General features: G+C 60.1%; 49 protein-coding genes and 2 pseudogenes. 19 read left to right on the top strand and 32 right to left on the bottom strand.

Annotated elements, in window-relative coordinates; all coding sequences use genetic code 11:
- Window positions 1–127: pseudogene (locus ABK249_RS29595) on the bottom strand (IS5/IS1182 family transposase); the annotation flags it as partial.
- A gap of 111 nt (window positions 128–238) precedes the next feature.
- Between ABK249_RS29595 and ABK249_RS29590 the strand changes: the two are divergent.
- From ABK249_RS29590 to ABK249_RS29580, 3 genes and pseudogenes are all read left to right on the top strand, one after another.
- Complete coding sequence (locus ABK249_RS29590; protein WP_227705580.1) at window positions 239–3,382, top strand: autotransporter family protein; 3,144 nt, start codon at window positions 239–241, stop codon at window positions 3,380–3,382.
- A gap of 120 nt (window positions 3,383–3,502) precedes the next feature.
- The gene (locus ABK249_RS29585) at window positions 3,503–4,207 is read left to right on the top strand and encodes an IS6 family transposase (protein ID WP_227705579.1); all 705 of its coding nucleotides are present in this window, start codon (window positions 3,503–3,505) and stop codon (window positions 4,205–4,207) included.
- A 14-nt stretch (window positions 4,208–4,221) separates the two neighbouring features.
- Window positions 4,222–4,614: pseudogene (locus tag ABK249_RS29580) on the top strand (LysR substrate-binding domain-containing protein); the annotation flags it as partial.
- A gap of 252 nt (window positions 4,615–4,866) precedes the next feature.
- On the opposite strand, the gene ABK249_RS29575 reads toward ABK249_RS29580, so the two are convergent.
- Window positions 4,867–5,826 carry an MBL fold metallo-hydrolase gene (locus ABK249_RS29575; RefSeq protein WP_037148915.1) on the bottom strand — a complete coding sequence of 320 codons (960 nt, stop codon included), beginning with the start codon at window positions 5,824–5,826 and terminating at the stop codon, window positions 4,867–4,869.
- Between the two features lie 93 nt (window positions 5,827–5,919).
- Here ABK249_RS29575 and ABK249_RS29570 point away from each other — a divergent pair, with 93 nt between their 5' ends.
- The 6 genes from ABK249_RS29570 (at window position 5,920) to ABK249_RS29545 (ending at window position 11,970) form a co-directional block, all read left to right on the top strand.
- Window positions 5,920–6,873: a LysR family transcriptional regulator gene (locus ABK249_RS29570; protein WP_037148917.1), complete on the top strand. Its 954-nt coding sequence runs from the start codon at window positions 5,920–5,922 to the stop codon at window positions 6,871–6,873.
- Window positions 6,874–7,165: 292 nt separating this feature from the next.
- Window positions 7,166–8,008: a MurR/RpiR family transcriptional regulator gene (locus ABK249_RS29565; protein WP_227705885.1), complete on the top strand. Its 843-nt coding sequence runs from the start codon at window positions 7,166–7,168 to the stop codon at window positions 8,006–8,008.
- 314 nt (window positions 8,009–8,322) lie between these two features.
- On the top strand, window positions 8,323–9,369 hold the full coding sequence (locus ABK249_RS29560; protein WP_348864693.1) for a TRAP transporter substrate-binding protein: 1,047 nt from the start codon (window positions 8,323–8,325) through the stop codon (window positions 9,367–9,369).
- Between the two features lie 29 nt (window positions 9,370–9,398).
- Window positions 9,399–9,968: a TRAP transporter small permease subunit gene (locus tag ABK249_RS29555; RefSeq protein ID WP_227705577.1), complete on the top strand. Its 570-nt coding sequence runs from the start codon at window positions 9,399–9,401 to the stop codon at window positions 9,966–9,968.
- Window positions 9,965–11,269, top strand: coding sequence for a TRAP transporter large permease (locus ABK249_RS29550; RefSeq protein ID WP_037148928.1), 1,305 nt, complete (start codon window positions 9,965–9,967; stop codon window positions 11,267–11,269). The genes ABK249_RS29555 and ABK249_RS29550 overlap by 4 nt, the downstream gene beginning before the upstream one ends.
- Window positions 11,266–11,970 carry an aspartate/glutamate racemase family protein gene (locus tag ABK249_RS29545; RefSeq protein WP_200883931.1) on the top strand — a complete coding sequence of 235 codons (705 nt, stop codon included), beginning with the start codon at window positions 11,266–11,268 and terminating at the stop codon, window positions 11,968–11,970. The genes ABK249_RS29550 and ABK249_RS29545 overlap by 4 nt, the downstream gene beginning before the upstream one ends.
- A gap of 136 nt (window positions 11,971–12,106) precedes the next feature.
- Here ABK249_RS29545 and ABK249_RS29540 read toward each other — a convergent pair whose 3' ends face one another.
- The 7 genes from ABK249_RS29540 to ABK249_RS29510 all read right to left on the bottom strand — a co-directional run bounded on the left by ABK249_RS29540 (window position 12,107) and on the right by ABK249_RS29510 (window position 18,953).
- Window positions 12,107–12,418 carry a type II toxin-antitoxin system RelE/ParE family toxin gene (locus ABK249_RS29540; protein WP_348864691.1) on the bottom strand — a complete coding sequence of 104 codons (312 nt, stop codon included), beginning with the start codon at window positions 12,416–12,418 and terminating at the stop codon, window positions 12,107–12,109.
- Window positions 12,415–12,666 (bottom strand): antitoxin, encoded by a 252-nt coding sequence (locus ABK249_RS29535; protein ID WP_227705575.1) that lies wholly within the window; start codon window positions 12,664–12,666, stop codon window positions 12,415–12,417. The genes ABK249_RS29540 and ABK249_RS29535 overlap by 4 nt, the downstream gene beginning before the upstream one ends.
- Before the next feature lie 290 nt (window positions 12,667–12,956).
- Window positions 12,957–14,024, bottom strand: coding sequence for an ABC transporter ATP-binding protein (locus ABK249_RS29530; protein ID WP_227705574.1), 1,068 nt, complete (start codon window positions 14,022–14,024; stop codon window positions 12,957–12,959).
- Window positions 14,025–14,038: 14 nt separating this feature from the next.
- On the bottom strand, window positions 14,039–14,935 hold the full coding sequence (locus ABK249_RS29525) for a carbohydrate ABC transporter permease (RefSeq protein ID WP_227705573.1): 897 nt from the start codon (window positions 14,933–14,935) through the stop codon (window positions 14,039–14,041).
- Complete coding sequence (locus ABK249_RS29520) at window positions 14,932–15,864, bottom strand: carbohydrate ABC transporter permease (protein WP_227705572.1); 933 nt, start codon at window positions 15,862–15,864, stop codon at window positions 14,932–14,934. Before ABK249_RS29520 ends, ABK249_RS29525 begins: the two co-directional genes overlap by 4 nt.
- 50 nt (window positions 15,865–15,914) lie before the next feature.
- Window positions 15,915–17,237: an extracellular solute-binding protein gene (locus tag ABK249_RS29515; RefSeq protein WP_280107546.1), complete on the bottom strand. Its 1,323-nt coding sequence runs from the start codon at window positions 17,235–17,237 to the stop codon at window positions 15,915–15,917.
- Between the two features lie 48 nt (window positions 17,238–17,285).
- Window positions 17,286–18,953, bottom strand: coding sequence for a gamma-glutamyltransferase family protein (locus ABK249_RS29510; protein ID WP_227705570.1), 1,668 nt, complete (start codon window positions 18,951–18,953; stop codon window positions 17,286–17,288).
- A gap of 142 nt (window positions 18,954–19,095) precedes the next feature.
- Here ABK249_RS29510 and ABK249_RS29505 point away from each other — a divergent pair, with 142 nt between their 5' ends.
- On the top strand, window positions 19,096–20,301 hold the full coding sequence (locus ABK249_RS29505; RefSeq protein WP_227705569.1) for an ROK family transcriptional regulator: 1,206 nt from the start codon (window positions 19,096–19,098) through the stop codon (window positions 20,299–20,301).
- 6 nt (window positions 20,302–20,307) lie between these two features.
- On the opposite strand, the gene ABK249_RS29500 is transcribed toward ABK249_RS29505, so the two are convergent.
- Together ABK249_RS29500 and ABK249_RS29495 are read right to left on the bottom strand one after the other, a co-directional pair.
- Window positions 20,308–21,216: an ROK family protein gene (locus ABK249_RS29500; protein ID WP_227705568.1), complete on the bottom strand. Its 909-nt coding sequence runs from the start codon at window positions 21,214–21,216 to the stop codon at window positions 20,308–20,310.
- A 5-nt stretch (window positions 21,217–21,221) separates the two neighbouring features.
- Complete coding sequence (locus tag ABK249_RS29495) at window positions 21,222–22,256, bottom strand: SIS domain-containing protein (protein WP_227705567.1); 1,035 nt, start codon at window positions 22,254–22,256, stop codon at window positions 21,222–21,224.
- Between the two features lie 139 nt (window positions 22,257–22,395).
- Here ABK249_RS29495 and ABK249_RS29490 point away from each other — a divergent pair, with 139 nt between their 5' ends.
- The gene (locus tag ABK249_RS29490; protein WP_227705566.1) at window positions 22,396–23,160 is read left to right on the top strand and encodes an aldose epimerase family protein; all 765 of its coding nucleotides are present in this window, start codon (window positions 22,396–22,398) and stop codon (window positions 23,158–23,160) included.
- 128 nt (window positions 23,161–23,288) lie between these two features.
- Here ABK249_RS29490 and ABK249_RS29485 read toward each other — a convergent pair whose 3' ends face one another.
- The 11 genes from ABK249_RS29485 to ABK249_RS29435 form a co-directional block, all read right to left on the bottom strand.
- On the bottom strand, window positions 23,289–24,533 hold the full coding sequence (locus tag ABK249_RS29485; protein WP_227705565.1) for a metal-dependent hydrolase family protein: 1,245 nt from the start codon (window positions 24,531–24,533) through the stop codon (window positions 23,289–23,291).
- A 288-nt stretch (window positions 24,534–24,821) separates the two neighbouring features.
- Window positions 24,822–25,013 carry a hypothetical protein gene (locus tag ABK249_RS29480; protein WP_227705564.1) on the bottom strand — a complete coding sequence of 64 codons (192 nt, stop codon included), beginning with the start codon at window positions 25,011–25,013 and terminating at the stop codon, window positions 24,822–24,824.
- Window positions 25,014–25,144: 131 nt separating this feature from the next.
- On the bottom strand, window positions 25,145–26,065 hold the full coding sequence (locus ABK249_RS29475) for a LysR family transcriptional regulator (protein ID WP_227705563.1): 921 nt from the start codon (window positions 26,063–26,065) through the stop codon (window positions 25,145–25,147).
- A gap of 105 nt (window positions 26,066–26,170) precedes the next feature.
- Window positions 26,171–26,875 carry a class II aldolase/adducin family protein gene (locus tag ABK249_RS29470; protein WP_227705562.1) on the bottom strand — a complete coding sequence of 235 codons (705 nt, stop codon included), beginning with the start codon at window positions 26,873–26,875 and terminating at the stop codon, window positions 26,171–26,173.
- Window positions 26,876–26,896: 21 nt separating this feature from the next.
- Window positions 26,897–27,886, bottom strand: coding sequence for an ABC transporter substrate-binding protein (locus ABK249_RS29465; protein ID WP_227705561.1), 990 nt, complete (start codon window positions 27,884–27,886; stop codon window positions 26,897–26,899).
- A gap of 15 nt (window positions 27,887–27,901) precedes the next feature.
- On the bottom strand, window positions 27,902–29,008 hold the full coding sequence (locus ABK249_RS29460; RefSeq protein ID WP_227705560.1) for an ABC transporter ATP-binding protein: 1,107 nt from the start codon (window positions 29,006–29,008) through the stop codon (window positions 27,902–27,904).
- Between the two features lie 91 nt (window positions 29,009–29,099).
- Window positions 29,100–30,143: an ABC transporter substrate-binding protein gene (locus tag ABK249_RS29455; RefSeq protein WP_227705559.1), complete on the bottom strand. Its 1,044-nt coding sequence runs from the start codon at window positions 30,141–30,143 to the stop codon at window positions 29,100–29,102.
- 30 nt (window positions 30,144–30,173) lie between these two features.
- On the bottom strand, window positions 30,174–31,226 hold the full coding sequence (locus ABK249_RS29450) for an ABC transporter substrate-binding protein (RefSeq protein WP_227705558.1): 1,053 nt from the start codon (window positions 31,224–31,226) through the stop codon (window positions 30,174–30,176).
- Window positions 31,227–31,267: 41 nt separating this feature from the next.
- Entirely contained in the window at window positions 31,268–33,013 is a 1,746-nt protein-coding gene (locus tag ABK249_RS29445) for an ABC transporter permease (RefSeq protein WP_227705557.1), read from the bottom strand.
- A gap of 39 nt (window positions 33,014–33,052) precedes the next feature.
- On the bottom strand, window positions 33,053–34,306 hold the full coding sequence (locus tag ABK249_RS29440; RefSeq protein WP_227705556.1) for a flavin-dependent oxidoreductase: 1,254 nt from the start codon (window positions 34,304–34,306) through the stop codon (window positions 33,053–33,055).
- 793 nt (window positions 34,307–35,099) lie between these two features.
- Complete coding sequence (locus tag ABK249_RS29435; protein ID WP_227705555.1) at window positions 35,100–35,789, bottom strand: FadR/GntR family transcriptional regulator; 690 nt, start codon at window positions 35,787–35,789, stop codon at window positions 35,100–35,102.
- Between the two features lie 241 nt (window positions 35,790–36,030).
- On the opposite strand from ABK249_RS29435, the gene ABK249_RS29430 reads away from it, so the two are divergent.
- From ABK249_RS29430 to ABK249_RS29405, 6 genes are read left to right on the top strand one after another with little or no spacing between them, the layout of a single operon-like run.
- Window positions 36,031–37,095: an ABC transporter substrate-binding protein gene (locus tag ABK249_RS29430; protein ID WP_227705554.1), complete on the top strand. Its 1,065-nt coding sequence runs from the start codon at window positions 36,031–36,033 to the stop codon at window positions 37,093–37,095.
- A 56-nt stretch (window positions 37,096–37,151) separates the two neighbouring features.
- Window positions 37,152–38,561, top strand: a complete 1,410-nt coding sequence (locus tag ABK249_RS29425; RefSeq protein ID WP_227705553.1) for a BPL-N domain-containing protein — start codon at window positions 37,152–37,154, stop codon at window positions 38,559–38,561.
- Entirely contained in the window at window positions 38,548–39,633 is a 1,086-nt protein-coding gene (locus tag ABK249_RS29420; RefSeq protein ID WP_227705552.1) for an ABC transporter ATP-binding protein, read from the top strand. The genes ABK249_RS29425 and ABK249_RS29420 overlap by 14 nt, the downstream gene beginning before the upstream one ends.
- Window positions 39,630–40,493: an ABC transporter permease gene (locus ABK249_RS29415; RefSeq protein WP_227705551.1), complete on the top strand. Its 864-nt coding sequence runs from the start codon at window positions 39,630–39,632 to the stop codon at window positions 40,491–40,493. Before ABK249_RS29420 ends, ABK249_RS29415 begins: the two co-directional genes overlap by 4 nt.
- A gap of 3 nt (window positions 40,494–40,496) precedes the next feature.
- A complete protein-coding gene (locus ABK249_RS29410) occupies window positions 40,497–41,279 on the top strand; it encodes an ABC transporter permease (protein ID WP_210054771.1) in 783 nt (260 codons plus the stop codon).
- 10 nt (window positions 41,280–41,289) lie between these two features.
- On the top strand, window positions 41,290–43,077 hold the full coding sequence (locus tag ABK249_RS29405) for a gamma-glutamyltransferase family protein (RefSeq protein WP_348864689.1): 1,788 nt from the start codon (window positions 41,290–41,292) through the stop codon (window positions 43,075–43,077).
- A 103-nt stretch (window positions 43,078–43,180) separates the two neighbouring features.
- On the opposite strand, the gene ABK249_RS29400 is transcribed toward ABK249_RS29405, so the two are convergent.
- From ABK249_RS29400 to ABK249_RS29375, 6 genes are all read right to left on the bottom strand, one after another.
- Window positions 43,181–43,999: an ABC transporter permease gene (locus tag ABK249_RS29400; protein WP_037146433.1), complete on the bottom strand. Its 819-nt coding sequence runs from the start codon at window positions 43,997–43,999 to the stop codon at window positions 43,181–43,183.
- A gap of 77 nt (window positions 44,000–44,076) precedes the next feature.
- Window positions 44,077–45,018 (bottom strand): ABC transporter permease, encoded by a 942-nt coding sequence (locus ABK249_RS29395; protein WP_037146321.1) that lies wholly within the window; start codon window positions 45,016–45,018, stop codon window positions 44,077–44,079.
- 3 nt (window positions 45,019–45,021) lie between these two features.
- Window positions 45,022–46,128 (bottom strand): ABC transporter ATP-binding protein, encoded by a 1,107-nt coding sequence (locus ABK249_RS29390; protein WP_227705549.1) that lies wholly within the window; start codon window positions 46,126–46,128, stop codon window positions 45,022–45,024.
- Window positions 46,125–47,165, bottom strand: coding sequence for an ABC transporter ATP-binding protein (locus tag ABK249_RS29385; protein ID WP_081952687.1), 1,041 nt, complete (start codon window positions 47,163–47,165; stop codon window positions 46,125–46,127). Before ABK249_RS29385 ends, ABK249_RS29390 begins: the two co-directional genes overlap by 4 nt.
- A gap of 25 nt (window positions 47,166–47,190) precedes the next feature.
- Complete coding sequence (locus tag ABK249_RS29380; RefSeq protein WP_227705548.1) at window positions 47,191–48,708, bottom strand: ABC transporter substrate-binding protein; 1,518 nt, start codon at window positions 48,706–48,708, stop codon at window positions 47,191–47,193.
- A 37-nt stretch (window positions 48,709–48,745) separates the two neighbouring features.
- On the bottom strand, window positions 48,746–50,578 hold the full coding sequence (locus ABK249_RS29375; RefSeq protein ID WP_227705547.1) for a gamma-glutamyltransferase family protein: 1,833 nt from the start codon (window positions 50,576–50,578) through the stop codon (window positions 48,746–48,748).
- Between the two features lie 252 nt (window positions 50,579–50,830).
- Between ABK249_RS29375 and ABK249_RS29370 the strand changes: the two genes are divergently transcribed.
- Both ABK249_RS29370 and ABK249_RS29365 read left to right on the top strand, forming a co-directional pair.
- The gene (locus tag ABK249_RS29370; RefSeq protein ID WP_227705546.1) at window positions 50,831–51,523 is read left to right on the top strand and encodes a GntR family transcriptional regulator; all 693 of its coding nucleotides are present in this window, start codon (window positions 50,831–50,833) and stop codon (window positions 51,521–51,523) included.
- Between the two features lie 13 nt (window positions 51,524–51,536).
- Window positions 51,537–51,923 carry a YybH family protein gene (locus ABK249_RS29365; protein ID WP_348864688.1) on the top strand — a complete coding sequence of 129 codons (387 nt, stop codon included), beginning with the start codon at window positions 51,537–51,539 and terminating at the stop codon, window positions 51,921–51,923.
- 386 nt (window positions 51,924–52,309) lie between these two features.
- On the opposite strand, the gene ABK249_RS29360 is transcribed toward ABK249_RS29365, so the two are convergent.
- The 4 genes from ABK249_RS29360 to ABK249_RS29345 form a co-directional block, all read right to left on the bottom strand.
- On the bottom strand, window positions 52,310–52,816 hold the full coding sequence (locus ABK249_RS29360) for a hypothetical protein (protein WP_227705544.1): 507 nt from the start codon (window positions 52,814–52,816) through the stop codon (window positions 52,310–52,312).
- On the bottom strand, window positions 52,813–53,610 hold the full coding sequence (locus ABK249_RS29355) for an RHS repeat protein (protein WP_227705543.1): 798 nt from the start codon (window positions 53,608–53,610) through the stop codon (window positions 52,813–52,815). Before ABK249_RS29355 ends, ABK249_RS29360 begins: the two co-directional genes overlap by 4 nt.
- A gap of 27 nt (window positions 53,611–53,637) precedes the next feature.
- The gene (locus tag ABK249_RS29350; RefSeq protein WP_280107545.1) at window positions 53,638–54,588 is read right to left on the bottom strand and encodes a transglutaminase family protein; all 951 of its coding nucleotides are present in this window, start codon (window positions 54,586–54,588) and stop codon (window positions 53,638–53,640) included.
- On the bottom strand, window positions 54,585–54,900 hold a 316-nt coding region (locus tag ABK249_RS29345), incomplete at its 5' end, for an RHS repeat-associated core domain-containing protein (RefSeq protein WP_348864687.1). The genes ABK249_RS29350 and ABK249_RS29345, both read right to left, overlap by 4 nt.

Below are 54,900 nucleotides of genomic sequence, written 5' to 3'. Positions count from 1 at the left end.
CCTGATCTGTCAGACTATGTGCAATGATCTCCCCACTGTCGGCGTCAACAGCTAGATGCAGCTTTCGCCAGCTGCGTCGGGATTTTACGCCGTGTTTTTCTTCCAGCCATTGGCCAGCACCATAGATGGCCGTGCTAGAAATACAACCCGCGATTTATTATCGATTAACCAGAAGATGCTGTCATTCGGGGAGGTTTGGTTTTGCGTCCTTTTAGACTTGTTGTCACGGAGAAGGACGATGCGCAAATTCCAGGGGTCAGCCAGAAGCCCCGAATTCATTCCAGTTGCCTCGATGCGCGGGGTCTTTTTTCATCCATCGCCGATCGGGGCGGCTTGCACGTGGTTCTTTTCGTCAAGCTCACCCATGCGGGTGCGAACCGGATGTGAACCAGCCACCAGATGGTACAATCTGCGCCTGCCGCGCGTTGCGTTGATTGGCTGCTTGATCACTGGCGCCGCATACCCTGCCTTGGCGCAGACTGCCTGGACCGGCGCAGCAGGGAACGACGATTGGTTCGACGCCGGAAACTGGGACACGTCCACCGTGCCGGATGCCTCCAACTCTATCGAAGTCGACCCCGGCAACGCAGTGATTTCCGGCAACGCCGCTGAAGGCGACAATGTCTCCATAGGGTCTGGAGGGACGGTGACCGTAACAGGAACAGGATCCACGTTGACGACCACGGAAACCCGTACGGATGGGGGAACGTTCACTATCGAGGATGGCGGCCTTGTCACCAACAGCAGCGGCGTCGTAGGTGGCATTGCTACTATCTCAGGCACCGACGCTGGCGGCAATGCATCAACCTGGATCAATAACGACTATTTCGCGGTCGGCGATGGCGGGGCCGGCACACTGAATATCCTCGACGGCGGCAAGGTTATCGTCAACACCGATGCTATCCTTGGCCAATCATTCCACGGCAATGCATTGGTCTCAGGGCCCGGGTCGTCCTGGGAAAATACCGGACGGCTGACCATCGACAACGGAAGTTTGCGTATCGAAGACGGCAGCAGTGTCTCGAACACATTGGGTATCGTCGGTGATTCAGACACTGGTGATGCAGTTGTGACTGGCCCAGGCTCGAACTGGCTCAACACGGGACAGCTGACGATCGGGAGCTTCGCTACGGGTACTATGCGCGTCGAGAACGGCGCTGCCGTCATCAGCAACCAAGGCTATGTCGGCGCCAGTGTCGGCAGCGATGGAAGTGTCACCGTGACGGGGAATGGCTCCAGCTGGCAGGTGACGGATTTTAACCTCACCCTGGGGAATTTCGGCGTCGGCTCGATGACCATTGACGACGGGGGGCGGGTGTTCGCAAAGACCGGGGTTTGGCTTGGTGTTTCGGCAACTGATGCAATCGGAACGCTGAACATTAACGGCACGCCGGGTGCTCGCGGGGTATTGGAAACCAGTGGATTTCGGGGCGGCATGGGAACCGCGGATCTCACGCTCGATGGGGGCATCGTGCGAGCCATCGATGACAATGCCGTGTTCTTTTCCAACTATGGCACTCAGCAGGTGCAGTTGGGAGCTGGTGGCGGCATCATCGATACCGATGGCCATGACATCGGCATCGCTCCTGTAATTACCGGCGTCGGCCGCTTGACCAAGGACGGCCTGGGCACCCTCACCCTGACCGGCGAAAACATCTATGGTGGCGGCACTACAATCACCGACGGCACGTTGCAGCTCGGTGACGGCGGAACGACGGGCTCTATCCTTGGCGACGTGACCGATGACGGCATCCTGGCCTTCAACCGTTCGGATGTCGTGACGTTCGGCGGGACGATTTCGGGAACGGGGGGCGTCTATCAGATCGGCACGGGGCAGACTATCCTCACGGCCGACAGTTCAAGCCTCACCGGTGTTTCACAGGTCCAGAACGGCATCCTTTCGGTCAACGGTATTCTTGGCGGCGCGATGGAAGTCAGAGGCGGGCGGCTTCAGGGCATCGGCGAGGTAGGAGACACCACCAACTTTGTCGGCGGCGTCATCGCGCCCGGCAATTCGATCGGCACGCTGACTGTTTCCGGCAATTATATCGGCAATGGCGGTACCCTGGAAATCGAGACAGTGCTCGGAGACGACAGCTCCACTACCGATAAGCTGGTCGTTACCGGGAACACGTCCGGCAGCACCGATGTTCACGTCATCAACGTCGGCGGCGCCGGGGCGCAAACCAGCGAGGGCATCAAGATTGTCGATGTCGTCGGCACGTCAGCCGGAAGCTTCACACTTTTGGGCAGTTACACGTTCGAAGGTGACCCGGCCGTAGTCGCGGGTGCTTATGCCTATCGCCTTTATCAGGGCGGCGTCAGTACGCCCGCCGATGGTGACTGGTATCTGCGCTCGGTCCTGTTGAATTCCGATGCGCCTGATACTCCACTCTACCAGCCGGGTGCTCCGATCTACGAGGCCTATGTCGGGGTATTGCAGAGCTTCAACGAACTCGACACGCTGCAACAGCGCCTGGGCAACCGCTCGTGGTCTGACGGCTCGGTTACAGCGGACGCGCAGCCCAATGCCGATACTGCCGGACGCGGTATCTGGGGGAGAATCTTGGGCCGCCATACCAGCATCGATCCAAGGGACTCGACGACCAGGGCCAACTACGACGCAGATATCTGGCAATTGCAGGTCGGGGCGGATGGTCAGCTCTATTCCGGAGACTTAGGCGATCTCATCGGTGGTTTTTCTGTGCGCTACGGCACCATCTCCGCCGATGTGTCCTCAAGTTCTGGCGGCGGGTCGATCAACAGCACGGGCTATGGTGTCGGCGGATCGATGACCTGGTACGGGAAAACCGGCTTCTATCTCGACGCCCAGGCGAACGCCACCTGGTACGACAGCGATCTGTCCTCCTCCACTGCCGGCACCAGCCTGATTTCGGGCAATGATGGCTTCGGCTATGCATTCGGGCTGGAAGCCGGCCAACAGATGGCGCTCGATACCAATTGGTCAGTTACTCCGCAGGCGCAGTTGACCTATTCGGCAATCGACTACGACGACTTCACCGACGCTTTCGGCAGCACAGTTTCGCTGACGGAGGCCCACAACCTCAGGGGACGCCTCGGTATCTCCGTCGACTACGAGGATAACTGGATTGACGGCACGGGTCAGACAAGCCGCCTCCATGGCTATGGCATCGCGAACCTCTACTACGACTTTCAGTCGAATTCGGATGTCAGGCTTTCCGGTGTCAAGCTCGCAAGCGAACAGGACCCGCTCTGGGGCGGCCTCGGCCTTGGCGGCACTTACAATTGGAGCAATAATAAATATGCCCTTTATGGCGAGGCCACGGTCGACACCAGTCTGAACAATTTCGGGGACAGCTATACCCTGACTGGGAGAATAGGTCTGAATGTCAAATTCTAGGCTGCAAAGATTGATCGGAGACAAGATCGACAATACGAAAATATCAAACGAAGATTGCAATAGCTTCTGGGGTGATGTCAGGTTAACTTGGGCTGAAAGATTTGCGGCTATTTCGCGGTGATGAGCAAGAGCCCAGTTAGCTACAAGCGCCATCGTTTTCCTCGCGCTGTGACCGCCCATGCGGTCTGGTTGTATTTTCGTTTTCCATTGAGCCTGCGTCTGGTCGAGGAAATGTTGTTGGAACGCGGCATCATGGTTTCCTATGAGACGATCCGATGCTGGGCAAAGAAGTTTGGCCCGGACTATGCCGCTCGCTTGCGTCGGAAGCCGCCAAATCCGGATGATATTTGGCATCTGGACGAGGTGGTCGTGATGATCGGTGGCCGGAAGCACTGGCTCTGGCGCGCGGTCGATCAAGACGGCTATGGACTCCACGAGATCGTCCAGACCCGCCGCAACGCCAAGGCTGCCAGGCGCCTGCTGATCCGGTTGATGAAGAAGCAGGGATGTCAGCCGAAACGTATCGTCACCGACACGCTTCGCTCTTACGGTGCGGCCCGGCGGCAGTTGATGCCCACAGTCGAGCATCGATCACACAAGGGGCTGAACAACCGCGCCGAAAACTCGCATCTTCCTCTACGGAAACGAGAGCGGGTGATGCAGCGATTTCGCTCGCCAGGCGGACTGCAACGTTTCGTCAGCATCTTCTCTGCTGTCCGAAATCTCTTCGTCCCAGCACGATCTCGGCACTCAGCCTTCAACATCCATCTACATCGCCTTGCAGCGATGGCCCATTGGAAGGGCGTCGCTGGAATTGCCGCCTGAACACTCCGCAGCACCCCCGATTCCTAGCCGCGGGACTTAACCTGACATCACCTCGGGAACTCGTGCATCATCGCTGTATCGGATGGCGTCCGTCTCCAAGTGCTGCGCCGTATCGATGGGAGTTCGAGGAGGATGGCATACCTTTCGACGTCGCCGTCAAACCGCAAATCACCACAAACGATCTGCATCTTATGGTCCGGACCGCGCTCGCCGGCAGCGGCATTACATTTGCACTCGAAGAGACGTTTCGTCCATATATCGTCCGCAGCGAGTTGATCACGGCGTTAGACGACTATCTGCCGCCCTTTCCGGGGTTCTTCATCTACTTCCCCAATCGCCGGAATATGGCGCCCAAGCTGCGCGCGCTCATTGACCACGTTCGCGCGTATAGACTGACGTCGTCCTAGCTGTCAGTAGCTAGAGCTCACTGGGTTTTGTGCGTCGGGTTGGGCACCTATAACGCCCAGCAATTCCCTGGTTCGGCGGGCCCAAACCAGGCCCAGGTGGCGCAGATTGCTGAGAATGGGCACGCGGCTCCAGAAGGTCAGACTGGCAAGACCCGCGGCGAAAACGACGTTCGTCACTATGGAAGAAGAGGCTGTTGTGGAGCCTCTTCACGGATCCGCCTGTTTCGCCGGATGACAGCCGGCTGTCAGATCTTAAGCGTAGTTGATGGGCAGCCAGTCGTAATTCGTGCTGTCTTTGCGGACATGGCCGATGCCCGGAAAGGCGATATGCGCGCCTGCCACCAGATATTTGCCGTCCACCGCCTGCCTGAACGCAACCTCGCGTGCAGCCACAGCGGCTTTCTGGTCGATATCGAATTCGATAGCGACGCCGGGTTCATCGAACTGCAGAATATCGCCATGAGTGATGTCGCCCCAGAATACGATCTTCTGGCCTCCGCCTTCCAGCGTGATGGCGCTGTGACCCGGCGTATGTCCCGCATACAGAATGGAACCAAGACCGGGAACGGGCGCTGCGTTGTCCGCGAAGGTTTCGAATTTTCCGGCTTCAACGTATGGCGTCACGCACTGATCCGCCTCGCCAAAATGCTGCTTGACGATGCCGGTCGCCGCCTTGGCGTTTGCCGCACTCAGCCAGAATTTCGCCTCGCGTTCATTGACCCGTAATGTGGCGTTGGGAAAGGTGCGTTTGCCATTTCTTATCAACCCGCCGGAATGATCAGTATGAATATGGGTGAGGACGACATCATCAATGTCATCCATCTTGTAACCGGAAGCCTCAATGTTGGACTCGAGTTTGCCGAGCGATGGCCCTAGATAGGCACCAGTGCCTGCGTCGATCAGCACCAGTCTTTCTCGAGTGTTGACAAGGAAAGCGTTGACGGAGGTTGGGACCATTTCCGGCAGAAACGCGTCTTTTAACACGTTTTGTGCATCGTGCTCGCTGGTGTTGGTGTAGAGCTTGGCAAGCGGCAGGGCTACAGTTCCGTCCGACAGCGCCGTGACCTCCACGGAGCCGATTTTCAGCCGGTAGAAACCCGGTGCCTGAACAGCGGCATAGGGTGCCTTGGCGAAGGCGATTGATGGTGCGACGAAGGGTGCTGTGACCAGACCGGTCAGAGCGCTTTTGAGAATGGAACGGCGGGATGGCATGGCTTTGCTCCTTGGGTGAGGGTGTGGAACGGCTTGCAAGTTCCTGCCCTTGAGCTAAGGATGTCTCGGTCAGCAATCAAATCGATACCACGCATGCAAGTCATTGATCATTTCAATCTACGTTCCTTCGACCTCAATCTTCTCGTCGCCTTCGACGCGATGATGGAAGAGATGAGCGTGACCCGCGCGGCGCAACGGCTCAAAATTCAGCAGCCTGCGATGAGCCACAACATATCGACCCTGCGCACGCTTTTTCAGGATGAGCTTTTCATCCGTGTAGGACAGGTGATGAAGCCCACCGCACGAGCGCTGAATTTGTCCGGCCCGGTGCGGCAGGCTCTGCGGCAGGCGCAGGCGGCGGTGTTGATGGCGGATGCATTCGATCCGGCCACCGAGCAACGTACATTCCGGCTGGGACTTTCCAGCGAGGTGGAACTGCTATTGCTGCCCGATCTGACGGCACGGCTGCGGGATATCGCGCCGGGTATCCGCATTCTCGCCCGCGGTGGTGATGCGGCGGAGGTCGACGCGATGCTGGATGCGGGCGTCATCGATCTGTCTGTGGGGTGCAGCTATCTGCCGGACTCACGGCACCATAGCGAGCCGCTGTATCAGTCCAGCGTATTGTGCTGTTTCAATCCGCAATTGCTGAAGCTTTCTAACCCTGTGGGTCTGGATGCGTATATGGCGGCACAACACGCGGTGATCTCCCAAACTGACAGCCTGCATGGCTGCGTTAAGGATGCGCTGGATCATGCGGGCGCAGAGCTGGAAGTGGTGGCGGCAGCACCCGATTTCATGTCGATATTGGCCACGGCGCGTTCATCTGCGGTAATTGCCACCGTGTCTTCGCGCATCGCGCTTCGTTACGGGCCGCTGTTGGGGCTCGAGGTCAGCGCGGTGCCGTTGGCACTTTCTTTTCCACCGGTGGCTATGGTCTGGCCGCTTCAGACAGACAGCGATCTTGGCTGCGCATGGTTGCGGCAGCAAATCCGTGAGGCCATGCTGAGGACGAACGGGGGTAATGTCGCGGATATTGCGGCCTGACGTTTCGTAATGATCAGCGTGTGTTTCGGGGCCTCGCCTTGAACTGACTCGAACCATCGACCCCGTGATTTGAGTCAACTGCACAACACGCAGTCACGAAAAAGCGACAACCTCTTGCAACGAATACCGGCTGCTCTCTTTCAAGAGCATCTCGACATGGAGCGCCTCGCACACTCCTTAGCTCCGAGCGGGTTTCCACCATATCGGCAGCTGACAACACCGACGTACTTGCCATCCCAAACCAAGCGCATCACAACTAGAGTCATGAAACTGGAATTTCATGGGATCAGTTGTGCGCACCAAAGAGCTATCGTTTCTAACCCGTGTTCGGCAAATCTTGCCGCGTCTCCATCCGGCTGAACGGCGCCTGGGGGAGTTTGTCTGCGATTTTCCCGGCGAACTCGCGAGCTATTCGGCGCAGGAACTTGCGGCCCTTGCCCATGTGTCCAAGGCAACCGTCTCGCGTTTCGTCCAGCGTCTAGGTTATGAAAACTATGATGAAGCGCGGCGCCATGCGCGAGCAGAAAAGCAGACCGGTTCGCGGCTGTTCCTGACAACAGCGGCGGATGCCGGCGCTGAACAGTCCGTCGCAGCGCATGTGGCCCAGGGCGTCGCAAATCTGGAATCGACGTTCCTGGCCATATCGGATAGCCAGATTTCATCCGCCGCATCGGCCATTGTCCAGGCGCGCAAGGTCTGGGTGGTGGGCTTTCGCGCCAGTCATCCCTTCGCAAGCTATCTGCAGTGGCAACTGACACAGGTTGTGGAGAACATCGTCGCCATTCCCGGCGGTGGCCAAACCCTGGGCGAACACCTGGTAAGCCTTGCCCATGACGACGTGGTGATCGTCTTCGGCCTGCGCCGGCGCATTGCCCGCATGGACCTTGTCCTCGAGCAGATCGAAAAATCGAAAGCCAGATTGCTTTACGTGACGGATGAAGGGGTCTCCTTTCTCTCCAGCGCCACCTGGCATTTCCGCTGCCACACCCTGGCTCCGGGGCCACTGTTCAACCATGTCTCGGTCATGGCCCTGTGCCATCTCATCACCACGCGCTGCATCGAAATCTCAGGCGTTTCGGGGCGCAACCGGCTACGCGGTATCGAAGTGTTGAACGATAGCCTCGAAGAGCTGTGAGCCGCTTTTGTGCACCTGCATGAAATGATCGGTCATTATTTAATCTAAAGAAAACTTCGTTTCATCACTGGTTTTCGGGTATCGTGCATTCAACTATCTGATTCAAAATATGAAACTATGATTTCATGTAATCTGGCATGAAATCTGCATTCCATATCGGTACTGAAAGGCGCATAAGACGCCGGGGAACGAACTGCTGGAATTTCAGGCAATAGTAATGCTGATGCTGATGCCTACCCCGATGTCGATCGCGTCCGAAAGCGTGAATTTGATTTTCTGAACACCGCGCCTGTTGGCCAAGAAAGGATAATCGCATGTTCAACCGCCTCATGATCACCCTGACGAGCGTTTTGTTGTTTTCCACCACGCCGTTTTCTGCGGCGCGGGCCGAAACCATCACACTGCGCGTGCTTGGCCAGCCCTCGGGATCAGGCCTCATTGCCCAGCAGAAGGAAAAGCCGTTTTTCGAGGCGCTGGCCGAGAAGACCGGGCTCGACATCAAGGTCGAATACCTGCCCGTTGACGTCGCCGGCATTCCCGATACCGATGGGCTGCGCATCCTGAAGTCGGGCCTGTTCGACATCGTCTCGATCCGCGGCCCGCAGGTCAGCCGTGATGAGCCCTCCGTGCTCGGCCTCGACCTCGTTGGTCTCAACACCAGCTTCGAAGCCGGCAGGAAGCATATAGACGCTTTCAGCGGCTATGTCGGCGCAAGGCTGGAAAGCCAGTTCAATGCCAAACTGCTCGGCGTCTGGCCGGCTGGTCCGCAGGTGATCTTCTGCAAGCCGGAGGTCAAGGGACTTTCCGACCTTAAGGGCATGAAGGTTCGCGTCGGCGACCAAAGCGCGGCGAACTTTGTCGCCAAACTCGGCGCCACAGGCATTTCCATGCCGTTCGGCGAAGTGCAACAGTCCCTGTCACGCGGCGTGGTCGATTGCGCTATCACCGGCCCGGCCTCGGCAAACTCAGGCGGCTGGCCTGAGGCCGCAACCACCGTTCTGCCCGTTGCGCTGCAGCTGGCGGTCAACGGGTACGCCATCAATCTGAACAGCTGGGCCAAATTCACGCCGGAACAGCAGACAAAGCTCGCAGGCGCCATCAACGAACTTAATGCAGATATCTGGGCGTTTTCTAAGGAGCTCTATGAAGACGCCATGCGCTGCAATACCGGGCAGCCCCCCTGCGAACGCGGCAAGCCCTACAAACTGATTGAGGCTGCGGTCTCCGAAGCCGATCTCAAGACCGTCGCCGCTGCAGTTGGCGAAGTCTCCCTGCCGACCTGGGCCAAGCAGTGCAACGCCGTCGCTCCCGATTGCGAAGCTGAATGGAAGAAGTCGGACGGCGTAGAACTCGGCCTCTGACACCATTGACCGGCGAAGGAGAGGAGACCATGCAGACCTATGCACGCATACTTGGCATGACATTCGGGATCATGATGATCCTTTTGTCTCTGGCCATTACGGCCGAGACACTGCTGCGAAAGTTCTTCTCCTATTCGCTGGGAGGGATTGATGAACTGGGCGGCTACGCGATTGCCATCGCCGCCCCGCTCGCCTTCACCGTGGCTCTCGTCGAGAATTCCCATATCCGCATCAACCAGTTGACGGCGCTGATGCCGAAAACGGCCCAGGCCGTGCTTAACGGCATCTCGGCGATCACCATCGCGCTGCTGGCGGGATATTTTTTCTACTTCACCGTCGATACGGTTATCGATACCCAGACCTATCAGTCGATTGCCCAGACACCCTGGGCGACGCCACTGATTTATCCGCAGACCGTATGGCTAGTCGCCATGGCAACCTTCCCCATTGCCGCACTCGTTTTTGCCGGCAGAGCCGTGATGTTGATGTCACACGGCGAATGGCAGGTGCTCAACCGGCACTTCGGCCCGGTCTCCGCCCAGGAAGAACTGCAGGCCGAGCTCGACGACCTCAAGAAGCGCGAAGGAGCTGCCCAATGAGCATTGCCATCGTGGGTATCGGCTTTGCAGCCATGTTGGTCCTGATGTTCCTGAGTTTCCCGGTCGCGGTGGCGATCATCGCCGTTGGCGCGCTGGGCGGCTACCTGATGTACGGCATGCCGCTCGTCGACATGATGGGCGGGGTGATCTGGTCGAGCCTCAACAGCCCGTCCATGCTGGCTATCCCGTTGTTCATGATGCTGGGGGAACTGCTTCTGCGGGGCGGCATTGCCGACCGCATGTTCGACGCCTTGGCGGTCTGGCTTGCCCGACTGCCGGGTGGCCTGCTGCACACCAATATCGCGACCTGCACGCTGTTTTCCGCTACGTCAGGCTCGTCGGTCGCAACGGCGGCAACAGTCGGCACCATCGCGCTGCCGGCGCTCCAGCAATACAAATATCCGATGAAGCCGTCGCTTGGCTCACTGGCTGCAGGCGGCACACTGGGCATCCTCATTCCGCCAAGCGTCAACTTGCTGGTCTACGGTTCGCTCGCCAACACCTCTGTCGGCCAGCTCTTTGCCGGCGGCGTGGTGCCCGGCATCCTGATGGCGCTCAGCTTCTCGATCTACATCTTCCTGGTCCATGGCAAGGCCGGGGCAGAGGCGAAGGATTTGATTGACATGCCGCTACGCCAGAAGCTCGCACTTGGCAAATACCTGATCCCACCCTTCATCATCTTCGGCGTCGTCATGGGCTCGATCTACGGCGGTCTGGCAACGCCCACGGAATCGGCGGCCATTGGCGTAGTCATCGCATTGTTCTTCGTCGGGATCAACGGCCGCCTCAATTTCGACCTGCTGGTCAATTGCTCGATCCAGGCCGCCAAAACCAGTGGAATGGTGATGATCGTGCTGGTCTGCGCCCTGTTGCTCAATGTCACGATTTCCATGACCGGCGCCGCGCAGGCCATGACACAGTGGATCGCATCCTTCGATCTCAGCCAGATCGCTTTGCTCTTCGTTCTGCTGGCCTTCTACATGGTGCTCGGCACCTTCATGGACGCCATGTCGATGCTGGTGCTGACGGTGCCGATCGTGATCCCGATCGTGATTGCCGCGGGCATAGATCCGGTCTGGTTCGGCATCTTCATCGTCATTATGTGCGAGGTGGCGCTGATCACCCCGCCTGTCGGCATGAACCTGTTCGTTGTGCAAGGGGTGCGCATCGACGGTGGCCCCTACAGCGACGTGATCAAGGGTGCCGTCCCTTACGTTGTCATCATGATGGTCTTTGCCATCGTCTTGATGTTCTTCCCCGGCATCGTTTTGTGGCTTCCAAACATGCTGGCGGGCCGATGATGAGCAGCCTCGCGTCCTCAGAAAAGGAGGCGCCGCAACGGCGCCTCCTGGTCATCAACCCCAACATCAATCCGACTGTCACACAGCGTGTCCGCCAAGTTGCAGAAGCAATCGTAACGCCGGAAACCTCGGTGACCGTCGTTAACCCGGCGGAGGGACCGTTTTCCATCGAGACGATGGAGCATCGCGACGCCGCCGTGCCGCAAGTGCTCGACCTCGTGCGCCGCACGCTCAATAACCGTTTTAACGCCTATGTCTTTGCTTGCTTCGACGATATCGCGCTGTTCGAAACGCGGGAGATGACCGGGGTTCCGGTGGTTGGAACCTGTGAGGCAGGGATTGCTGCGGCGCGCACCATGGCCGCACGGTTTTCCATCATCACCACGGTCCATTCCGCCGTGCCCGGCATCCACCGCCTGCTGGCTCGCTACGGGGCTGCCGATATTTGCACGGTTCGAGCGGCTGGTATTGGTGTCGCTGCGGCCGCGGGAGGAGACAGCGATACGGAGAGACGTATCCTGTCAGCGGTGCGCGAAGCAGTCGACCAAGACGGTGCGAAGGCAATTCTGCTTGGTTCAGGTGGCCTGACCGGACGCGCAAATGACCTTGAGCAGCAGTTTGGTATTCCGGTGATCGACGGCGTCGCTGCTGCTATTAAGATGGCGGAAGGGCTAGTTTACCTGAGGAGCCAGATTCTTTAGCCGTGTTCAAGCCAGGTCCATGCAGGATCTGAGCTTATTGCTCTTGATGCGATTAGAACTGGCGACCCCCCTTTTGACCACGCGATGACAACGATTTGTCGACCTTGCGCTCAGGTAATCTCGCCTCCGTCCAACATTATTCGTTCAGACGATCAATCAAACGCTTCATGAGATCCATTCGTTCATGAAGAATCGCCACGATGAGGGCGGGCGCATCCTCTCGAGGCAGACAAAAGACGTAGTGGTGTTGGCATCGCGCCATTCGTAACGCCGGATAAAGCGCGCTCATATCCTTGAAAGGACCTTTGCCCTCGGCAAGGTTTGCGATACCTCGCTCCAAACCCGAGACGTAGCGGCGTACCTGGGCAGCACCCCATTGCGCACGTGTGTAGCGGATTACCGAACGTAGATCCGATTCCGCCTCCGCGGTAAGAATGTAGGCCGTCAAGCACGACCCTCGGCAATCTCCTCGTCGAGGATCTCACCTACGGTTTTGGTCGACAGTCTTCCGGCGAGCCCCTCATTGACGCGCGTGTTCATCAACGTCCTCAACTCCTCCCAGGCTCGTTCTCCATCTGGGTCACCGGGAAAGAGGCGCTCAAGTGCATACTGCTTGATTGTCTTGCCCTGCAAAGCGGCCAGCGCCTTTAGGCTTTGATGTTGTTGGTCCGTTATATCGATCGTCAATCGGCTCATCTAACGTGCTCCTGAACTGAGAACTCCCACATTAACACATATGTGGGTATGTGGCCACCGCCGATACCTCTGATCCGATGTCGCCTGGAGGGATCTGCTATTTCGAAGAAGACCGATCCGCCCTAGCTACCTCTGCTCGAGCAGACCCCCAGACACCGGTCACTAGACGTGTGCGTGCAGTTGATGAGAGCTGAACCGGCGGCCCCGCTCCATAACGATAGCGGCATAACGCCAATTCATGGACGTGCGACCTTCAATATCTGGTTCACCTGGAACCACCGATACTGCGACTAGATCCTGCGCCCAGTAGCCTCATCGAACAGATGCAGGCGCTCGATCGGAAAGATTAGCGAGATGTCATCACCCGGCCCAAGCCTTACCCGCTCACGGGAGACCACCACCGTGTTGACGCTGCCGACCTTGCAGAGGAGCAGCGTCTCAGCGCCGGTCGGCTCGATCGTGCTGATGCTGGCGACGACACCCGGGCCTGCCCCGACGACGATATCCTCCGGGCGGATGCCATAGACAATCCTGCGGCCTGCGAGATCCGAGCGGCCGCTGGGCAGCGGCATGACCACATCTTCCTGCGTGCGCATGACCAGGCCGCCGTCACCGGCTTCCGCCGTGCCGGAATAGAGGTTCATCGACGGCGAGCCGATGAAGGTCGCGACGAAGACGTTGGCGGGCTTGTCGTAGAGTTCGAGCGGCGCGCCGACCTGCTCGACGATCCCGCCCTGCATGACGACGATCCGGTCGGCCATGGTCATGGCCTCGATCTGGTCGTGGGTCACGTAGATGGTGGTCGTCTTCAGCCGCTGGTGCAGTTCCTTGATCTCGGAGCGCATCTGGACGCGCAGCTTCGCATCGAGGTTGGAGAGCGGCTCGTCGAACAGGAAGACCTTCGGATCGCGGACGATCGCGCGACCCATGGCGACGCGCTGGCGCTGGCCGCCGGAAAGCTGCTTCGGATAACGCGCCAGCAGGGCATCGAGCCCGAGGATGGACGAGGCGCGCTTCACCGCCTGCTCGATCGCCGGTTTTGCCTCGCCCTTCAGCTTCAGCGCGAAGCTCATGTTCTCGGCCACCGTCATATGCGGATAGAGCGCATAGTTCTGGAAGACCATCGCGATGTCGCGATCCTTGGCGGCGATGTCGTTGACGACAGTGTCGCCGATGCGGATCTCGCCGTCGGTGACGCTTTCCAGCCCGGCGATCATGCGAAGCAAAGTGGACTTGCCGCAGCCGGAGGGACCGACCAGCACGACGAACTCGCCGTCCGGAATATCGATATCGATGCCGCGCACGACTTCGGAATCGTCGTAGCTTTTCTCAAGTTGGGAAATCTCGACCCGAGCCATGGGAAAACCTCTTCTTATTGTTTGAGACCGGAGCCTGCGACGCTCTTGATGAAGTAGCGCTGAAGGAAGGCGTAGACGAGCACGATCGGGGCGAGCGCCATCGTCGCTGCGGTCATCAGCATGGGAATGTCGGTGCCGTAGCGGTCGTCCTGCAGAAGCGCCAGACCGAGCGACATGGTGCGCATGTTTTCGCCATTGGTGACGACGAGCGGCCAGAGCAGGCTGTCCCATTCGCCGAGGAAACGCAGGATGGCGAGCGAGATCAGCGACGGCACGTGCATGGGCAAGACGATCTGGAACAGGATGCGCCATTCGCTGGCGCCGTCGATGCGAGCGGCCTCCAGCAACTCGTCCGGCGTGCCGAGGAAAGCCTGGCGCATCATGAAGATGCCGAAGCTGCTGATCGCGGCGGGAATGATCAGGCCCGCATAGGAATCCAGCCAGCCGAAATCGCGCACCAGGATGTATTGCGGCACGAGGATGACGATGAACGGGATCATCATCGTGGCGATGATCGAGCCGAAGACGATGACGCGGCCGGGGAAACGGTATTTCGCCAGTGCAAAACCGCACATCGACGAGAAGAACAGGTCGAGGACCGTAATCGACGTCGAGACGATCAGGCTGTTGAGGAAATAGCGGATGAAGTCGATCTTGCCGAATACGTGCCCGATATTCTCGAACAGGCGCGGCTGCGGCGGGATGTACCAGAGCGGCTTGGTGAAGATGTCCTGCTGCTCCTTCATCGTCGTCACCACCATCCACAGGAGCGGCGAGATGATGACGGCGGAGGCGGTGATCAGCAGGACATGGATCAGCAGGCCCTGCGGATCGAGCTTGAACTTCCCGCGACGGGACTTCGCCTTGCGGCGCACGGCGGTCGCCTGGTTTTCGCTGGCTGTGATCGTCATGCTTGCGGCCTCAGGACACGGAACTGGATCGCGGTGAGCACCAGCAGGAAGCCGAACATGACGACGGCCATGGCCGAGGCATACCCCATACGGTTGAAGCCGAAGGCGACCTCGTAGATGAGATAGGGCAGCACCTTGGTGGCGCTCGCCGGCCCGCCGTTGGTCAGCGAATAGAACAGGCTGAAGGCCTGCGAGGCGCGGATGATCGAGACGACCATGACGAACAGGATGAAGGGCTTCAGGAGCGGCAGCGTGATATGCCGGAAGAGCTTCCAGCTGCCGGCGCCGTCCATGCGCGCCGCCTCGTAGTAGGAGGTCGGGATCGCCTGCAGGCCGGCCAGGAAGATCACCATGTAATAACCGACATTCTTCCAGACGCTGACGATCAGCACCGCCGGCATGGCGAGATCCTTGTCGTTCAGCCATTGCAGGCCGGCTATGCCGAAAGGCTCGGTAAACATCAGGTAGAGGCCGCCGACCGGCGTGTAGACGACGCGCCAGATCATCGCCACCGCCACCATGGTCAGCACGGCCGGCGCGAAGATGATCGCCTGGTAGAGTCCCCTCCCCTTGATCTTGCGGTCGAGCAGGATGGCAAGGCCCAATGCCAGCGGCAGTTCGAAGGCGATCAGGATCAGCGTGTAATAGATCGTCACCAGCGCCGAGTTCAGGAAGGTCTTGTCGGAAAACAGCCGGATATAGTTCCGGAAGCCGATGAACTTCGGGGCACTGACGAGATCCCATGAGGTGAAGGACACGTATATCGCGTTGGCGACCGGATAGAAGACGAAAACGCAGAAGAACAGGACGGCGGGCGCCACCATCAGCCAGGCCGTGCCCGGATAATGGTAGGTCTTCGTTTTCCGCCGTCCCCTTTTAGGGAGGGAGGGGCGCTGCAGGGTTGCAGCGCCGGACATCGGCTCAGTCATTGGGTCGATAGCTCCCCTTTTTTTATGTCATGCGCAGTCGGATCAGCGGATCATTCCGCCACGAGATTGTCGATCTGGTCGGCGAGATCGGACACGACGGCTTCCGGCTTGTCGCCATTGGCCGAGATGCGATCATAGGCTTGCGACACGGCGCTCGCCAGTTCGGCGAAGCGGTGCGTGTTCGGCAGCGGCTTGCCGATCGCCAGATCCTGGAAGAACGGCATCGCATAGGGCAGCGCCTTGACGACCGGAGTTTCGCGGAAACCCTTCCAGGGCAGGACGTAGTTGGCTTCCTTGAACCAGATGTCGCGGCTTTCCGGACGCTGGGTCATGTAGGACACGAACTGCCATGCTTCCTTCTGCATCTTCGAGGTCGAGCTGACCATGTAGATCCACGGGTTGAGGCGGGTCGCCGGCGTGCCGTCCTTGAACTGCGGCAGGCGGGCGACGCCATAGACGCCGTCCTTGAAGGTGACGTTCGGGTATTTCTGCTCGATGCCCGGCGCAAGCCAGAGGCCGGCATTCAGCATCGCGACGCGGCCGGAGGCGAAATCGTCGACCGGATTGATGGTCGGCGCGAGGCCGAGCGCCGACACCTGGTTCGCTCCATGGAACGTATCGTAGACATACTGGAAGGCCGCCAGGCCGGCGTCGTTCTTGAAGCCGTTGGCCGAACCGTCGGCATTGAGGAAATCGACGCCCTTCTGCGGCAGCAGCGAGCCCCAGTAGTAGAAATGCGAGGAGGCGCTGCGGGCCATCCAGCCCCAGCCGGCGCGGGTGACGGTGCCGTTGCCATCACGCTTGATGAGCTTCTTGCCCATCTCGGTGACTTCGTCCCAGGTCGTCGGCGGCTTTTCCGGGTCGAGGCCGACTTCCTTGAAGAAGTCCTTGCGGTAGTACATCGAGATCGAGGCCAGATCCATCGGCATGGCATAGAGCTTGCCGTCGACGATGAAGCCGTCCAGCGCGCCCGGCTCGAACGCATCGATCAGCTCCTGCTGCGACTTGAAGCCGAATGCGGTGTAATCGACCGGCGAGACCAGCTTGCGGTACACATAGTTCGCAAAGTTGTTGGCGCCGACCGAAACGAGGTCCGGACCACCGCCGCCGCCGGTCCAGGCGGTGAGGATCTTGAGCTCGTTCTGGTTGGTTTCGAAATTCTCGTGCTGGACCTGGATGCCGGCATCCTTTGCGAAGCCCGGAACCATGGTCTGGTTCACGATCTTCACGCGGGTGTCGTAGTTATGGCCCCAATATACCAGCTTGCCGGCGGCCTGTGCAAAGGCGGCGCGGACGCTCGGCCCGGCAAGCGTCAGGGCGGCGGTGGAGGCGCCCAGTGTCTTCATCAACGAACGACGTGAAATTATCATCATGCTCTCCTCTGTTTCTTCGTTTGGGTCGTTTGCCGTTCCGGCGGTCGTCTACCTGCCCATGGCGTAGCTCATACGCCTTGGATCTCCGGCGCCCGAAAGAACGCCGGTTCCGGCGTCCCTGCGGATGGCGCATATTCCTCCCGAAAGCGCGGCCAGACGCGGCCAGGGCTTCGGGTCGTGTCCCAGGTCCTTCAGCCGCGGGCCGACCTTGTTGATCAGCGGCTCCTCGACATAAACGAGGCCGGGCCTGGCCGAATGCGGATCCTCGGTCGCCGGCACGCCGTAGCTCGCCCAGCGCGGCGTCTCGACGGCGGCCTGGAGATCGGCGCCGCGATGCAGGTGGTGCATGAGAAACTGCAGCATGGCCTGGGTCTGCACCTCGCCGCCCGGCGTGCCGTAGACCATCAACCCTTCCGGCCCCATCATCAGGCCCGGATTGGGGGTCAGCCGCGGTCGCTTGCCCGGCGCTACCGCATTCGGGTTGGCCGGATCGAGCGAGGCCTGCAGGCCGCGGTCGGACAGGCCGAAACCGAGGCCGGGGATCATCGGGGTCACAAGGATCGTGCTGTCGCTCGGCGTTGCGGAAAACGCGTTGCCGTGACGGTCGACGACGCAGACATAGGTGGTGTCCGGGCTGCGGCGGCCAGGTCTTGGGAGGGCATCATTGTCCGCAGCCCGGTGGTAGGCGTCGAGCCCACCGGTCAGTTCGGCCGCATGCGCATCCGACAGCAGCCATTCGGTATCGATCTCGTTGATGCGCGGATCGCCGTAATAGCGGTTGCGCTCGTGAAGCGCCCGCTCGGCGATCTCGATCAGCAAGTGATGCAGTTCGGCTTCCGGCAGCACGGCGATGTCGTAACGCTCCGCCATCTTCAGCATCTGCAGCACGGCAGGCCCCTGCGACCACGGCCCGCAGCCGTAAAAGCACCGGCCGTGATAGGTGACCGACAGGACCGGTTCCTCCGCCGCCTCGTAGGCCGCCATGTCGGAGGCGCGCAGGAAACCGCCCACTTCTTGCGAAAACCGTCCGGCGATCTCGGCGATCTCGCCGCGGTAGAAACAGTCGCGGGCGGCGCGGATGCCGTTCTCACGGCTGCCGCCGGCGGCCTTTTCGGCGGCGGCGAGCCGCTCCAGAGTTTCGGCGAGCGCCACTTGGCGCAGCGGCTCGCCTTCCTCGGGCACCCTGCCGTCGGCCATGTAGACTGCGGCATTAGACCAGCCGGTCCAGAGAGGAGCTGCCTCGATCAGGTTGTGCCTGAGGAAATAATAGACGGGAAACCCGTGGCGGGCGAGGTCGATTGCCGGCGCCAGGGCCTCGGCGGCCGAAATCGTGCCGTATAATTCCAATGATTTGAGCCAAGCATCGAGCGCGCCCGGCACCACCCAGCGCTGCGGAGCGGCCGGAATTCGCCCGTTCCCCGCCGCCTTCACGGCCTCCAGCGTGGCCAGCGCCGGCCAGTGGCCGATGCCGGCAATGCTGGTCACCAGATCGCGCCCCGACATATGGATCAGAACCGGCGCCACGCCGCCCAGGTTTGCCATGTCCGGCTGGGTCACATTCAGCGCGAAACCCGCTGCAACACCGGCGTCCACGGCGTTTCCACCTGCCTCCAGGACGATGAGCGCTGCATGGGCGGCCAAGGGATGCCCCGCAGACACCATATGGCGGCTTCCCAAAAGCAGCGGCCTTGTGGTGCGGGCATTGGCGAAACTCATCCAAATTCCCTTGCGTTCAGAAGCGGGATGATGCGACAACCACGAAAACTTTGGTCGGCTGCTTTTAATCAATCAATTGGATTTAATCAGTCTCGCCGAAGAATTGCAACAAGATTCTGACAAAGTCCGTTCAGGAGCAGCCATGCTGTTTGGTACCAATCTCGACCGCGCCCAGCGTTTCAACCGAAGGGTCGTGCTGGAAACGATCCGGGTGAACGGACCGCTCTCCCGCGCCGAGGTGGCAAGGCTCACAGGCTTGTCCGCCCAGACGGTCACCAACATCATCGACCAGTTCAAGCCGGCGGGCCTCCTGATCGAGAAGCCGCGCCGCACCGGCGGCCGCGGCCAGCCTCCGATCGACCTGGTCATCAATCCTTCGGCCGCCTTCTCCTTCGGGATTTCCTTCGACGACCGCAGTCTCGTCGTCGTCCTGCTCGATCTCGGCGGCGAAATCAGGGCCGAGGTGGAACTGCCGGTGTCGCATCCGACGCCCGGCATCATCCTGCCGCTCATGGAAGCGGCCGTGAACCAGCTGATCAGCAAGACGCGGATTTCCCGCGAACTCATCTGGGGCGCGGGCGTCGTCATGCCGGTGCTCGTCTCGCAGGGCAATCCGACGGCGCTCGGCCCTAGCTCGGTGCCGGACTGGCAGAATTTCCCGGTCGCCGAAAAACTGCGCGAAAGGCTGGACCTGCCGGTCTTCCTCGACAACGACGCCACCGCGGCGGCGATCGGCGAGCTTCTGTTCGGCGCCGGCCGGCAGTTCTCGGATTTCTTCTACATCTATCTCGGCGTCGGCGTCGGCGGCGGCATCATCATTTCCAGCCGGCCCTATCGCGGCGCCTTCGGCATGTCCGGCGAAATCGGCCATATGATCAGCATGCCCGGCGGTCGCCCCTGCCCCTGCGGCAACAGGGGATGCCTGGAGCGCTACGTCTCGCTTTCGGCCGCAGACGCCGCCTTCCGGGAAGAGCCCGAAACCTTCGGTGCGATCAATCTGGACGAGCTTTACGAGGGGTTCGAAGCGCAGGATCCACGCCTCGTTGAGTGGCTGGACGAGGCCGCCGAACATCTGCGCAACGCGATCGTCTCGGTCGAAAACCTCTTCGATCCGCAGGCCGTCATCCTTGGCGGACCAGTGCCCGACACCATTCTCGACGCGCTGATCGCGCGCATCGAGCCCTCGCTGATCAGCGTCAGCCACCGGCAGGGCAATGCGTCGAGCCGCCTGCTGAAGGCCGAGACGGGGCTCGACAGCCGCGTGCTCGGCGCGGCGTCGCTTGCCATCTTCGACAGCATGACTCCGGATTTCTCCGTGTTGAAAAAGGAAGCGGTCGAGGCCGAATGACCCCGGCTATTGCGCCGCCGCGTGCATCTTTGCGGCATTCTGGGCAAGCCAGGCGACGCCCAGCAGACCCGCGTCGTTGCCGCAGGCAGCCTGCAGGACCTGGTTGTTGCGGGCCAGCATGGGCCAGGTGAGTTCCGGCAGATAGATCCGGATCGGCTTCAGGAGGGCTTCGCCCGCCGCCGCCACGCCGCCGCCGACGATGCAGGCTTCGAGATTGAGCGCATTGATTAGCGGCGCAAAGACGCGGGCGATGATCCGGCCGATTTCATCGACGGTTCGTGCTGCAGCCTCGTCATGTCCAAGGGCCTGGAACAGCTCCGGCAGGCTGCCGATCTCCTTGCCGGAATGGCGCTTGTAACGTTCGAGGAAGGCACCCGCGCAGGCCAGCTTCTCGAAATTCGCCGGCGTGCCGTCGTCCTCGCGCAGCATGACCGCGCCGATTTCCGGCGGTTCTCCGCGCGAGCCGGTCACCACCGACCCGTCGATATAGACGGCGCCGCCGATGCCGGTGCCAATCGTCAGCAGCATGAAGCGGCGGAGCCCGCGGCCCGCGCCGAAATACGCTTCGCCGACGGTTGCGGCCACACCGTCGTTCTCGACATGAACCGGCAGCCCGGTCGCGGCGGAGAGCGATTTTGCCAGCGGCTTCTCCCGCAGCGCCGATACGTTGGCGCCGCCATCCACCAGCATGCCGGTCAGGCGGTCGACGAAACCCGGCAGGCAGACGCCGATCGAGGACGCCGTTTCACCGGCCTCCTTCTGTAGGGCTTCGGTCAGTTCGGAAAGCCTTGCAATCAATGCATCGAAGGCAAGGCTCCGGTCGAAAACGACCTGCCTGCGCGCCCATACACGTCCACCACCGCCGACGGCGCCGGCCTTGATTGCGGTTCCTCCAATATCTATCCCGATCAGCATCGGCATCACCGCGTGAAAGTCTTGATCGCCAGCGCCTTTGAAAGGCCCGGATAGGTCATCGCGTCCGGGATCATAACCCGGCGCAAGGCCAGATCCACCGCGAGCCGCTGGAAGGGAATGCTGGCGAGAATGGTGTCGAGCGGCTGGACCGCTCCGGCGTCGAGGTGGAACCAGTCGAACGGCGTCGCCGCTTCGGTGAGGTTCAGGAGCACGACCTTCACGCCCCGCTCGGCCATCACGACGGAGGTGTGGGAGGCCAGATCGCGCTCTTGTTCGTCGGCGGCGATCATGATCACCAGGCTGTTCGCATCCGTGCCGTGCAGCCGGCCATGCAGCAGTTCCTCCGGCTCGAAACCGGCCGTCGCCACACCGGCGATCTCAGCGATTTTCAGCGAGGCTTCGAGCGCCACGCCGAAATGCCGGCCGCTGCCGGTGACGACGATATAGGACGGCAGGGCCTGCCCGCCGATCAGCGATGCAACGGCCATGCGCGACGCTTCGGTCGTCGCATCGACCGACTGCGCCGCAAGCTGCGGCAGGTCACGCCTCGCAAGCCCCGCAGCCAGCCGGAAACAGGCGGCGATGCTGGCGGTAAAACCCTTGGTCTTCGGTCCGATCGGCTCCTCGCCGATCGGCAGGAGGATCATTGGCAGGCCGAGCGCGCCGATCGGGCTTTCCGGATCGGCGGTGATCACCACTACCTGCCAGCCCTTGCCGCTCACGACCCGCGCCGCTTCGATGGACGTACTGCTGGTGCCGCTCTGGGAGAGGATCACCACCAGCGGATTGCCGAAAACCGCCCCGATATCCCTCAAGAACACGGCCGGATTGACGACCTCGACCGGCCGGCCGATGGCCGACTGCAGCCAAGGCCGCACGATGGTCAGCGCATTGAGCGAAGAGCCGGAACCGACGAAGAGCACGCGGTCATAGGCCGAACCACCGTCCAGAACACCGCGGGCAAAGTCCTGCGCATCCGCCCTTTCGAGCGTCCTTGCGGCCACCTCGCCCTGCTCTTCCATGAAATTTTCTATCGACATCGGCGCTCCGGCCAGTTCGCCGGATCAGCAGTTCCGGCGTCACACAGCATTTAATCTATCATCTGGATTTAATCGAGGTTGTCAATTAAAACAAGCATCAAGATGGCCGGCGCACAGGAATCCGGTTGCGAGAGGCAGGATGGAGACGGTCGAACTCTACAACAGCAGCATGGCGGCGCGCATAGGCCTCCTCGGCGCCGAATTGCGGGCGCTGAGCCTTAACGGCGCTGAGCTTCTCTGGACGCCCGATCCCGCTCTCTGGGACGGCACCTGCCTCGTCCTCTTTCCGGTGATCGGCCGGGTGAACGACGATGCCGTCAGCGTTGGGGGCACCGCCTACCCGATGCCGATGCATGGATTTGCGCTGACCAGCCGGTTTTCCGTCGTGGCGCAGTGCGACAACCGCTGCACCCTTGAACTGCGCGCCGGTCCGGAAACGCGGCGGAGCTACCCATACGACTTCGCGCTCCGGATGACCTATCGGCTGTCGGGATCGGCACTGCAGATCATCGCGGAAATCCGCAACGACGGCCGCTTCGCCCTCCCCACCAGCCTCGGCCTGCATCCCGGCTTCCGCTGGCCACTGGTGCCGGGTGTTCCCAAAGGCCGGCATCTGCTCACCTTCGACGAAACAGCGCCAATCCTCTACACTCGACCGGTCAAGCGGCTGATCGGCCGACCGGTTCGAACTCCCGCTGGAAGGCGGGTCGCTGAGGCTCGACGAGGCGCTGTTCGAGAAAGGCGGGCTGGCGCTGCTTTCACTGAAAAGCCGCAGCCTTCGCTTCCAAACCGAGGACGACAGGGCGGCAATCCGCGTCGCTTTCCCGGACATGGACGGCGCCATCCTGTGGTCGCGGCCGGGCGGCGATTTTCTCTGCATCGAGCCGCTGCTCGGCCATGCTGATCCGGTCGGCTTTACCGGGGACATCATGCAGAAACCGGGAATGGCGCATATCGCGCCCGGCGAGACGTTGAAGCTTACGGTGACGATCACGCCGGAATTTTCGCCGGCGTGATCGGATATACGTCGCCTCAGAGAGCGTGGTCGGCCTTCAGGATCGGCTTCGCAGTCAGCATGGCGTTACGGTAGCCTTCACCCTTGCGATAAACGAGTGTGCCTTCCTTGAAGACCATCGCAGTGGCGCTGAGCGCTGCGATATCCTTCGTTGCATCGCCGTCGATGACCAGAACATCAGCCAGCTTGCCAGTTTCCAGCGTGCCGACGATATTCGAGACACCGCAGATGTCCGAAGCCGTGCTGGTCGCCGAACGGATCACTTCGACTGGGCTCATGCCCGCCTTCACCATCAGGTCCATCTCATCGGAGAAGTCGCCGACCGGGTTGTAGAGCGTTGTCGCGTCCGTGCCGAAGACGATGCGCACTCCGGCCGCGACGGCCTTGCGCAGGCTTTCGAAATGCGGCGCCAGAAGCGACACGGACTTTTCCATGACGAACGGCGCTTCGCCGCCGGCCGGGCCCCGGTTGATGATGCGCGGGTAGACGGAAATGGTCGGGCAGAGCGCGACGTTCTTCTTCAGCATCAACTCGATCGCCCAGTCGTCGAGGAAGACGCCGTGCTCGATCGTGTCGACGCCGGCCTCGACGGCGCGGATGATGCCTTCGGTCGCCAGCGCGTGGGCCGCCACCGGCTTGCCGGCATCATGCGCCACGTCGACGGCCGCACGGATTTCCTGCATGCTGAACTGCGCCTGGGTCGGCAGTTCGCCGGGCGTGCCGGCCCCACCGCTCGCCATGACCTTGATAACGTCGGCGCCGAGCTTGATCTGCTGGCGGGCGAGCAGGCGCACGCCGTCTTCGCCGTCCGCTTCGGCGGAAAGGTTGGCCCAGCCGTGGCCGCCGGTCATGCAGATCGCCCGGCCGGACACGAGATAACGCGGTCCGACGGTATAGCCTTCGTTCAGCGCCTTCTTGAGGCCGAACACCGCGCCGCTCTGGGCGCCGAGATCACGCATCGTAGTTACGCCGGCGCGCAGCGCCGACTGCGCATAATTGGCGCCCCAGATGGCGGCGGCGCCTTCCGAAAGCCGCAGCATCTGCGGCTCGTGGAAGACGTGCATATGGGTGTCGATGACGCCCGGCGTCACCGTCTTGCCGGTGGTGTCGATCACCTCGCCATCGAAACCCGAGGTCAGGTCCGCGACCGCGCCGACCGCGCCAACCTTGCCGTCGACGATTTCTACGAAGCCGTTCTTGATCACCTTGTTTCCGAAACCTTTATAAACGGTCCCGCCCTTGAGCAAAATCCGGCTCGCCATAATTACCCCCAATTAAATCCATGCATTTGAATTAATCGCGGACGGAGCACATTGTCAATCGTCGAGTTGGTCGGGGCGAACGGTGTACGCAACGTCGGGGATCGCAGTCGTCGAGCGCATTGTCGACGGAGCGGGGCTCGGGGATTTCGGCCTCTCCTTGTATGAAGGGAAAGAGATACAACACCGCCGACAAGAAGAACTCACGCAAATGCAGGCGGGTCAAGCGGGCAAGACGAGCGGCATCGGAGAACGGCTGCGAGTTAACAGCAACCTCTGACGACGAGGCTTCTATGCCACGACGGTCCGATAGATTGCGCGCTCGCCGTATCGTGAGCTCAGAGTGAAAGTCAGCCCGGTCCAGAACATCGTGAACACGGCAAAAGTTGAACTTCCGATCAGAAACGTCACCTGAGCGGCGCGATGCCGTTTGACGCCGTCAACCATGAACATGAGCACGCTGCGATATGAAATCGACGTCACGGTGAACTCCTCCTTGGTGACCGGCTCGCACCATTGGCGTCGGGGCAGTGGCGTGCGATAGGATACGGCATGGGGCGATCAAAAGGTCGCGTCCTGATTGGAGTGCGCGCTGAACAGCGGCCTTGCGGAGTTTATTCGAGACGCTCAAAGGCGAAGCTTTCGGCGAGACGTGAAACCGAGGTTTCAATTGTAAGCTGTGCTTCACGTATGGCCTCCGTCTGCAACCGAGCAGACGGTCGTAACAGGAAAAGCGTCCGGGTGAGCGGTGGGTTTACGATCCGCCGGGCTATGAGCGTTCCAGCCTTCACTTCGCGGGTCACCGTCCCGAAAGGCAGCGCGGCGCAGGCAGTTCCGTCAGTGATGAGACCTTTGATCGCATCCATAGATTCGATCTGAAAGGCGACATTCAGCGGAAGGTCGAATTGCGCCATTGCCTCCTTGAGGAGATGTATGATCTGACCTTTCTCGGTCGGAATGACGAAGGTGGCCTTGGCAAGTTCGGCCATCTCGATCGGCTTGTCCTGTCCGTAAGGCGAATTCGGACTGGTGATGAAAAAGATCGACTCCTTCAGCATCGGCTGTTTCCGTATCGCCTTGTGATCCGGCACATTAAAAGCAAGCGCGAAATGGAGATCGCCGCGGGCGACGCGATCGCCCAGCAAATGGCTCATATCCTCCACGACCTGGACCGAAACCGATCGCGAAAGATGGCTGAGATCCTGCGCCAGGGCCCCGGCCAGCATCGCCGAAAGACTGGCCGTCAGCCCGACGGACAGAGGTTCCTTCTGGTTCGGTGCGAAACTCCTGATCGTCTTCTTCATCGTCGAGACATGCTCGAGCATCTTTTTGGCCTCGGCGAGGAAATATTGCCCTGCGGGCGTCACGGTCGTGCCGCGGCGCCCGCGCTCCAGCAACTGTACCCCGAGCTCTTCCTCAAGAGCAGTGATCTGGGCACCGAGCGCAGGCTGCACGATGTTCAGTGCAGCGGCCGCCTGCGTGATGCTACCAAGTTCACAGACGCAGACGAATGACTCAAGCTGGCGAATGCGCACGGAATCGTGCCTCCCTTTCCGAACGGCGAGCCAGCATGAATATCACGGAACGCCTTACCGGTCAGGGTCGGGGGCTGCGTCCTCAGTAAGGTGGTATAAAGGCGTTCAGCCGTCCAGGCCTGCACGTGAGAGATGATAGTCCCAAACCCGTTCAAGCACGCGCGGCTCAAGGTTCTTGGCACCAGAGAGAGTAACCTCACCAGGGGTCAGCGACCTCGGCTCACCGACAGCCAAAGATTGCATCAACACGTCGGCATTGCGGCAAAGCTGTATGCTGCGCATGACGAGTTCAGGAATGCCGCCACCAACCACGACAGCGCCGTGATTACGCAACAGGACGGCAGAGTGTGCTCTAAGTGCTGCCGCCAGCGAGGCCCCCTGCTCCGCCGTCGAGACAAGCATGTCCGTATCGCCGAATTTCGCCTGTTCGTCCCAGAAGGGCACGGTCATTCCAACCGTCGCCCCCAGATGCGTTACCGGCATCCAGGGCCTGCCAGTAACGCAGAAGGGCATGATCGAGGGCGAATGGAAATGGCAGACCGCTCGCACGTCAGGCCTGACCCGATAGATCGCGCCGTGGATGACCCGCTCCAGATACCCGCCTCGCGTGTCGGAGCCGACAATTTTCGAATCCGCGTCATAATGCTGGATATCCTCCAGCGAAACCAGTTCCGGGCTGCGAGACCGGGAAATGTGATAACCCGCCTCGGTATCCCTAATGCTCACGTGGCCGAACGCGTCCAGCACCCTTTCATGCGCCAGGATGCGATTCGCCTGCACCAGTTCCAACAATGCACCCTGATCGCTCATTCGATTGCTCATGGGGCCGCCTCACACCACGACCTTGGTCATGATGCCCGGCGTGAAGATTTCCTCCGGCGTCATGTGCCGTTCGGCAATGCCCTGCTGATAAGTATAGAGGAGCATCTGCTCGAAGGTCGGACGGTTCTTGTCGATGCCGAAGGGGAACGGATCGGCGCCGAAAAGGTCCCGCATCTTGCGGGCGTAGGTCGGCAGCCACGCTAGTGGATAACGAGAGACCGCCGGATCGAAGAGACGCTCCAGACTGCGGCGCTTCGATTCCTCGAAAGCGTTGTAAAGATTGCGCGTAACCCACTGATTCTGATCGACAATTCTCTTCTTTATGGCGATGATATGCATGATCGGCCAGACGCCGGTTGCCTTGTAATACTCTTCCTCGCGCTCGAGGAAGTCCGGGATCAGGCGCTCGACGCGCGGGTCCTCCTCCAGGAAACAGGTCGGCGGGCGTGCAATGATGGCGCAATCGATCTCGCCGAAGGCCAGCATTTCGGACAGCGACTTGTCTGCGATGCGCTCGATCGTGACACCTTCCGGCAATTTCAGGTCCACCTTTTCGATGCGGCCCGGCGCATTGGCCCCGGCCTGTACCCAATGCACATCCTGCAGCTTGACGCCTGCCTCGTTGTGCATCCAGCCGCGCATGTAGACTGCCGCCGAATGCGCCCATTCCGGCACGCCGATCCGCTTGCCCTTAAGGTCCGCCACGGTTTTGATGCCGGCCGCCTTGTTGACGTAGAAGGACGAGAAGCGGAACAGGCGCGAGCAGATCACCGGCAGGCCGATGATATCGCTGTCCGGACGGCTGACCTGCGCCATGAACTTGGCAAAGGAAAGCTCCGCGACATCCCATTCGCGGTTGAAGGTGAAGCGAGCAAAGACCTCGTGGTGCGAGAGCATCGACCAGTTATGCTCGATGCCTTCGGCGTGGACCGTGCCGAGGCGGAAATCGCGGAAATGATCGTAGTCGGTGGTGGCAATCGAAAGCTTCAAGCGGTTCATGACAATATCCGGAACTCAGCGAGTGATGACGTTGACCTTGGTGGGGTCGATGTTGACGAGAATGGGATTGCCGATCGGCGTGCGCAGGCTCGGGTGAACGCGAGCAAGGAGCCGCGTCTGGCCGACGGACACCATGTAGTCGACGCATTCGCCAAGGAAGACCTTGGTATCGACGCGGCCTTCGAGCAGATTGCCCGAAGCGCTATTCTGCTTGCCGGGCTCGATCAGGTGAACGTTTTCCGGACGGATCGCCACGGTGAGCTTGTCCTTTACATCGAGAGCCTCTTCCGAAGCCACCTCGATCGTTCCCATCGGGCTCTCAACCGCCCAGCGGCCGCTCTCGCTACCGCGGGCCGTCACCTTGCATTCCACGAAGTTCGACGAACCGATGAAGTCCGCGACAAACCGGGTCTGCGGCGCTTCGTAAATCTCGCGTGGCGAGCCGAGCTGGACGATTTGGCCGTCGTTCATGACCGCGATCTGGTGCGAAAGCGCCAGTGCCTCCTGCTGATCGTGGGTGACATAAAGCGTCGTCAGGTTCAGTTCGCGCTGCAGACGCTTCAACTCGAAACGCATCTGCTCGCGCAGCTTGGCGTCGAGGTTGGAGAGCGGCTCGTCGAGAAGCAGAAGGCGCGGTTCCATGACCAGCGCGCGGGCAAGCGCCAGGCGCTGCTGCTGTCCGCCGGAGAGGCGTGTTGCCTCACGGCCGGCATAGTTTTCCAGCGCAACGGCCTTGAGAACCCGCTCGACCTTTTCGCCGATCTGCTTCTTGGAGAAGCTGGATTTACCGACCCGCAGCGGGAAAGCGGCATTCTCGAAGACGCTCATATGCGGCCAGATGGCGTAGCTCTGGAAGACCATGCCGAAATTGCGGCGGTTGGGCGCCACAAAGACCCCCTTGCCGGCAGAGTAGACGGTCACGTCCTCGACGGAGATATTGCCCTTGATCGGCCGCTCAAGACCGGCGATCGAGCGCAACGTCGTCGTCTTGCCGCAGCCACTCGGCCCCAAAAGGGTGAAGAGCTTGCCCTGCGGCACGTCGAAGGAGATATCTTTGGCGGCGCGGACGGCCTTGCCCTTGCCGTCGGCATATTCGGTCGTCAGTCCCTGAACATTCAGCATTTCTATCTCCTCACCTCCGCCGTGCTCCCCGCCCGGCCGGCTTCATTCCCGGGACATCGCAACAGCTACGATGTCCCCGTTTCGTCATTCGTTATTTGACGGTCTTTTCGAAAGTCTCGCGCCACTGGGCGAGCTTGTCGAGCATGGCGGAGCCGTCGACGACCTTGACATTGAGATCCTTCGGCAGCGGCGCGATCTTCACATTGGTCGGCGTGAAGCCACGTTCGGCAAGAATCTTCTGGCCTTCTGTCAGCGTGAAATCCTGGAACAGGATCGCCGCATTTGGATGTTTTGCGGTCTTGGCAACGCCGAGGCCGTTGATACGGGCGACCGAAGGGCCGAGCTGCAAGACATTGATCGGCGCGCCATCCTTGTTCATCTGGTCGACCTTGTAGAGATAGGTCGTCAGCGCCAGCGGCACTTCGCCGGATGCGGTCAGGTTGGTCAGGAGCGTGTGGCCCTTGCGCAGAGAAATGCCATTGGTCTTGGCGAGCTTGGCGAAGAAGTCGATGCCCTCCTTTTCGCTCGGGAAGCTGGCATTGACGGTCGCAAGCCAGTCATAAGCCTCCGCTTCGAGACCGATCTTGCCCTTCCACTTCGGGTCGAGCAGATCATTCCAGTCCTTCGGCACGTCCTTGTCGGCGACGAGATTGGTATTATAGGCCGCGGTGATGATGTTCAGGCGGCTGCCGACCCATTCCTTGTGCTCGGGAACGGCACCCGGGAAGATATCCGGCGTGGCCGGCGATGTGATCGGCTGCAGGATCTTTTCGCGATGCAGGGCTTCGAGTTCGGGGCCATTGGTCTCGATCACATCCGCATCATAACGGTCGGCCTTGATCTCGGTGACGGCACGACGCAGCACATCTTCGGAAGAGCCGCGCCAGACGGTGACCTTGATGCCGTATTTCTTGGTGAAGGCATCGGTCATCGCGGTCACGTCTTCCACCGGCGTTGCGGTATAGAGCGTCAGTCCGCCTTCGGTTTTAGCAGCAGCTGCCAGCTTTTCCAGCCGGTCAGCGCCGCTATATTTGGAAATCTCGTCGATCGATTGAGCCGTGGCCGAACCGGCCAGCAGCGCGCCGACGGCGCTGGCGAGAGCAAGCGTCTTCAGGCTCTTCAAGGTATTGCGCATAGTATCCTCCTCCAAGAATTATGAGCGTTGTTATTGGAATGTCTTCTCGAATGTCTGCCGCCAGGCCGTCAGCTCATCCAGCATGCCGGTCGGTTCGATGACCTTGACCTCCATGCCGGCCGGGAACGGGACTTCCTTGGTGTTGGTCGGCGTGAAACAGCGGGACGCCAAAATCTTCTGCGCTTCGGTAAGTGTGAACTGCTGGTAGAGGATCGCGGCATTCGGATGCGAAGTCGTCCTGGCGATCCCGAGACCGTTGATGCGGGCGATCGACGGGCCGATGGTCAGCGCCTTCACCGGCGCGCCTTCCTTCTCCAACTGCAGCACGCGGTAAAGATAGACCTGCATCGTCAGCGGCTTTTCGCCTGACGCGGTCATGTTGGCGAGCTGCGGATGGCCCTTGTGCAGCGAGGGATGATTGGTCGTCGCCAGCTTCTTGAAGAACGCGAGGCCTTCCTCCTTTGACGGAAAGCTCTGGATCACCGTCGCCAGCCAGTCATACGCTTCGGATTCGATGCCGATCTTGCCGTTCCATTTCGGATCGAGCAGATCGTTCCATATTTTCGGCACATCCGCCGGCTTCACCGCGTCGGTATTGTAAGAGGCCGTGATGATGTTCAAACGGCTGCCGATCCACTCCTTGTGGGCGGGCACCGCGCCCGGAAAGATTTCCGGAATTACCGGAGAGTTCACAGCCTGAAGAATGTTTTCCCGGTGCAGCGCTTCGAGCTCCGGCCCGTTAGTCTCGATCACGTCGACATCATGACGGCCGGCCTTGATCTCGGCGACCGAGCGGCGCAGCACGTCTTCCGAACTGCTGCGCCAGAGCGTGACCGCAATGCCGTATTTGGCGGTAAAGGCCGATATCACTTGATTGACGTCATCTACCGGCGTCGCCGTGTAGAGCGTCAGCTTGCCTTCCTTCTTGGCGGCAGCGACCAGCTTTTCCATCCGGTCCGGGCCGCTATAGGCGGCGACGTCCGCAACAGTCTGTGCGAGCGCCGGGCCGCCGACAAGCGTTGCGACGAAGCCGAGCGCCAATGCCCTGCGGGTAATAGCTTTCAAAATATGCGATTTAATCATGCGTTCCTCCCCTTTTTGAAAGCCGGACCTCCCAATCCGGCTTAAGCTTCCTTGACTCCGAACCTCTTGCCGACCAACTGGGCGAGCATCACCACGATGAAGAGCGCGATGATCATCATCACGCCGAAGGCGGAGAGTTCGACATACTGGCCGTTCTGCCACAGCTCCCAGATGACGATCGACACCACTTCCGAACCGGGACTGTAGAGCAGCACGGAGCTGGAGAGTTCCCGGATCGAGACGACAACGATGTAAATCCAGCCCGCCAGCAGACCCGGTTTCAGCAGAGGCAGCACGATGCGGACGAAACTCTGACTCCAGGACGCGCCGCTCATCGCGGCCGATTCTTCGAGATCCTTGTGGATCTGCAGCATCGAGGTCGTGTTGTAGCGGACGCCGTAAGGCATGAAGCGCGTGACATAGGCAATGAAGATGATCCAGGTCGTGCCGTAGATGCCGATATCGAGATAAAGGTAGCAGATCATCACCGACAGGCCGAGAACGAGGCCTGGGAAGACCATCGGCAGCGAGGCGACGTTATCGAGCAACCAGCGGGCTGGCAGCTTGGTGCGGATGACAATCCAACAGATGACGGCGGTGAGCAGCATGATGGTGGTGGCGGCGCCGAGCGAGAGCAGCGCGCTGTTCCAGACCGCTTGACCGACCATCGGATAGTTGATCACCTTGGCATAGGCATCGAAGGACAGCCGGCTCAACCCCGCCCAGGACGGCACGCTGTAATACTTGTTCAGCGACGACCAGAAGAGCACGAGGAACGGCAGCACGATCACCAGGATCATATAGCAGACGATCAGGATCGCGGCCGGAATACGCCAGGGACCAAGATCGAACGGCCGCGGGCGGAAACCCTTGCCGGTGACGGTCGAATATTTGCTGCCCTGGCTCGAAAGCCTCGACTGGAAATAAATGCCAAAGGAGGCGATCAGCAGCAACGCCGCCGCATAGGCCGACGCGAGCCCGACATTGCTCGGATACTCGCGGATCGCCTCGTAGATCGCTGACGTGAAGACCTCGATGCCGACCGGCATGCCGAGCAGCGCCGGAACCTCGAAGGATTCAATCGAGCGGATGAACAGGATGAAGAAGGAGGCGATCAGCGCCGGCCAGACGAGCTTCAGCGTGATGCGGAACATGATCTGGCCGATCGACGCGCCCGACATCAGGGCGGATTCCTCCAGCGACGGATCCATGGACCGGAACGCCGCTGACATCAGCAGGAAGGCGATCGGCGAATAGTGCAGGCCTTCGACCCAGATCATGCCGCCCATCGAATAGATATCGAAGACCGGGCCAGACAGGCTGAACGTGTTCTTGAGGACGAGATTGAAGAGCCCGATCTGCGGGCTCGCCATCATGATCCAGGACACGGTGAACAGGATCGACGGGATGACCAGCGGCACGATGGAGGCCGCATAGAACATCATCTTGAACGGCGTATTCGTCCGCTCGTTGAGCCAGGCGAACAGCGTGCCGATGACCAGTGCGAGACAGGACGTGCCCGTGGCGAAGACCACCGAGTTTTTAAACAGCGGCAGAATGCTGCTTTCCGTCAGCGCCCAGACATAGTTTCCGAGCGTGAAGACGGCCGGAACGTCGCTTGCGGCAGGTGTCATGAAACTCTGCCACAGAAGGAAGCCCAACGGCACGAGCGCAAGCCAGCCGACAATCAGTACCGCACCGCCAATGATCAGCCATTCGGCCCGAATACGGCCGAAGAAGCTCGACTTTTCGACCGATTTTGCGTAACTGCTTTCCTGTAACGACATCCCGACCTCCCGAACGAACTGCTGTCGACGAGCCGGGAGTTAAACCCCGGCAGGCGACATCGCGAGGTTTTCCTTATGGTAACCTGCGATCTTCTGGTAGCTGGTGGATAGCTTCTCGAGGTCCTCGTGGCTAATCACCTTGTTGATGTCGTCGAACGGCTTGTCACCCGTCCGCTCGAAGACTTCGCGCAGGATGGCATCCGGCGGGTTCTTACGGTTGGTGAGCACGACCTGTGCGGTTGCCGGACGGCGCACCGCTTCATAGGCATGCATCGCCTTGATCGGATCACCTTCCTTGACGATGGCGTCGGTCAGCGCACGGCAATCAAGGATCGCCTGGGCGGAGCCGTTGGCGCCACGCGGATACATCGGGTGCGCGGCATCGCCGAGCAGCGTCACGCGGCCGAACGTCCACTGGTCGAGCGGGTCCTGGTCCACCATCGGATATTCGAGGATGGCGTCGGCCGCGTTGAAGAGCGCCGGGCAATCCAGCCAGTCGAACTTCCAGTTCTTGACGACATCGAAGAAGTCTTCGATGCGGCCCGGCTTGTTCCAGTCACGCTGCGACTTGTAGTTCTCGGTGGCGATATCGACGACCCAGTTGATGAGTTGGTTGCCTTCGCCGTCGATATTGTCGCGGATCGGGTAGATTAGTACCTTCGCCGTATTCAGCCAGCCGATGCGCACCATGCTGGCGCCGGTCAGGAACGGCTTCCACTTGGTGACGCCGCGCCACATGTTGATGCCCGAATAACGCGGCGGGCCTTCGTTCGGATAAAGCTGCTTGCGGATCTTCGAATGAATGCCTTCGGCGCTGACGACCATTTCGGCCTTGACCGAGGGACGCGCCGAGCCGTCGCGCGGATCGACGAAATGCAGCGTGACGAGGTCGTCGTCCTGCTCGAAGCCGGTGCACTGCCAGCCGGTCATCAGGCGATCGGCACCGCAACGCGCCTTGAATGCCTCGACCAGAACCATGTGGAGATCGCCGCGGTGGATCGAGAATTGCGGCCAATGATATCCTGCATAGCGGCCGGTCGGCTCGGTGAAGATATGTTGGCCGTAACGATTGTAGAAACCGGATTCCTTCGTGGTGATCGCCACCTTGACCAGGGCATCCTCAAGGCCGAGCCGGCATATCTCGCGTGAGGCATGCGGCAGGAGGTTGATCCCTACGCCCAGCGCCTTCAATTCCGGGGCTGCTTCGTAAACGCGCGAGGCGATTCCCTCTTCATGAAGCATGAGCGCAAGCGTCAACCCGCCAATGCCTCCACCTACAATCGTCACTTCCATTGTCTGCTCCCATCTCCCGTCGAGAATAGCTGGCACCTCCCGCCGGATACCGCCGGAAGACACTCGAAACTGGTCGGGGTTTTGGGCAAAGCTTCGCCACCACAGGAAGTACCTGCCGCGGTTAGTCCTAAAGCTATTGCAATCCTCCCGATCATCGCCATCAACAGAGCTCGAAGAAGCGCCGGTTCATTTGATGTCCGATGTATGACCATCGCTAGAGCTATTCTTGACGAATGACAAATAGTTTGATTCTTTGAAGTCATCGCGAAAACAGATCACTGAAAAGGTGATGCGCCAGTGACCGACGTTGTCGCGATTTCATGGTTCCCGGCTGTCTTGAGCCGTTCCCTTAACCCATATCGACCCCAGGGAGCGGCGCCGATGCGACGCCTTTGACGATCTTAAGATCGCCGCGAAACTGGGTTGAGGTCGGTGCGCGTGACGAGGAACAATTATATGCCCTGCGCCTGGGCGCAGGTTTGATTTTCGGGACGCTTACTCACAATCCGACAACTCGAATTGTGAAGGTCCGACGCGCCTTTCGATGACGTTGGCAGGACCGTTGAGAAGCGTTGCTAGGTTCATCAGCACGAAGAGGGCACGAACATCATCTCCCTGTCGAATGGTTGACGGAATCGATGATGATCCCACCGTGGGTGGAAATCGCTGTGAAAAGTGTGTCCTCGCGGCCATCAAGAAATGTGAAATTGAACATTGCGTGCCAGGACGGGCTATCAAGTCCGGGCCGGGCGCGCTGGAAACGGCAGCGCCTGCGGCTAGGAGCTTCTCGTCTTCAGAGACTTTCCACGATCGACTGGCTGATCCGCACGCCCGCAGTCGCGATATGATCACGCATGGCGTCCTCAGCTGCCTGCGGATCCCTCGCCGCAATCGAGGCGACGATGGCGTTATGTTGACGGACCATCTCCTCGCTCACTCCGCGGGTGAAAACACGTGTCCGCGAATTCACCCAATGCTGTTCCTTACGCACGGAATTGATGAGGCGGAATACGCCCCAAAACATTGTATTGCGAACACTTTCCGCAATCTTGGTATGGAAGGCGCTGTCCCATCGTTCGTATTCCCGTGGTGTTGCAGCTTGCGCCGCCCTGCGGACGAAAAGCTTCATCTGGTCGATGTCTTTCGGCGTCGCGCGCGTCGCGGCAAAACGGGCCAGCACCGGCTCGATCTCCAGTCTGACCTCAATGATGTCATGGGGGCTGGTCCGGTTGGTGAGCGATTTGAGGCTCGTGGACTTTGGCCCTACCTCTCGAACAAACGTTCCAAGCCCCTGCTTTCTGAAAAGCAGCCCCTCCCCTTCGAGTTCATTCAATGCCTCTCGGACGGCACGCCGCCCTACACCGAACCGATCGCTCAGTTCGCGCTCCGGCAGAAGCCGCTCCTCCCTAATGAACCGTTCGTCCGTAGCCTCGATTGCTGCACGTAGCGTATCGAGCAGACTTTGCTTGTTTCTCGTCGACACGATTATTCCTCATATTCGCGGCCACAACATGAACCATTGCGAACCATTTATCAAGATGTGCACTGCGCCATTTTTTTAGGCAGACTAATCAATTTGATTCATTATATGGCATAATTGCGGGAAATTAGCTTGACTATGCCCGTCGAATGACAAAAAAATAAGACCCGATCGCAGCAGCAGACGTAAAAGGCTCTGTGTATTTATAGAACCAATTTGAAATGGTTCATTTAAGGGGAACAAAATGGACAGACGTAATTTTATGAAACTCGCGGCCTCAGCCGCGCTTGCCTCTCCAGCCATCGGCTCGGCGCGCCTCGCCTTCGCACAATCGAAACCCGAGTCACTTGCAATGATGACCTGGGGCGGTCTGTGGGGCGATGGCATGGCCAAGAATGTCGATACGCCCTTTGCGGAAAAGACCGGCGTCAAGATCGTGCAGGATCGTGGATCCAGCCCCGTCGAGCGCATCACCAAGCTGAAGATCAGCCTCGGCAACCAGGTCTACGATCTCGTTCAGCTCCATGATGGTGTCGTCCCGCTGGCGGAGGCTCAGGGCGTTCTGGAAGAACTGGATCCGAACTCTCAGAATTTGCCTTTTCTTGCCGCCGTGCCTGACCGCTTCAAGCGCAAGGGTTGGGTGGCGATGATCTATTCCGCCCTCGGGATTGCCTACAACCCGAACCTGGTCAAAAAGCCTCCCACCAGCTTTGCGGATCTGTGGAACGAGGACTATCGGGGACAGATCGTCCTGCCGGAAATCACCCATTCGATCGGCCCCTACATCATCCCGATCGGCGCAATGGCAGCCGGCAAGGACGCCAGGGACGGCGAAGCCGGCTTCGACATGCTGGGCAAGATGGCCGCTCTCGATCCGATCTGGGCCAAAGATACGGACACCATCATGAGCGCGCTGGTCAACGAGGAAGCGGCCGTCGGCCTGCTTTACAAGTCGCAGACCTATACGGTGCGGCAGCAGGGTGGAAAGGTCGAATGGGTCTTTCCGAAGGAAGGAGCGATCTCCTACCTCTCCGGAACCGGCATTGCCAAGAATACCAAAAACAAGGCGCTGGCCGAGCAGTACGTGAACATGACGATCGACCCATCGACGCAAGGGTGGGTCGCCGAGGTGTTCAACTACGGCGGCACGCATCCCGACACGCTGGCCAAGCTGCCCGTGGAACTGCAGGAGAGAGTTCAGTTCTCGCCGGAAGAGACGGCGCGTATCGTCGACCTAGATCAGGAATTCATGTCCGCCAACCGCGGCCAATGGACTGACCGCTGGAACCGCATCGTTTCGGGCGGTTGAAGACAATGGACGGCGGCCTTATGGCCGCCGCACCAAATGGCAGGAATCCCAATCTCATGACGATTTTCAAGCTGGCTGACCGCGGAGCGTTCACCGGCATTCCTCTGACGTTCCTCAATCGATGCCGCGCATATCAATTCCCCGCGGCCGACGGTGCCGAAGGATTCGTGGTCGACGGGCAACTCGCTGAAGCCGCTGCGAGACTTGGCCTGACCGGCGAAGCTGCCGAAGGTCTGCCTGAGACAAGTACGCCTCCGCGCATCGCAATCTACGCGGGCGAGGCCGTCGGCTATCCCTACTGGGCCTATTATGCCCATTCCCTGCTCAGCCTGGGGCTGACCTTCTCGCCAATCGACGGCCGGCAGATCTTGGCCGGGGCGCTTTCGGATTACGATCTGCTCGTCATGCCCGGCGGCTTCGCTACCTGGGGCCTGGATCGCGCCGAAAACCTCGCCGGCATCGACGCGGCAATCCACGCTTTCATCTCCGCGGGCGGCGCGTTCATGGGTTCCTGTGGCGGCGGCTTCTATGCCTCGGACGGGCGGCCGGGCTGGCTGCGCGCGATCGACGCGACCCCGAATTATACGCAGGAATATCTTTCAACCGGAGCAGCGGTGCTGGGCATTTCGGTCAGCGACCCGGTTCTTGGACGCGGCCTGCCGGAGGCGATCGAACTGCCATACTATCACGGACCGGTATATTCGAATTCGGTTCGGGCTGCAGTCTCGCTCGGGCACTTCCGCAATTTCATTTCTGAAAGCCGGCTGTTCATCGACAACCCGCTTGCACCGTCACTCTTCGATCGCGAGATGAAAAACACGCCCGCCGTTCTTTCCGCCAATCTCGGACGCGGCAAGGTGATCATCTTTTCGCCGCACCCGGAAATGGGCGAGTTCCTGCGTAAGGGCATCGTGCTTGAAGCCTACGTTCGGCGGTTTCTTCCCATTCGCGGCTTCAAAGTCATGGACGAGACGCTACGCTTCTTCATGAAGGAAGACTGCGCGGGTTTCAGACTGATCTACAATGCGCTTGTCTATCTCGGTTTGTTCGAAAGGCGAGGCGATGGCGCCATCTCTGAAATGGAGAAGGTCTCGCCGCACGAACTCCTGCAGCTGCTCAACGAATTGGACGCGGCCATGATCGCCTCGTTTGTCAGGCTGGAGGCCCTGGCGTGCTCCGAGACCGAGGCAATGCACCACCTCCTCTCCGCCGAATTCGGAAGGCTGAAGCAGGAATGGCAAGACGTGCTGGCGGGCATCCGGACTGAATGCGCCGCAGGCCTCGTCGACATCCGGCTGGTCGATGGCCTTGTCGGCGTCCTGCAGGCATCCCTCCCCTCGCTCGAAGCCCCGTCGAAGCCTACCGAAACCCTGGTGTTGACCGAAATGCCGATCAGGCTCTGCGCCGCAGGACTGCGTATCATGCGGTGCGACAATGCCCTGGAGACATCCCATGAAAACCGATAGCACCACCTCGGCCGGCGCATCCGATGTACGCTTCGTCTCGGTCGAAAAGTCGTTTGAAACCGCGACCGCTCTGCACTCCCTGGACCTCGAGATCGAGCGTGGGACGCTGTTTGCGCTGCTCGGGCCGAGCGGATGCGGCAAGACAACAACCCTTCGCCTCATCGCCGGTTTCGAGCAGCCGACCAGGGGACAGGTATATATTCGCGGAAAGGATGTGACGGGCATACCGGCCTACAAGCGAAGCTTCGGCATGGTCTTTCAGAATTTCGCGCTTTTTCCGCATCTGAGCGTCACCGAAAACGTGGCATTCGGTCTGCAGATGCGCGGCATCGGAAAGGATGTCATCCGCCAGAAGGTTGCCGCCGTTCTCGACCTCGTGGCACTTGGAAAGTTTGCGGACCGCTACCCGCGCCAGCTTTCCGGCGGCCAGCAACAACGCGTCGCGCTTGCTCGTGCCGTCGTGTTCGAGCCGGACGTACTGCTGCTCGATGAACCCCTGAGCGCGCTGGACAAGATGCTTCGCGAGCAGATGCAGGTGGAAATCCGCCAGTTGCAACACCGCCTCGGCATGACCACGGTCTTCGTCACCCACGATCAGGAAGAGGCGCTGACCATGTCCGACCGGGTGGCGGTGATGAACCACGGCCGCATCCAGCAGGCCGGCACACCGAAAGACATTTACGATCGGCCGCGCACCGAATTCGTCGCGACTTTTCTCGGCGCGAGCAACATTCTCGAAGGACATGTGCGGGGCCGCGAAGGAGTTCGTGCTGTCGTGGACGTCGCCGGTAATCTCGTTCAGGTTTCCGGCACGCCCGTCAGCAAGGGGAAGCTGCGCTTCGCCTTGCGGCCGGAGAAGATCGTGCTCGATCCGCAAAGCGGCATTCGGGCGGTGGTGAAGGACGTCATCTATCGAGGCGCCCAGACCTTCCTTTACCTCGATATGGGAGGAATAGCCCTCAACGCGGTACTGCAGAACACCGCCGCGACGCCAGCCGATATAGAGACCGGCACCTCCGTGGGGCTGTCATGGGAAACGGCAAGCGCCGTCGCACTGGAGGATCCGACATGAACAGGGTCCTTCCCGCATCATCTCTGCTCTACGCTGTCGCCTTGCCACCGTTGGTGATCCTCGGCCTGTTTTTCGTTGTGCCGCTTTGCTACCTGCTGTTCGTCAGCTTCATGACGAATTCGGGAACGTCGCTCTTTGATCTCGAGCCGACGCTGATCAACTATGCCGAAATCTTCACCGACTCCTTCTACCTGCTGATCATCCGGCGGACATTGCTGTCTACGGCCATCGTCCTCATCCTCTGCCTGCTGATCGGCTATCCCGTCGCTTTCTATGCAGCCCGGTTGTCCGCCCGAGGGCGCATGATCATGCTGATGGTGATGATGGTACCGCTGATGGTCAGCAACGTGGTCCGGGCCTATGGCTGGGTCGCTATCCTGGGACGGCGCGGTTTGGTCAGCAGCTCGCTGACAGGCGTTGGCCTCATCGAACGGCCGGTGCAATATCTCTATTCCTTCGAGGCGGTAACGCTCGGACTGCTGACGATCCTTCTGCCCTTCATGATCGTCTCGCTCACCAACTCGCTGACCACCATAGACACGCGATATACCGAAGCCGCCTATTCGCTCGGCGCCAGCCCGTGGCGTGCTTTCCTGCGCGTTACCCTGCCGCTTTCCAGCCCAGGCATCGCATCCGGCCTTATGCTTGTCACCTTCCTGACGCTGAGCGCCTACGTGACCATCGCGCTCCTCGGCGGGCCACGCTACAAGCTGCTGGTAAGCTTGGTATTCGACAGCGTCACCACCTTCCGGTGGCCCCGTGCTGCGGCTCTCTCTTTTGCGCTGCTGATCATCGCCCTGATTATTGCGGTCATCATTCAGCTCGTCGTTCGACCTAATCGCGTACAGGGGAAGGGCTGAACCATGGGAGCCGTCTTCCTCCGCCTTATCGTCGGCATCGCGCTTACCCTGATCATGGGGCCGATCCTTGTCGTGCTGATCGTGTCGTTCAGCTCGGGCGATGCGCTTGTCTTTCCGCCACCCGGCTTCTCGCTGCGCTGGTTCGTCGAATTCTTCGGAATAGCCGAAATGCGCAACGCCTTCATGCTCAGCATCGTTCTGGCGCTCACCTCGGCCTGTGCTTCCGCCCTGCTCGGACTTCTGGGCGCCATCTATGTCTCTCGCAACCGGAACGGCCTTTCGACCTTCCTGCAGATGCTCATCATGGCGCCGCTGGTGTTTCCGGCGCTTATCCTCGGGCTTGCGCTGTTGCTGCTCTACAAAACGGTCAACATGAGCGTGTTGCCGGGCCTTTTCATCGCGCATGTGGTCGTCTGCCTGCCTTACGCCTTCCGAGCCGTGCTGACCTCGCTGCAAAGCTTCGACACAACACTGGAAGAAGCAGGCCAGAGTCTGGGCGCCGGGCCGGTGCGTTCATTCATGCTGATCACCCTACCGATCATCTGGCCAGGAGTTCTCTCTGGCTGGCTGTTCGCCTTCGTCGTCTCCTTCGGGGAACTGAACACCGCGCTGTTCCTGACGGGGCCGGGCATCGTGACACTGCCGATCGAAATATTCAGCTACCTGCAATTCCAGGGCAACCAACTCGTCGTCGCCGCGGCCTCGGCATTGCAAGTCCTCATCATCCTCTTCGTGCTTGTGCTGGCCGAACGGTTGGTCGGCGCCAAGCAACTCGTCCAGAGATAGGCAGTCGGATATGGCACCCTTTATCACACGCCCCGAACTCAGCGGCACTTTTGGCGCGGTCAGTTCCACCCATTGGCTGGGTACGTCCGTCGGCATGTCGGTGCTGGAGCGCGGCGGCAATGCGTTCGACGCGGCTGCCGCCTGCGGCTTTACCCTTCAGATCGTCGAACCGCATCTGAACGGGCCCGGCGGTGAAGTCCCGATCATCCTCAAGAGCGCGGGCGAGGACGAACCGGTCGTCATCTGCGGTCAGGGCGTGTCTCCAGCTCTGGCCAGCCTGGAGGCTTTCCGCTCGCTCGGCCTCGACATGGTGCCCGGCACGGGACTTCTGCCGGCCGTCGTTCCCGGCGCCTTCGATGCCTGGATGCTATTGCTGCGCGATTACGGCACTCTGCCGCTCGAAGATATCTTCTCCTATGCCATCGATTACGCGGAAAACGGCTTCCCGCTGCTGCCGCGGGCGATCGCGTCGATCATTCCGGTCGAGGATCTGTTCCGCAACGAATGGCCGACCTCGGCCGAGGTCTGGCTGCCGCATGACCGAGTACCGAAACCCGCCGCCCTGATGCGCACACCGGCCATCGCCGCGACATACCGGCGCATTCTCGACGAGGCAAGGGCAACGGGCGGTGATCGTATTGACCAAATCGAAGCCGCGAGAACGGCTTTTTATCGCGGCTTCGTCGCGGAAGCTATCGACCGCTTCTACCGGTCGGCGGAACTGTTCGACACGACGGGCCGCCGCAATGGTGGTCTGCTTCGCGGCGATGACCTTGCCCGCTGGTCGGCGACGAAGGAAAGGACCGTGTCCCGCGATTTTCATGGGTTGACGGTCCATAAGACCGGCCCGTGGGGACAAGGACCGGTCTTCTTGCAGCAGCTAGCACTGCTGTCGCAGCTCGACATCGGCAGTCTCGACCCATACGGCGCCGACTTCATCCACACGGTCGTCGAAAGCGCCAAACTCTGCTTTGCCGATCGCGAGGCGTTTTACGGCGATCCGAACAGTTCAGACATTCCGGTTCAAACCCTGCTTTCCGACGACTACGCCCGGGAGCGGGCCAAACTGGTTGGTTCCGAGGCTTCGCAGCGGCTGGCCGCCAGCCATCTTTCCGGGGCGGCGGAAAGGCTGGAGCGGATCGCAGCCCGCGCCGGCAGCGAGGTTCCGCAGGGGCCGGGCGGCGGCGAGGTCACGTTCGCCGCTGTGCCCGAGATCGAGGGCGACACCGTCCATCTCGATATCGTCGACCGTTTCGGCAACATGGTCTCGGCGACACCGAGCGGCGGCTGGCTGCAGAGCTCGCCCGTCGTGCCAGGGCTTGGCTTTCCGATCTCCACCCGAGCCCAGATGTTCTGGCTGGATGACGGCCTACCTTCGACGCTGCGGCCCGGAACCCGCCCCCGCACCACCCTCACCCCCACATTGGTGACCAGAGACGGAGAAGGTTTCCTTGCGATCGGGACACCGGGCGGCGACCAGCAGGATCAATGGCCGTTGACGGTATTCCTGCGGCATGTCCTGCACGGACACGGCCTGCAACGCGCGATCGACGCTCCCATGTTCCACAGCAAGCACTGGCCGGGATCCTTCTATCCACGCGAATACGAACTCGGCCGTCTTCTCATCGAAGACCGGTATGACGCGTCTGTTCTTGATACGCTGCGCGAGCGAGGCCACAAGCTCTCCGTCCAAGAGAGCTGGGCTCTCGGCCGCGTCTGTGCCGTCGAAAGACGAAACGGTCTGCTCTACGGCGCGGCGACGCCTCGCCACGCCCAGAGCTACGCGATCGTACGCTGACCGATCGTCCTATCGGGCACCGTCCCCATTCCATATCCTGCTTGTCCATGCGACCCTTCAGCGGATAGACATCGATGTTTCTGGAATGAAAATGTTGAGTCCTCTATCGAGACCGCGGGTCCAACGCGTCGCGCAGACCGTCGCCCAGAAGGTTGAACGACAGCACGGTCATGAAAATCGCCATGCCGGGCCAGAGCGCCATCCAGGGCGCATTGCTGAGGAAGCGTTGCGCCGAGTTCAGCATCGAACCCCAGGACGGGGCCGGCGGCTGGAGGCCGAGGCCTAGGAAGGACATACTGGCTTCTGCGATGATCGCGGATGCGATCGTCAGTGTCGCCTGCACCATCAACTGCGGCAGGATGTTCGGCAGGATGTGGCGCACTGCAATGCGCCATTGCGGATTGCCCACGGCGCTCGCAGCCTCGATATATTCCTCCGCCTTGATCGACAGAACCTGACCGCGGGTCAGGCGGATGAAGAGCGGCGTGGCGGTGATGCCGATTGCAAGCATGGCATTCGTCAGGCTCGGGCCGAGGAAGGCCGCGAAGGCGATCGCCAGGATCAGGAACGGGCAGGCGAGCATGGCGTCGGTAAAACGGCTGATGAAACCGTCAATGATGCCGCCGAGGAAACCGGCGGCAAGGCCGAGCGGAACGCCGATTGCCATCGCGATCGCAACCGAGGTAAGGCCGGCCATCAGCGAGGCGCGCGCGCCCCAGATGATGCGCGAAAGCATGTCGCGGCCGGCTTCGTCCGTGCCGAACCAATGCGCCATGGACGGGGCTTTGCGGACCAGTGTCCAGCTCTGGGCAGCCGGATCGTATGGGGCCAGCAACGGCGCGAAGACGGCGACGAACACCATGAGCAGCACGACCGCGAGGCCAAGAAGCGCGCTCTTTCGTTTCGACAGCCGCCGCCACAGGCGGCCGCGGAAGAAGTGCGTGACGGGGTTTCCCCTGGGAGTGGCAACAGATTTGGTTTCCGAGATCGTCAGCACGGTCAGCTTCTCAGTCTTGGGTTGACGAGGATGTATCCGATATCAGCCAGAAGGTTGAGGATGATGTAGAACAGCGAAGTCACGAGCACGACGCCCTGCACCACGGGATAGTCGCGGGTGAAGACCGCATCGACGATCAGCTTGCCGAAGCCGGGGATCGTAAAAATCTGTTCGGTCAGCACCGCACCGGAGAGCAGCGCGCCGAATTCCAGCGCGCCGAGCGTGATGATCGGCGTCAGCGCATTGCGCATCGCATGTTTGAACACGACGACCCATTCGCTGAGGCCCTTAGCGCGGGCGGTGCGGACGTAATCGCTTTCCAGCGCCTGCAGCATGGCACCACGGGTGTGGCGCATGATGACGCCAGCGATACCGGTGCCCAGCACGAAGGCCGGCATGATCGTTGTCGACAGGTTCATTTTCAGATCTTCCCAGGGGCTGACGAAGCCCGACGCCGGCAGCCAGCCGAGGTTTACCGAGAAGAACATGATGAGCATGATGCCGAGCCAGAAGTTTGGCAGCGAAATACCGGCGAGCGACACGACGTTGGTCGCATAGTCGACCGGCGTGTTCTGGCGAAGCGCCGAAATGACGCCGCCGGCAATGCCGAGTACGAGCGCCACGATGATGCCCATGACGGCAAGCTGCAGGGTAACCGGCAGCTTCAGCAGGATCAGTTCGAGGACCGGACGGTTGTGGCGCATGGATTCGCCAAGATCGCCGACGAATACGCCCTTTACCCAGTAGAGATATTGAACGATCAACGGCTGATCGAGATGGTACTGGGCGCGGATGGCGGCAAGCGTTGCCTCATCCGGATTCTCGCCGGCCAGCACCAGCGCCGGGTCGCCCGGCAGAAGATGCTGCAGCGAAAAGATGATCAGCGACAGCAAAACGACGGTCGGGATAAGCTGCAGAAGGCGGCGTGCGAGAAGCGATGACATGGTTTAGCCTCCTGTCACGGTCTGGGCCGGCCGCTTGGCCATGGCTTCAAACGCCGCGAACAGTTCTTCGAGCTTAGGATTGCGCGGCTCGCGGGCGACTTCAGCGGCATCCTGCGCCGGTAGTTCGCGCCAGAAGGCGCAGGCATTCGCATGGCCGTTCGGCTCCACGTCGAGCTTCATGCTGACGGTCTTGCATTCCGGCCGCACGTACGGACAGCGAGTATGCAGGCGGCAACCTTCCGGCGGCGAAAGCGGGCTCGGTAAGTCGCCACACAGGCGGGCGGCCTTTGCGCGCTGGTGACTCGGCGGAGCGGCGACTGGAATGGCCGACAGCAGAGCCCGCGTATAGGGATGGCGGGGCACCGCGAAGATTTCGTCGGCGGTGCCCATCTCGACGACATTGCCGAGATACATGACGGCGACACGGTCGGCGATGTGCTTCACGACGCCCAGATCGTGCGAGATGAAGACGAAGGCGAGGCCGAGGCGCTTCTGCAGGTCCTTCAGGAGGTTGAGCACCTGCGCCTGGATCGAGACGTCGAGAGCGGAAACCGCTTCGTCGCAGATGATCGCCTTCGGCTCGGAAGCAAGCGCTCGTGCAATGACCACACGCTGGCGCTGGCCACCGGAGAATTCGTGCGGATAACGGCTTGCCTGTTCCGGGCGAAGGCCGACCATTTCGAGGAGTTCGGCGACGCGCCAGGCGCGTTGGCCCGCTGGAACGATATTGTGCAGCATCAGCGGTTCGGCGATCGTTTGAGCGATCGTCATGCGCGGATTGAGCGACGCATAGGGGTCCTGGAAGATCAGCTGGACATGCCGCCGCTGTTTACGCATCGCCGCATGGCTGAGATTGGTGACATTCTGGCCATCGATGAAAACTTCACCGGCGCTCGGTCTAATCAGCCGCATCAGCAGGCGGCCGAGCGTGGACTTGCCGCAGCCGGATTCGCCGACGATCGCGAGCGTTTCGCCCGGCATCAGCCTCAGGGTGACATCTTCGACGGCGCCGACTGATGCCAGCGGGCGGCCGAACACGGTGCGCTTGACCACGAATTTCCGGCCGAGCCCGCGGGCTTCGATAATGGGAGTTGTGGTAGTCTGGGTCATGGGACGAGGTCCTGCATGGGCGCACGCCAGCAGCGGCTGAAATGACCGGCGGAGACTTCGATCAGTTCGGGCATTTCAGCGCATTTTTCGATGCGGAACGGACAGCGCGACTGGAAGCGACAGCCTGACGGCGGATTGGCCATGTCCGGCACCGTGCCGGTTATGGCGACGAGTTGTTCGCGCTTCTCATCGAGACGCGGCAGCGAGCCGAGCAGACCGACTGTGTAAGGGTGCTGCGGGAAGGTAAACAGTTCCTCGACGGAACACTGTTCAACCACTTGGCCCGCATACATGACGATCACGTCGTCGCAGGATTCTGCGACCACGCCGAGATCGTGGGTGATGAGGATGATGGCCGTGCCGGTCTCCTGCTGCAGTTCGCGCATCAGTTCCAGCACCTGCGCCTGGATCGTCACATCCAGCGCGGTGGTCGGTTCGTCGGCGATCAGCAGTTCCGGATCGCAGGCAAGCGCCATGGCGATCATCACGCGCTGGCGCATGCCGCCGGAAAGATTGTGCGGATATTGGTGGTAACGGGTCTCGGGCGAGGGGATGCGCACCAACTTCAGCATGGCGATGGCGCGTTCGGTCGCTTCCTTCTTCGACATCTGCCGGTGCCGCAGAATGACTTCGTTGATCTGTTCACCAACCGTATAGGACGGATTGAGCGAGGTCATCGGCTCCTGGAAGATCATCGCCAGCCGGTTGCCGCGAAGGCTGCGCATGCCGCTCTTCGTTTCCTCGAGCAATTGCCGTCCGTCGAAATTGACGCTGCCGGAAATGCGGGCACTGTGTTCGGGCAGAAGCCGCATGATGGCAAGCGAGGTAACGCTCTTACCGCTACCCGACTCACCGACGATCGCGAGGGTGCGGCCCTTCCCGACCGAAAAGCTGACTCCGTCCACGGCGGTGACCGTACGCATATCGCCCTCAAAGACGACGCGCAGGTTATTGACGTCCAGCACCGACGCACGTGCGTCGTCAGCCCGAACAGATCGGGCTGACTGGTTTTCAAGTGTATGTTGAGACGTGCTCATCGAAGCTTTTGTGTCAGCTTGGGTATTATTTACGGCTGACGCCAGCCAGACGGATGATGCCATCCGGAGCGGGCTTCATGCCAACGATGTTGGAGTTGTGGGCGAAGATCCACTGCGAGTGGTACAGGTAGACGATCGGCAGGTCCTTTTGGAGGATTGCGACGGCCTTGCTGTATTCGGCCTTGCGAGCTTCCACGTCGCCGATCGAACGAGCCTTTTCGAGCGTCGCGTCGAGTTCCTTGTTGCAGTAATGCGCATCGTTGGTCGGCGCACCGCAGGAGAGCATCGGAGTGATGTTCAGGTCAGGGTCGACACGACCGCTCCAGCCGACGAGGTGGGACTGAAACTTGCCCTGGCGGGCGATGTCGAGCAGCGTCATCAGCTCGGTCGGCTTGATCGAAACATTGATGCCGATTTCCTGGACCATGGCCTGGATCAGAGTCGCGACCTGCTGGCGCTCGGCGTCGGTCGGCACGAGGAGTTCGAGATCGACGGACTTCACGCCGGCTTCCGCCATCTTCCTCTTGGCGGCTTCGATGTCACGGGCCGGAACCGGGAACTTCTTGTCGTAGAAGGGACTCGACGGGGGGAACGGCTGGTTGCCGATCGATGCCTGGGCGTCGAAGACGACATTGCTGATCGCTTCGCGGTCGATTGCGAGGCTGAAGGCTTCGCGGATTGCGGCCTTCTTGCCGGCGTCGAGGTTTGCGCCTTCGCCGCCGATGCTGAAGGTGATGCCATAGTAGCCGAGGCCGACGACCGGATCGACGGCCAGCGCCTTGTCCTTCTTGACGGCTTCGACGTCCGTTGCCGCGAGACGCTCGATCAGGTCAAGCTGGCCGGAACGCAGGTTCAGCAGACGGACGTTGGAATCCGGCATGCCGCGATAGATCAGGCGGTCGAAGCTGTACTTCTTGGCGTCATAATATTGCGGGAACTTTTCAAGGACGATGCGGTCCTGAACGACGCGCTCGACGAACTTGTACGGGCCGGAGCAGACCGGAGCATCGGTGAACTTCTCGCCGAGCTTTTCACCTGCCGTCGGGCTGATGATCATGCCGGCGCGGTCGCTGAGGGCCGCGAGCAGCGGAACGGACGGCGACTTCAGATTGATCTGAACCGTGGTCGGGTCTACGACGTCAACCGTGTTGATCGCGCTGATTTCCGGCTTGCGGCGAGAGAATTTTGCGTTGAGGGCCCGCTCGAGATTGTACTTGATCGCAGCGGCATCGACCTTGGTGCCGTCATGGAAAACGGCGTCGTCACGAAGCTTCAGGGTCAGCGTCTTGCTGTCGGCGCTCCATTCCCAGCTTACGGCAAGCATCGGGATGATCTTGCCGTTTTCGTCGATATCGACGATCTTATCGCAAAGCGACTGAAGAACGTGGCGACCGACGAAGCTCCAGTTGGTCGATGGATCCAGCGTATCCGGATCGTCCTGCAGGCCGATCTTCAGAACGGATTGGGCAGCGGCAGGTGCCGTGGCGGAGGCCAGGCCGCCAAGCGCCAGGCCGGCTACCAGTGCGAGGTAAAGTGGTTTCATCGAATTCCCTCTCTTGTTTAGAACTCTTTGTTTCGGCCTAGCGTGCGACCGCGTAACCCTGGACGCCGCGCGGGTTGGAACCAGCCTTGATCAGCTGAACGTCGCCATCCATTTCCCGTGCGACGGCTGCAAGACGGCCCTCGGACCAGGCATCGGCAACGGTAATCCTGTGACCACGGGCCGCGAGATCTTCGCGCACTGCCTCCAGGAAGCGGGATTCCAGCGTGACCGCGCCATGGCTGATCTCACGCGGCCAGAACGAAGATGGCAGGTGGTCGGTGTGGAAGGACGGCGCGTCGATCGCCTCCTGCAGGTTCATGCCGTGATGGATATGGTACATCAGCATAATGAGCTGCCACTGGTCCTGCTGGTCGCCGCCCGGCGTACCGAAGGCCATGTAGGGCTGGCCATCGCGGAAGACGGTGGACGGGGTTAGCGTTGTGCGCGGACGCTTCGACGGCATGAGTGACGAATTTAGACCTTCTTCGAGCCAGAACATCTGGCCGCGGGTGGTGAGGCTGAAGCCGAGGCCCGGGATGACCGGGCTCGACTGGAACCATCCACCGGAAGGCGTTGCTGAAACCATATTCCCCCAGCGGTCGACGGCGCTGACCTGCACCGTATCGCCGCGCTGTGCGCCCTCTAATGTGAGCGCCGGTTCGCCATACCTGTCGTTCGGCAGCTTGGGTTCACGGGCGACTGTCGGCTCTCCGCCGCCAAGGCCGGGTTGATGAATCGTGCCGACTGTGCGCAGCGGCGGCATATTGGGATTGCGGCCGTCCGGCGTACCGGGGCGCACTTCCATCGAGGCCGTGTTGGTGATCAGAGCCCGGCGGGTATCGGCATAGTCGGAAGACAAGAGCGCCCCCATCGGCACGTCGGTACTGTCGCCATACCAGGAATCGCGGTCAGCCATCGCAAGCTTGGTGGTCTCGACGACGAGATGCACGAAATCGGCACTCATCGGGTCGAGATCGGCGATATCCGTGCCCTTGAGGATGTTCAGCATCTGCAGAAGAACCGGGCCCTGCGACCACGGCCCGCACTTGAAGACCTCGCAATCGCCATAGGTGGTGGAAACCGGCTTTTCGATCAGCGGCTTGTAATCGGCCATGTCCTGGGCTGTGATCAGACCCTTGTGGCGACGGCCGGACACATCCCAGACTTCTTCCGTTGCGCAGAATTCCTCAATCCGTTCGGCGACCGGGCCGCGATACCAGAAATCAAGCGCAGCATCGATCCGCGCTTCGCGAGTCTTGGCCGATTTCGTCTGGTCGATGATCTTCTGGTAGAGGTCTGCAATCAGTGGATTGCGGAAAAGCTTGCCGGATTGCGGCGCCACACCGCCAGGCAGGTAAACTTCCGCCGAGCTCGGCCAATGCGTTTCGAACAGCTGGCGCATGGAGGCGATCGTGTTGGCAATACGCGGCACCAGCGGATGGCCGGTCCGTGCATAATAGATCGCCGGGGCCAGGACGTCTTCCAGTTCAGCCGTGCCGTAGTCGCGCAACAGGGTCAGCCATGCGCCGAATGCGCCCGGTACGCAGGCCGCAAGCAGCCCGGTTCCCGGAATAATATCGAGGCCAAGTTCCTTGAAGTACTTCATCGTGGCCTTGGACGGGGAAGGCCCCTGACCGGAAATCACAGTCGGGGCCGTTGCGCCGGCAGGTGTGACAATGATCGGCACTTCGCCCGCAGGGCCGTTGAGATGGGGTTCGACAACCTGAAGGACAAAGCCGGTCGCAACCGCGGCGTCAAAGGCCGTATGGCCTTTTTCCAGCATGGACATGCCGACTGTTGAGGCGAGCCAGTGGGTCGATGACACTGCTCCGAACGTGCCCCTGAGTTCCGGTCGTGTTGTGAAGGTCATGGCAATTCCCCGGCCAGCCGCGTGCGTCCCATCTTTCAGCCTCTTCGCAGAGGTTACCGGCGGGACCGCATGTTGGTGCTAGATTATATACAAATCTAAATGTTAAGTGCCGCATCGCATGCGACAGCCCCTCTCTGTGGACATACTGTATATTTGTTCCCGACATTGCAAGGGGATTGTGTAATATCTTGCCGATTGGGCGATCAAAACGATACAAGCAGACAGCCCGAAATGGGCAAAGGGGGATGCCTGATGCTGGAAACTCCGGCTAACGCCAAGAAAAGTCGAAGTGATTTCGTTGCAGAACAGTTGGAGGAAGCTGTGATCAATGGCGACATCCCGGCGGGTTCACGTCTCGATGAAACATCGATCGCGGCGCAGTTCGGCGTTTCGCGGACGCCGGTTCGCGAGGCATTGCACATTCTTTGCGGCCGCGGTCTTGCCGAACGTGAGCCTTACAAGGGCGTCGTCGTCATCCAGATTTCGGCGCAGCGTATCGACGAGATGTTCGAAGCGATGGCGGAACTTGAGGCAACTTGTGGCCGGCTTTCCTCACACCGGATGACGATGAGCGAGCGAGCGGAGCTCGAAAGCATGCATCGGGACATGAATGCGTTGGCCGACGAGGGCGATCACGAAGCCTATAACGAGATCAACACACGGTTTCACAGCCTGCTCTTCCAGGGCAGCCACAACAGCGATCTCATCTCGGCCGCGCAGACCCTGAGGCTGAAGCTTGCACCTTTCCGCAAATATCAGCTGAAGGACAAAGGTCGCCTGAAGCGTTCCTGCCGCGAGCATCAGCAGATCGTTGACGCCATTCTCGATCAGGACCCGAAAGCCGCAGAAAACGCGTTGCGCCGCCACCTCGTTTCCGCGGCCCAGGAAGTCCTTCTCAAGCGCCAGCGACAGGAAGACGAAGCCGCCGCCAAAAGTCACCTTTGAAGAAAGCATATCGATGTCCGATACGATCGAAAAAGACGCCATTCGCAATGTCATCGCAGAGATGCAGGCCGCCTGGAACCGCGGGGATTTCCACGGATACATGGCTGGGTTCGCAAATCCTGACGTGATCTTCGTCTCGCGAGGCAAGATCCAGAAGGACTGGCAGGCAACGCTGGACCACTATATCGACGATTATGGCGGGTCCCCCGGCTCACAGGGCGAGCTTGCCTTCTCCAATATCCGGATCGAAATGCTGGCACCGGATGCAGCGCAACTGATCAGCGATTACAAGCTGGTACGCGCCGTCGGAAACCAGTCCGGCGTGAACACCCGCCTAATGCGCAAGCGCGACGGCAAATGGATTATCGCACTTAACCACGTCTCAAACACTGAACGGTAGGGTGCGCCTTCCAGATGAATAGCAATGCGCCAAACCAAGATGTTCTACTTTTATTGCCGCTTCTGGTCCTGGATTGTCTGCCAGAAACGTAGAGACGAGTTCGCTCAATGGCTTTGCACAACATCGCTGTTGCCAGAACATAGTAAGGTCTTGAAAGGATTCGAACCTGTGACCCACAATGTGATTGACATCAAACCGCTGAATATATGGATAATCTCCGCATGTGAGATAGGATCTGACTATTGGAGCAGATTGAAACTCTCGCTCGCCAGTTCCGTGACGCGATCGAACGGTTCATGGTCAACCAGCCTCCCACCATTATGCAAAACTTTCCGCCTGCCGCTCGAAACGACAGCAGGCCAGATTTTGCTACCCAATGCCGGAACTTATGCTCCCTGAAGTTTCGAAAAAAATTGAATCTCAGCTAGCGCAATCCGGTCCGCCATTGAGAAAAAAAGGAGTTGAGTGCGGTCATTCAGCGTAAGCACTGATTTGACTTCGGTTACGTCATCACAGCGCGCTTCTGAAAAGGCGATGCCCTCTCGCTCCAACTTTTCCTTCACCAAATCAAGATCGGCTCCAGGGAGATAACCGGATAGATCAACTTCTGTTCTCTTTGCGATTTCAATTTTATGATGTTTTGGAGCGGGTTCTCCTCCAGAGGCTTCCCACAATTGCAAACCAATTCGGCGCACTTCGACTCGATTTTCCACTGCCCAAATAGCTATTTGAAAGTCACCATATCCCAACAAGGCACTAAAAGGGTCGGAACCACCAAAGTCCCACCATTCCGGCGGGCCGAGCTCCTTACCCAATATTGACAGGGACATGTCAGGCCTAATGGGGCAATCGTTTCTATTTTTCAGTAGTTTTCCAATATCGATAGTTCTCATTTACGAGGACCCTTATCATCCTGACTGTTTTTGTCGTCAGAGGAATCACTGTCACTTTTTTTATCAGTGCTGTTTTGGGAGAGCTTGCTCTCAATCACATCGGACAATTCCTGCAGTTCCCTTTTTCTATCTGCATATCCTTTGCTGCCCTTCAGGTGATCTTGTGCCGCGTTCACTTGATCATGAAGCTTTTCCAAGCCTTTTGTTGAACCTAAGGTAGGCTGGAGTGAGCCTATGGCTTCATCAAACGCCTTACCTGGAACAGCGCCTCCTACTGGTTCAAACTCGAAATCTCCCTTTGCGCCTGGGCGTATCCCAACCTCATGCTGGCGACCCTTGGAATCAACCCCTTTCCAATGCGCTCCTTTATCACCCCAGTCATTCAGCGATCCGGGGCCGGTATAAATGCCGTCTTTGCCAGCCATATTGGATGCGGTGCCAGCCAACGGCGAAAAATTGACCTTGCCGTCATCGGCGAGGTCGATACCTCCCCATATACCTAGTCCGACCGCGACACCCACCAGGGCTTGGCAACCTCCCGATGCACAGGCGATACCTAGACCGATTGCGATATCGTCTAGCAAAACGATGTGACCGTTCGGATCGCTTTTGTTGATTGGGTCATTCAGCGAATACGAATATCGATTGGTGCCGACGCCCGGCGCCGCCGGGTCCATGGTATCGGGCGAGATAAACCGCGCGTTCGCGGCCGATCCGAACGAGACGGACACCATGCTGCATACAAGCAACAGACTTAAAAACCGGGCCAAGAGCCCACCGGAAAAGAATTTCATGAACAAGCCCCCGATTACGTTCGTTCGTCATTGAACCTGGCCGTCTTGCTGCCGCCACCCCAAGGCTTCCGCTTTCGCAAATGCTTCCATATTCCGCCCATACCACTGATCGGCCCTGGTCTTCAGATCGGCCGGAATGTCTTCCAACCTTGTGTACTTCCCCGCCAATTCCCGCCGCAAAAGGCCGTTGTAGGCGCTGCCCTTCTTGACCAGCCCATAGGCGAAGTTCGGATAATGCAGCAGCAGCACGTCTGAGACGGCGATCGCACTTTCGAACTCACCTTTGGCGATGTGATCTTCGATGAGAAAGGCGGCGATCAGCGCCGTTGCTTCGTCGTGGGTGAGAGCACGGAGATAGACGCCATTTGCAACGGCTCGGTCGGACATCGGCAGTTTCTGCCGATACCAGCCATCTCGGGTAAAACCGCCACCACTGGTGGTTTCCAGGTTCCAGACCTTGCCGTCATCGTCGGTATATTTGACGAAGACATGCAGCGGTGCCTCAGCCAGCGCCATCGTCAGGCCGAGGCGCTGGCCGAGCGCCAGGAACAGGAGCGGCATGGTGATGCAATTGCCGCGCCGGGTGGTCAGATAGCGTTGCAGCAGCCGGTTTGCAGGCTTCTCGCCGAGCGGATCGTCGAGATCGTACCGGAACGGTTTTTTGCCGTTCCAGGAACCGCTCTCATACAGATATCGTTTCAGGGCGGTGAGCTTGGCGGTGCTATCCACATCCTTGCCCGCCATCTCGGCGATCTCGGCCGCCATCCGGTCGACCATAGATTTGACGGCGGCCGTGTTCACAGACGGGTCGACCATGGCATCGACGGTCAGCTTGACATCGAGAAGGTCCCGAGAGGGTTCAAACAAGGCTTCGACCTGTCGCTGCACCGGGACGGGATCGGGTCTTGGCGACTGGGCAAGCGCGGCCGCCAAAGGTGCCAGCACCACCGCAATGGCAATGGAAAAGCTCCTCATCATTTGCCACCGGCTCGACGGCTTGCTGCCGTTGCGGAAGAGCCGGCGTCTATCGACTTGGAGTCAGCATTGGTCATTGCGGCCATTGCGCTTGCTGCCGCCCTCATGAGGATCGACGTGTTCCGCGGCTCGATGACTGGTTGACCGCCCGTCTGTTTTGCATCAGGGCGCGCGCCGTCATCCTTCGGGATAAACCTGCCGAATGCTGGATCGTAGTATCGTGCGTTGAGGTACATGAGGCCGGTTTCGGCATCGAAGCGTTCGCCGATATAGCCCTTCCTGGTCTGCATCGCCGTGTTGGTCGGCTGGCCATAG

Source organism: Neorhizobium phenanthreniclasticum, from assembly GCF_040066075.1.
Classification (GTDB): domain Bacteria; phylum Pseudomonadota; class Alphaproteobacteria; order Rhizobiales; family Rhizobiaceae; genus Neorhizobium; species Neorhizobium petrolearium.
The sequence above is the reverse complement of the archived record's forward strand: the minus strand, read 5'-3'. Positions and strand labels throughout refer to the sequence as shown.

Excerpts from the sequence above, each read along its gene's own strand:
- ABK249_RS29455 (WP_227705559.1), bottom strand. The coding sequence starts at position 30,143 with ATGCGCAATACCTTGAAGAGCCTGAAGACGCTTGCTCTCGCCAGCGCC.
- ABK249_RS29535 (WP_227705575.1), bottom strand. The coding sequence starts at position 12,666 with ATGAGCCGATTGACGATCGATATAACGGACCAACAACATCAAAGCCTA.
- ABK249_RS29485 (WP_227705565.1), bottom strand. The coding sequence starts at position 24,533 with ATGGCGAGCCGGATTTTGCTCAAGGGCGGGACCGTTTATAAAGGTTTC.
- ABK249_RS29350 (WP_280107545.1), bottom strand. The coding sequence starts at position 54,588 with ATGATGAGGAGCTTTTCCATTGCCATTGCGGTGGTGCTGGCACCTTTG.
- ABK249_RS29380 (WP_227705548.1), bottom strand. The coding sequence starts at position 48,708 with ATGAAACCACTTTACCTCGCACTGGTAGCCGGCCTGGCGCTTGGCGGC.
- ABK249_RS29370 (WP_227705546.1), top strand. The coding sequence starts at position 50,831 with ATGCTGGAAACTCCGGCTAACGCCAAGAAAAGTCGAAGTGATTTCGTT.
- ABK249_RS29425 (WP_227705553.1), top strand. The coding sequence starts at position 37,152 with ATGACGATTTTCAAGCTGGCTGACCGCGGAGCGTTCACCGGCATTCCT.
- ABK249_RS29420 (WP_227705552.1), top strand. The coding sequence starts at position 38,548 with ATGAAAACCGATAGCACCACCTCGGCCGGCGCATCCGATGTACGCTTC.
- ABK249_RS29585 (WP_227705579.1), top strand. The coding sequence starts at position 3,503 with ATGAGCAAGAGCCCAGTTAGCTACAAGCGCCATCGTTTTCCTCGCGCT.
- ABK249_RS29560 (WP_348864693.1), top strand. The coding sequence starts at position 8,323 with ATGTTCAACCGCCTCATGATCACCCTGACGAGCGTTTTGTTGTTTTCC.
- ABK249_RS29545 (WP_200883931.1), top strand. The coding sequence starts at position 11,266 with ATGATGAGCAGCCTCGCGTCCTCAGAAAAGGAGGCGCCGCAACGGCGC.
- ABK249_RS29530 (WP_227705574.1), bottom strand. The coding sequence starts at position 14,024 with ATGGCTCGGGTCGAGATTTCCCAACTTGAGAAAAGCTACGACGATTCC.
- ABK249_RS29500 (WP_227705568.1), bottom strand. The coding sequence starts at position 21,216 with ATGCTGATCGGGATAGATATTGGAGGAACCGCAATCAAGGCCGGCGCC.
- ABK249_RS29590 (WP_227705580.1), top strand. The coding sequence starts at position 239 with ATGCGCAAATTCCAGGGGTCAGCCAGAAGCCCCGAATTCATTCCAGTT.
- ABK249_RS29390 (WP_227705549.1), bottom strand. The coding sequence starts at position 46,128 with ATGACCCAGACTACCACAACTCCCATTATCGAAGCCCGCGGGCTCGGC.
- ABK249_RS29520 (WP_227705572.1), bottom strand. The coding sequence starts at position 15,864 with ATGACTGAGCCGATGTCCGGCGCTGCAACCCTGCAGCGCCCCTCCCTC.
- ABK249_RS29490 (WP_227705566.1), top strand. The coding sequence starts at position 22,396 with ATGGAGACGGTCGAACTCTACAACAGCAGCATGGCGGCGCGCATAGGC.
- ABK249_RS29355 (WP_227705543.1), bottom strand. The coding sequence starts at position 53,610 with ATGAAATTCTTTTCCGGTGGGCTCTTGGCCCGGTTTTTAAGTCTGTTG.
- ABK249_RS29385 (WP_081952687.1), bottom strand. The coding sequence starts at position 47,165 with ATGAGCACGTCTCAACATACACTTGAAAACCAGTCAGCCCGATCTGTT.
- ABK249_RS29440 (WP_227705556.1), bottom strand. The coding sequence starts at position 34,306 with ATGGAAGTGACGATTGTAGGTGGAGGCATTGGCGGGTTGACGCTTGCG.
- ABK249_RS29450 (WP_227705558.1), bottom strand. The coding sequence starts at position 31,226 with ATGATTAAATCGCATATTTTGAAAGCTATTACCCGCAGGGCATTGGCG.
- ABK249_RS29375 (WP_227705547.1), bottom strand. The coding sequence starts at position 50,578 with ATGACCTTCACAACACGACCGGAACTCAGGGGCACGTTCGGAGCAGTG.
- ABK249_RS29415 (WP_227705551.1), top strand. The coding sequence starts at position 39,630 with ATGAACAGGGTCCTTCCCGCATCATCTCTGCTCTACGCTGTCGCCTTG.
- ABK249_RS29465 (WP_227705561.1), bottom strand. The coding sequence starts at position 27,886 with ATGAACCGCTTGAAGCTTTCGATTGCCACCACCGACTACGATCATTTC.
- ABK249_RS29360 (WP_227705544.1), bottom strand. The coding sequence starts at position 52,816 with ATGAGAACTATCGATATTGGAAAACTACTGAAAAATAGAAACGATTGC.
- ABK249_RS29505 (WP_227705569.1), top strand. The coding sequence starts at position 19,096 with ATGCTGTTTGGTACCAATCTCGACCGCGCCCAGCGTTTCAACCGAAGG.
- ABK249_RS29410 (WP_210054771.1), top strand. The coding sequence starts at position 40,497 with ATGGGAGCCGTCTTCCTCCGCCTTATCGTCGGCATCGCGCTTACCCTG.
- ABK249_RS29460 (WP_227705560.1), bottom strand. The coding sequence starts at position 29,008 with ATGCTGAATGTTCAGGGACTGACGACCGAATATGCCGACGGCAAGGGC.
- ABK249_RS29555 (WP_227705577.1), top strand. The coding sequence starts at position 9,399 with ATGCAGACCTATGCACGCATACTTGGCATGACATTCGGGATCATGATG.
- ABK249_RS29550 (WP_037148928.1), top strand. The coding sequence starts at position 9,965 with ATGAGCATTGCCATCGTGGGTATCGGCTTTGCAGCCATGTTGGTCCTG.
- ABK249_RS29515 (WP_280107546.1), bottom strand. The coding sequence starts at position 17,237 with ATGATGATAATTTCACGTCGTTCGTTGATGAAGACACTGGGCGCCTCC.
- ABK249_RS29525 (WP_227705573.1), bottom strand. The coding sequence starts at position 14,935 with ATGACGATCACAGCCAGCGAAAACCAGGCGACCGCCGTGCGCCGCAAG.
- ABK249_RS29395 (WP_037146321.1), bottom strand. The coding sequence starts at position 45,018 with ATGTCATCGCTTCTCGCACGCCGCCTTCTGCAGCTTATCCCGACCGTC.
- ABK249_RS29495 (WP_227705567.1), bottom strand. The coding sequence starts at position 22,256 with ATGTCGATAGAAAATTTCATGGAAGAGCAGGGCGAGGTGGCCGCAAGG.
- ABK249_RS29570 (WP_037148917.1), top strand. The coding sequence starts at position 5,920 with ATGCAAGTCATTGATCATTTCAATCTACGTTCCTTCGACCTCAATCTT.
- ABK249_RS29430 (WP_227705554.1), top strand. The coding sequence starts at position 36,031 with ATGGACAGACGTAATTTTATGAAACTCGCGGCCTCAGCCGCGCTTGCC.
- ABK249_RS29445 (WP_227705557.1), bottom strand. The coding sequence starts at position 33,013 with ATGTCGTTACAGGAAAGCAGTTACGCAAAATCGGTCGAAAAGTCGAGC.
- ABK249_RS29470 (WP_227705562.1), bottom strand. The coding sequence starts at position 26,875 with ATGAGCGATCAGGGTGCATTGTTGGAACTGGTGCAGGCGAATCGCATC.
- ABK249_RS29405 (WP_348864689.1), top strand. The coding sequence starts at position 41,290 with ATGGCACCCTTTATCACACGCCCCGAACTCAGCGGCACTTTTGGCGCG.
- ABK249_RS29510 (WP_227705570.1), bottom strand. The coding sequence starts at position 18,953 with ATGAGTTTCGCCAATGCCCGCACCACAAGGCCGCTGCTTTTGGGAAGC.
- ABK249_RS29365 (WP_348864688.1), top strand. The coding sequence starts at position 51,537 with ATGTCCGATACGATCGAAAAAGACGCCATTCGCAATGTCATCGCAGAG.
- ABK249_RS29575 (WP_037148915.1), bottom strand. The coding sequence starts at position 5,826 with ATGCCATCCCGCCGTTCCATTCTCAAAAGCGCTCTGACCGGTCTGGTC.